Origin of the sequence: Fictibacillus enclensis, assembly GCF_030123385.1 — a bacterium.
In the GTDB taxonomy this organism is placed as follows: Bacteria; Bacillota; Bacilli; order Bacillales; family Fictibacillaceae; genus Fictibacillus_C; species Fictibacillus_C enclensis.
In genome coordinates this window covers 1376345-1434015 of record NZ_CP126109.1, presented here as the reverse complement: position 1 = coordinate 1434015, position 57671 = coordinate 1376345, and the positions used below count along the sequence as shown (strand labels likewise).

General features: G+C 44.1%; 61 protein-coding genes, 1 pseudogene and 1 riboswitch (2 of these 63 running past the window's edge). Of the genes and pseudogenes, 14 read left to right on the top strand and 48 right to left on the bottom strand.

Annotated elements, in window-relative coordinates; all coding sequences use genetic code 11:
- Positions 1-184: the 3' end of a Crp/Fnr family transcriptional regulator gene (locus QNH15_RS07680; RefSeq protein ID WP_283893811.1), read on the top strand. Its footprint begins 530 nt before the window's first position; 184 of the gene's 714 nt are visible here — the last part of the coding sequence; its start codon lies beyond the left edge, outside the window; its stop codon occupies positions 182-184.
- A gap of 57 nt (positions 185-241) precedes the next feature.
- Here the strand turns inward: QNH15_RS07680 and QNH15_RS07675 are convergent, their stop codons facing one another.
- The 18 genes from QNH15_RS07675 to QNH15_RS07590 form a co-directional block, all read right to left on the bottom strand.
- The gene (locus tag QNH15_RS07675; protein ID WP_283893809.1) at positions 242-1684 is read right to left on the bottom strand and encodes a DUF2357 domain-containing protein; all 1443 of its coding nucleotides are present in this window, start codon (positions 1682-1684) and stop codon (positions 242-244) included.
- Positions 1659-3920 (bottom strand): McrB family protein, encoded by a 2262-nt coding sequence (locus QNH15_RS07670; RefSeq protein ID WP_283893807.1) that lies wholly within the window; start codon positions 3918-3920, stop codon positions 1659-1661. The genes QNH15_RS07675 and QNH15_RS07670 overlap by 26 nt, the downstream gene beginning before the upstream one ends.
- Positions 3921-4173: 253 nt before the next feature.
- The gene (locus QNH15_RS07665) at positions 4174-5454 is read right to left on the bottom strand and encodes a YsnF/AvaK domain-containing protein (protein ID WP_283893806.1); all 1281 of its coding nucleotides are present in this window, start codon (positions 5452-5454) and stop codon (positions 4174-4176) included.
- Between the two features lie 144 nt (positions 5455-5598).
- Positions 5599-6135 (bottom strand): cob(I)yrinic acid a,c-diamide adenosyltransferase, encoded by a 537-nt coding sequence (gene cobO / locus QNH15_RS07660; RefSeq protein WP_283893805.1) that lies wholly within the window; start codon positions 6133-6135, stop codon positions 5599-5601.
- A 10-nt stretch (positions 6136-6145) separates the two neighbouring features.
- Positions 6146-6916, bottom strand: a complete 771-nt coding sequence (gene cobA / locus QNH15_RS07655; RefSeq protein ID WP_283893804.1) for a uroporphyrinogen-III C-methyltransferase — start codon at positions 6914-6916, stop codon at positions 6146-6148.
- Between the two features lie 15 nt (positions 6917-6931).
- Positions 6932-8437 carry a cobyric acid synthase gene (locus QNH15_RS07650; protein ID WP_283893802.1) on the bottom strand — a complete coding sequence of 502 codons (1506 nt, stop codon included), beginning with the start codon at positions 8435-8437 and terminating at the stop codon, positions 6932-6934.
- Positions 8430-9806, bottom strand: a complete 1377-nt coding sequence (locus tag QNH15_RS07645) for a cobyrinic acid a,c-diamide synthase CobB (protein WP_283893800.1) — start codon at positions 9804-9806, stop codon at positions 8430-8432. The genes QNH15_RS07650 and QNH15_RS07645 overlap by 8 nt, the downstream gene beginning before the upstream one ends.
- A 21-nt stretch (positions 9807-9827) precedes the next feature.
- Positions 9828-10955, bottom strand: a complete 1128-nt coding sequence (locus QNH15_RS07640; protein WP_283893798.1) for a cobalt-precorrin 5A hydrolase — start codon at positions 10953-10955, stop codon at positions 9828-9830.
- A complete protein-coding gene (gene cobM, locus QNH15_RS07635; RefSeq protein ID WP_283893796.1) occupies positions 10952-11725 on the bottom strand; it encodes a precorrin-4 C(11)-methyltransferase in 774 nt (257 codons plus the stop codon). Before cobM ends, QNH15_RS07640 begins: the two co-directional genes overlap by 4 nt.
- Positions 11725-12426, bottom strand: coding sequence for a precorrin-2 C(20)-methyltransferase (cobI, locus tag QNH15_RS07630; RefSeq protein ID WP_283893794.1), 702 nt, complete (start codon positions 12424-12426; stop codon positions 11725-11727). Before cobI ends, cobM begins: the two co-directional genes overlap by 1 nt.
- A 1-nt stretch (position 12427) precedes the next feature.
- Positions 12428-13630, bottom strand: coding sequence for a precorrin-6y C5,15-methyltransferase (decarboxylating) subunit CbiE (gene cbiE, locus QNH15_RS07625; protein ID WP_283893792.1), 1203 nt, complete (start codon positions 13628-13630; stop codon positions 12428-12430).
- Positions 13627-14730 (bottom strand): cobalt-precorrin-5B (C(1))-methyltransferase, encoded by a 1104-nt coding sequence (locus QNH15_RS07620; protein ID WP_283893790.1) that lies wholly within the window; start codon positions 14728-14730, stop codon positions 13627-13629. The genes cbiE and QNH15_RS07620 overlap by 4 nt, the downstream gene beginning before the upstream one ends.
- A gap of 3 nt (positions 14731-14733) precedes the next feature.
- On the bottom strand, positions 14734-15381 hold the full coding sequence (locus QNH15_RS07615) for a precorrin-8X methylmutase (protein WP_283895470.1): 648 nt from the start codon (positions 15379-15381) through the stop codon (positions 14734-14736).
- Positions 15382-15386: 5 nt separating this feature from the next.
- Complete coding sequence (gene cobK / locus QNH15_RS07610; RefSeq protein WP_283893788.1) at positions 15387-16163, bottom strand: precorrin-6A reductase; 777 nt, start codon at positions 16161-16163, stop codon at positions 15387-15389.
- Entirely contained in the window at positions 16160-17062 is a 903-nt protein-coding gene (locus QNH15_RS07605) for a sirohydrochlorin chelatase (protein WP_283893786.1), read from the bottom strand. Before QNH15_RS07605 ends, cobK begins: the two co-directional genes overlap by 4 nt.
- 11 nt (positions 17063-17073) lie before the next feature.
- The gene (gene cobJ / locus QNH15_RS07600; protein ID WP_283893785.1) at positions 17074-18681 is read right to left on the bottom strand and encodes a precorrin-3B C(17)-methyltransferase; all 1608 of its coding nucleotides are present in this window, start codon (positions 18679-18681) and stop codon (positions 17074-17076) included.
- A gap of 1 nt (position 18682) precedes the next feature.
- Positions 18683-19381, bottom strand: a complete 699-nt coding sequence (locus tag QNH15_RS07595; RefSeq protein WP_283893784.1) for a HoxN/HupN/NixA family nickel/cobalt transporter — start codon at positions 19379-19381, stop codon at positions 18683-18685.
- Complete coding sequence (locus QNH15_RS07590) at positions 19381-19770, bottom strand: (2Fe-2S) ferredoxin domain-containing protein (RefSeq protein WP_283893783.1); 390 nt, start codon at positions 19768-19770, stop codon at positions 19381-19383. The genes QNH15_RS07595 and QNH15_RS07590 overlap by 1 nt, the downstream gene beginning before the upstream one ends.
- Before the next feature lie 197 nt (positions 19771-19967).
- A riboswitch (cobalamin riboswitch) is annotated at positions 19968-20154 on the bottom strand.
- 210 nt (positions 20155-20364) lie between these two features.
- Here QNH15_RS07590 and QNH15_RS07585 point away from each other — a divergent pair.
- Together QNH15_RS07585 and map are read left to right on the top strand one after the other, a co-directional pair.
- A complete protein-coding gene (locus tag QNH15_RS07585) occupies positions 20365-20850 on the top strand; it encodes a hypothetical protein (RefSeq protein WP_283893781.1) in 486 nt (161 codons plus the stop codon).
- Between the two features lie 492 nt (positions 20851-21342).
- Positions 21343-22089 carry a type I methionyl aminopeptidase gene (gene map, locus QNH15_RS07580; RefSeq protein WP_283893779.1) on the top strand — a complete coding sequence of 249 codons (747 nt, stop codon included), beginning with the start codon at positions 21343-21345 and terminating at the stop codon, positions 22087-22089.
- 150 nt (positions 22090-22239) lie between these two features.
- On the opposite strand, the gene QNH15_RS07575 is transcribed toward map, so the two are convergent.
- Positions 22240-22515, bottom strand: a complete 276-nt coding sequence (locus QNH15_RS07575) for a DUF6584 family protein (RefSeq protein ID WP_283893778.1) — start codon at positions 22513-22515, stop codon at positions 22240-22242.
- A 246-nt stretch (positions 22516-22761) separates the two neighbouring features.
- Here QNH15_RS07575 and ppsA point away from each other — a divergent pair, with 246 nt between their 5' ends.
- Complete coding sequence (gene ppsA, locus QNH15_RS07570; protein ID WP_283893776.1) at positions 22762-25368, top strand: phosphoenolpyruvate synthase; 2607 nt, start codon at positions 22762-22764, stop codon at positions 25366-25368.
- Positions 25369-25444: 76 nt separating this feature from the next.
- Here ppsA and QNH15_RS07565 read toward each other — a convergent pair.
- A pseudogene (locus tag QNH15_RS07565) lies at positions 25445-26647 on the bottom strand (macrolide family glycosyltransferase).
- Positions 26648-26980: 333 nt separating this feature from the next.
- Between QNH15_RS07565 and QNH15_RS07560 the strand changes: the two are divergent.
- Positions 26981-27316 carry a YmaF family protein gene (locus tag QNH15_RS07560; RefSeq protein ID WP_283893774.1) on the top strand — a complete coding sequence of 112 codons (336 nt, stop codon included), beginning with the start codon at positions 26981-26983 and terminating at the stop codon, positions 27314-27316.
- A 157-nt stretch (positions 27317-27473) separates the two neighbouring features.
- A complete protein-coding gene (locus QNH15_RS07555; protein ID WP_283893772.1) occupies positions 27474-28412 on the top strand; it encodes an aldose 1-epimerase in 939 nt (312 codons plus the stop codon).
- A gap of 411 nt (positions 28413-28823) precedes the next feature.
- On the opposite strand, the gene QNH15_RS07550 is transcribed toward QNH15_RS07555, so the two are convergent.
- The 7 genes from QNH15_RS07550 to QNH15_RS07515 all read right to left on the bottom strand — a co-directional run bounded on the left by QNH15_RS07550 (position 28824) and on the right by QNH15_RS07515 (position 33189).
- Entirely contained in the window at positions 28824-29621 is a 798-nt protein-coding gene (locus QNH15_RS07550; protein ID WP_283893770.1) for a DUF817 domain-containing protein, read from the bottom strand.
- A 39-nt stretch (positions 29622-29660) separates the two neighbouring features.
- On the bottom strand, positions 29661-29882 hold the full coding sequence (locus QNH15_RS07545) for a helix-turn-helix domain-containing protein (RefSeq protein WP_283893768.1): 222 nt from the start codon (positions 29880-29882) through the stop codon (positions 29661-29663).
- Positions 29883-29892: 10 nt separating this feature from the next.
- Positions 29893-30375 carry a DUF2975 domain-containing protein gene (locus QNH15_RS07540; protein WP_283893766.1) on the bottom strand — a complete coding sequence of 161 codons (483 nt, stop codon included), beginning with the start codon at positions 30373-30375 and terminating at the stop codon, positions 29893-29895.
- A gap of 183 nt (positions 30376-30558) precedes the next feature.
- Entirely contained in the window at positions 30559-30930 is a 372-nt protein-coding gene (locus QNH15_RS07535) for an iron chaperone (protein WP_283893765.1), read from the bottom strand.
- A gap of 75 nt (positions 30931-31005) precedes the next feature.
- Entirely contained in the window at positions 31006-31341 is a 336-nt protein-coding gene (locus tag QNH15_RS07530; RefSeq protein ID WP_347343371.1) for a GNAT family N-acetyltransferase, read from the bottom strand.
- Positions 31342-31812: 471 nt separating this feature from the next.
- Positions 31813-32589: an AraC family transcriptional regulator gene (locus QNH15_RS07520; RefSeq protein WP_283893763.1), complete on the bottom strand. Its 777-nt coding sequence runs from the start codon at positions 32587-32589 to the stop codon at positions 31813-31815.
- Positions 32590-32613: 24 nt separating this feature from the next.
- Positions 32614-33189 (bottom strand): LysE family translocator, encoded by a 576-nt coding sequence (locus QNH15_RS07515; protein WP_283893761.1) that lies wholly within the window; start codon positions 33187-33189, stop codon positions 32614-32616.
- Between the two features lie 497 nt (positions 33190-33686).
- Between QNH15_RS07515 and QNH15_RS07510 the strand changes: the two genes are divergently transcribed.
- On the top strand, positions 33687-34199 hold the full coding sequence (locus QNH15_RS07510) for a GNAT family N-acetyltransferase (protein ID WP_283893759.1): 513 nt from the start codon (positions 33687-33689) through the stop codon (positions 34197-34199).
- 62 nt (positions 34200-34261) lie between these two features.
- On the opposite strand, the gene QNH15_RS07505 is transcribed toward QNH15_RS07510, so the two are convergent.
- From QNH15_RS07505 to QNH15_RS07480, 6 genes are all read right to left on the bottom strand, one after another.
- Positions 34262-35254 carry a DUF4003 family protein gene (locus tag QNH15_RS07505; protein WP_283893757.1) on the bottom strand — a complete coding sequence of 331 codons (993 nt, stop codon included), beginning with the start codon at positions 35252-35254 and terminating at the stop codon, positions 34262-34264.
- A 77-nt stretch (positions 35255-35331) separates the two neighbouring features.
- Positions 35332-36156, bottom strand: a complete 825-nt coding sequence (locus QNH15_RS07500; protein WP_283893755.1) for a pentapeptide repeat-containing protein — start codon at positions 36154-36156, stop codon at positions 35332-35334.
- Positions 36157-36315: 159 nt separating this feature from the next.
- On the bottom strand, positions 36316-36744 hold the full coding sequence (locus QNH15_RS07495) for a VOC family protein (RefSeq protein WP_061968090.1): 429 nt from the start codon (positions 36742-36744) through the stop codon (positions 36316-36318).
- 114 nt (positions 36745-36858) lie between these two features.
- Positions 36859-37023, bottom strand: coding sequence for a hypothetical protein (locus QNH15_RS07490; protein ID WP_283893752.1), 165 nt, complete (start codon positions 37021-37023; stop codon positions 36859-36861).
- A gap of 109 nt (positions 37024-37132) precedes the next feature.
- On the bottom strand, positions 37133-37363 hold the full coding sequence (locus QNH15_RS07485; protein ID WP_283893751.1) for a hypothetical protein: 231 nt from the start codon (positions 37361-37363) through the stop codon (positions 37133-37135).
- Between the two features lie 87 nt (positions 37364-37450).
- The gene (locus QNH15_RS07480; RefSeq protein ID WP_283893750.1) at positions 37451-38665 is read right to left on the bottom strand and encodes an MFS transporter; all 1215 of its coding nucleotides are present in this window, start codon (positions 38663-38665) and stop codon (positions 37451-37453) included.
- A 233-nt stretch (positions 38666-38898) separates the two neighbouring features.
- On the opposite strand from QNH15_RS07480, the gene QNH15_RS07475 reads away from it, so the two are divergent.
- Positions 38899-39495, top strand: coding sequence for a YczE/YyaS/YitT family protein (locus QNH15_RS07475; RefSeq protein ID WP_283893749.1), 597 nt, complete (start codon positions 38899-38901; stop codon positions 39493-39495).
- A 150-nt stretch (positions 39496-39645) separates the two neighbouring features.
- On the opposite strand, the gene QNH15_RS07470 is transcribed toward QNH15_RS07475, so the two are convergent.
- Positions 39646-40860, bottom strand: coding sequence for a dicarboxylate/amino acid:cation symporter (locus tag QNH15_RS07470; protein WP_283893748.1), 1215 nt, complete (start codon positions 40858-40860; stop codon positions 39646-39648).
- A gap of 65 nt (positions 40861-40925) precedes the next feature.
- Positions 40926-41189 (bottom strand): hypothetical protein, encoded by a 264-nt coding sequence (locus QNH15_RS07465; protein ID WP_283893747.1) that lies wholly within the window; start codon positions 41187-41189, stop codon positions 40926-40928.
- A gap of 128 nt (positions 41190-41317) precedes the next feature.
- On the opposite strand from QNH15_RS07465, the gene QNH15_RS07460 reads away from it, so the two are divergent.
- Both QNH15_RS07460 and QNH15_RS07455 read left to right on the top strand, forming a co-directional pair.
- Positions 41318-42607, top strand: coding sequence for a phytoene desaturase family protein (locus tag QNH15_RS07460; protein ID WP_283893746.1), 1290 nt, complete (start codon positions 41318-41320; stop codon positions 42605-42607).
- Positions 42608-42617: 10 nt separating this feature from the next.
- Complete coding sequence (locus tag QNH15_RS07455) at positions 42618-43484, top strand: RNA polymerase sigma-70 factor (RefSeq protein ID WP_283895467.1); 867 nt, start codon at positions 42618-42620, stop codon at positions 43482-43484.
- Between the two features lie 564 nt (positions 43485-44048).
- On the opposite strand, the gene QNH15_RS07450 is transcribed toward QNH15_RS07455, so the two are convergent.
- Entirely contained in the window at positions 44049-44384 is a 336-nt protein-coding gene (locus QNH15_RS07450; protein WP_283893744.1) for a 2Fe-2S iron-sulfur cluster-binding protein, read from the bottom strand.
- A 174-nt stretch (positions 44385-44558) separates the two neighbouring features.
- On the opposite strand from QNH15_RS07450, the gene nadX reads away from it, so the two are divergent.
- The gene (nadX, locus tag QNH15_RS07445; RefSeq protein ID WP_283893742.1) at positions 44559-45365 is read left to right on the top strand and encodes an aspartate dehydrogenase; all 807 of its coding nucleotides are present in this window, start codon (positions 44559-44561) and stop codon (positions 45363-45365) included.
- Between the two features lie 32 nt (positions 45366-45397).
- Here the strand turns inward: nadX and QNH15_RS07440 are convergent, their stop codons facing one another.
- The 9 genes from QNH15_RS07440 to QNH15_RS07400 all read right to left on the bottom strand — a co-directional run bounded on the left by QNH15_RS07440 (position 45398) and on the right by QNH15_RS07400 (position 52879).
- Positions 45398-46069: a GntR family transcriptional regulator gene (locus QNH15_RS07440; protein WP_283893740.1), complete on the bottom strand. Its 672-nt coding sequence runs from the start codon at positions 46067-46069 to the stop codon at positions 45398-45400.
- 78 nt (positions 46070-46147) lie between these two features.
- Positions 46148-46684, bottom strand: coding sequence for a chromate transporter (locus QNH15_RS07435; protein WP_283893738.1), 537 nt, complete (start codon positions 46682-46684; stop codon positions 46148-46150).
- Entirely contained in the window at positions 46681-47277 is a 597-nt protein-coding gene (locus tag QNH15_RS07430) for a chromate transporter (protein ID WP_283893736.1), read from the bottom strand. The genes QNH15_RS07435 and QNH15_RS07430 overlap by 4 nt, the downstream gene beginning before the upstream one ends.
- A 72-nt stretch (positions 47278-47349) precedes the next feature.
- Entirely contained in the window at positions 47350-47829 is a 480-nt protein-coding gene (locus QNH15_RS07425; protein ID WP_283893734.1) for a GlcG/HbpS family heme-binding protein, read from the bottom strand.
- Positions 47830-47849: 20 nt separating this feature from the next.
- A complete protein-coding gene (locus QNH15_RS07420; RefSeq protein WP_283893733.1) occupies positions 47850-49310 on the bottom strand; it encodes an aldehyde dehydrogenase family protein in 1461 nt (486 codons plus the stop codon).
- Positions 49311-49404: 94 nt separating this feature from the next.
- Positions 49405-50124 (bottom strand): iron-containing redox enzyme family protein, encoded by a 720-nt coding sequence (locus QNH15_RS07415; protein ID WP_283893732.1) that lies wholly within the window; start codon positions 50122-50124, stop codon positions 49405-49407.
- Between the two features lie 126 nt (positions 50125-50250).
- A complete protein-coding gene (locus tag QNH15_RS07410; protein WP_283893731.1) occupies positions 50251-51720 on the bottom strand; it encodes a hypothetical protein in 1470 nt (489 codons plus the stop codon).
- A 37-nt stretch (positions 51721-51757) separates the two neighbouring features.
- On the bottom strand, positions 51758-52519 hold the full coding sequence (locus QNH15_RS07405) for a creatininase family protein (protein WP_283893729.1): 762 nt from the start codon (positions 52517-52519) through the stop codon (positions 51758-51760).
- A 27-nt stretch (positions 52520-52546) separates the two neighbouring features.
- Entirely contained in the window at positions 52547-52879 is a 333-nt protein-coding gene (locus QNH15_RS07400) for a 2Fe-2S iron-sulfur cluster-binding protein (RefSeq protein WP_283893727.1), read from the bottom strand.
- Positions 52880-53119: 240 nt separating this feature from the next.
- On the opposite strand from QNH15_RS07400, the gene QNH15_RS07395 reads away from it, so the two are divergent.
- Positions 53120-53452 carry a hypothetical protein gene (locus QNH15_RS07395; protein ID WP_283893725.1) on the top strand — a complete coding sequence of 111 codons (333 nt, stop codon included), beginning with the start codon at positions 53120-53122 and terminating at the stop codon, positions 53450-53452.
- A 43-nt stretch (positions 53453-53495) separates the two neighbouring features.
- Here QNH15_RS07395 and QNH15_RS07390 read toward each other — a convergent pair whose 3' ends face one another.
- Entirely contained in the window at positions 53496-54872 is a 1377-nt protein-coding gene (locus QNH15_RS07390; protein WP_283893723.1) for a hypothetical protein, read from the bottom strand.
- Between the two features lie 179 nt (positions 54873-55051).
- Between QNH15_RS07390 and QNH15_RS07385 the strand changes: the two genes are divergently transcribed.
- Positions 55052-55795 carry an alpha/beta fold hydrolase gene (locus QNH15_RS07385; protein ID WP_283893722.1) on the top strand — a complete coding sequence of 248 codons (744 nt, stop codon included), beginning with the start codon at positions 55052-55054 and terminating at the stop codon, positions 55793-55795.
- Positions 55796-55809: 14 nt separating this feature from the next.
- Here the strand turns inward: QNH15_RS07385 and QNH15_RS07380 are convergent, their stop codons facing one another.
- Complete coding sequence (locus QNH15_RS07380) at positions 55810-56406, bottom strand: kinase (protein WP_283895465.1); 597 nt, start codon at positions 56404-56406, stop codon at positions 55810-55812.
- 151 nt (positions 56407-56557) lie between these two features.
- On the opposite strand from QNH15_RS07380, the gene QNH15_RS07375 reads away from it, so the two are divergent.
- Positions 56558-57079, top strand: coding sequence for a YfiT family bacillithiol transferase (locus QNH15_RS07375; RefSeq protein ID WP_283893721.1), 522 nt, complete (start codon positions 56558-56560; stop codon positions 57077-57079).
- Between the two features lie 3 nt (positions 57080-57082).
- On the opposite strand, the gene QNH15_RS07370 is transcribed toward QNH15_RS07375, so the two are convergent.
- Positions 57083-57671, bottom strand: partial view of an O-methyltransferase gene (locus QNH15_RS07370; protein ID WP_283893719.1) — the 3' portion only. The gene runs 74 nt beyond the window's last position; the window shows 589 of its 663 coding nt (coding positions 75-663); its start codon lies off the right edge, out of view; the stop codon is at positions 57083-57085.

Sequence of the window (57671 nt, the reverse complement as noted above, 5' to 3'; positions counted from 1 at the left end):
AAATACAGAGCTGGCTGAACTCGTCGGAACCTCAAGGGAAACGGTCAGCCGGATGGTCAGTGTGCTGAAAAAAGATAAAGTCCTCGACCAGGCAAAGGACGGCAGCATGATTATCAAGGACCTGGATTATTTGAAGGACATGTGCAATTGTGAGGACTGTCCAGTGCAGGTGTGCAGGATATAATTATATAGAAGAAAAGCGTATCGGTTGGATATCCGGTACGCTTTTTCCTCTTCCACTTTAATCAGTTCCTGGCGACATTTTTACTGCTCCCATTTTATAGCGGCTATGAAAACTATCTTTATAAAATCTCATTTCTTCTCCATTATCTTGAAACGGTGTTAAAATATAAACTTCATCGACAACTAAATCATCAGTATAAATATTTCTAATTCCATCTCTATATTTATGCATTTCACCAAGGGCCGTTCCAATGTTGCTAGGGATCCGATATTTCGGATCATAAATTTTCAACTTGCCTTTACTCTGAATGACGATATCAGGAATCATACGTTGTGTAAATGTATAAAACATAGCTTGTGAATGATGCGCTACTTGATTTCGATACTGAAATATTTTTTGATATGTGATTGTATCTCCCTCTACGAGATGAACTGTACTCTCTTTATTCTCCGCTAATGATAAAAAAATACCATCAGATGTAATTTTAAAAAGTTCTGAAGTACTTGCAAGTTTTCCATTTTTTCGAGCTCGTTGAATAATCTTCATATAACACCATATTTCATAAAGTCTATAGGTGTCCTTTAATGGAATGTCATAATCAAATCCAATAAAGTATTTTTGATGTTGGTACAACTTATCAAACCATTTTATCCAATTACGATAATCAGGATGTTTTCTTAACCTTTGAGTAACAGTAACTTGACCATTTAGTGGCTGAACATTTATTAAAAAGGAATGGTTCAACCAATAATTAACCTTATTTTGAAGTTGCTCCGCCTCTATTTTTATTCTTATATTTACGAACCTTTTATATTGGCTTAAAAGATATCTAAGTTCTAATAATTGTTTTTTTAGTAACTGATTCTCATAAATATCATTAGTTTCTTTACGTACTGAAGTAAATACTTGCCTTGGAATCTGTCCAGTTGTACCATAATTTTTCTCTAGCCACAAGGCTGTTGATATGCTAATCTGTTGTACTTTCTCGCGGTTCTTCATAAGATATTCTTGTTTTAGGACTGAAAAGGGATTATTACTTATTTTTTGAAACAAGAGAGATAGTTGATGGAAACTTCTTTTTATATATGACCACTGAGTCCACGATATATTAAGTTCCCTTCCCTTGGCATTAAAATTCTTTCCTAGCCCACTGTAGTCAAAACAAACAGCAGCTTCATTCAAAATTTCATTGAGCATTATTTCATATTGTTCATTAGTAACCTTTCTATCATCAGGATAAATATATGTTTTATGTTCTGTATCATTAATTATGAATACAGCTTCTCCCGATTGAAAAGGAGTAATAAGAGTTCCTTTGACTCCCGTTTCAGTTATAGTAAAAGGCAGTAGTGCTCCGTTGAATAAAATATTTGGCTGAAACTCGCCTTCGATCTTCCATCTATATGAAGTTGCTTCTTGAAAATACACATGATCAAAAGAAACCCATCCCTCATTGAATGTTTGTATAAAAAACTTAACGCCAGAACTGGGTTGATCCATAACGTTCCAGCTCCTTTTCCATTCTTTCAATGTGAGCAACTGACTCAGAATCTTCGTCAAAATATACGGAAAAATCATTTTTAAGGGTAAATAATAATTCCGTAATTCTTTCATCTCCCCTTAACTTAGGTAGCATCTTTTCACTTATTACTCTATCAAGCGCTACCATTGAATCCAAACTGTGTTCTTCATCTAACTCTTTATTCTTAATCAATTTTTGTATCATTTCGTTCATTGTTCGATAACCAAAATGAAGATCGTATAATTCTAATTTTTTATGAATATCGCTAAGAATATTAAATTCACTACTTATAAGTGCTTTAATTGACTGATCAAGGCTGGTCCAATAATTTTCAAAGTCTACATCTGAAAGAGTCATTACAAATGCTCGATCAATTACTTTATCTGATAAGGAATGTGTCGTTTCATCAACATTTATTGTTCCTAATACATAAACATTTGGCGGAATAGTAATTTTTTGAGGAACATCTGCAATATCTTCACGACTATGAAGTAATATTTCTTTTCTCGATTCAACAGCACTTAAGTAATCAGCTAAATAATATTCTACACGCGCTAAATTCATTTCATCTAAGACAATGAAATGAGGCTTATCCCTCTCTTTCTGTGCCGAAAACAAAACTTGTAAAAATTCTGTCATTACATACTTTTTCTCAAAAGAACTATAGTAACCAAATAGTGCGGTAGCATCCATCCAATCTGGACGTACTGGAATAATGGTTAAATAAGGATTTTCCGATTCATAATCAAGCCCAAAAACAGCGTTGGCATACAAACGACATAACTGTGTTTTTCCCGTTCCCGAAATTCCATTTAATATTACAAAATGTTTATCATCCAATGCTGTTAAATTAAGATGAAGATCACGGATAATATCTAATGAAAATGTAAACTGACTATCGACAATAATGTCATAAATTTCTCTAAAAGAGAAATTACTTACGAACTCTACTTCTTGAGGATCTCCATCTACGTCTTCCACAATTTCTACAATCTCCGAATCTGTAGTTGGTAACTCTAACTTCTCACTTGCATAAGCAAATAGTAAACCAGCAGTAACCAAATCCTTTTTAATAACGTTGACCTCTTTATCAAATGTCTTGGTCTCATTATTATATGTAGCTAGATAATAGGCATTATTATCTGTTTGTATTCCATGATTACTTAATAACTCCATTGCCTTTCTCATGACCTCATTATTATTAAGATTATGAGTTGCAAAGGTTTTTTTTATCCACCATTCAGATTCCTGGTTAAATAATAAATCTCTGAGATTAGAATAGATATGCCGGTGCCCTTCTAGGGTTACACACATAACTTGGTTTGGAGAGTGAGCTTGATCTATTTCAAAATATACAAAAAAACCTTTTGTAATCAATTGATCTCTATCATAAATGGAAAATGCCTGTCTTTGAGCTCTGGGTTTATACTTTTCAACCTCTCCATAAAATAGAGAAAATGTATTATTTAATAATTCAACAGTATCTTGCTTGGTAGTATCTTGGGCAAATAAACTTAATATATAGTCTGCTTCGTTTCCTAAACTTTTTTCATAAATAAGTTTTTCTTTGATAATTGTCGTATCCGCCCAAACATCTAGTATGTGTCCCTCCAAATCCTTCCTATTTATAATACCTGTAAGAGGTATTTCAGTGCCAAAATGATAGTATGGTCGTTTTCTTTGCTTATTAAATGTTAAGTAAACATTTTCAAATTTATTTAAACTAACCTTCTCTTTTTTAAACCATTCAGTTTGAAAATATATTAAAACTTTTTCTGGAAGTCGTTGTAAAGAGGGTATCATTTCCCCTGTTCTCATTAAATACCAGATTGGAAAATAATTCGAGTCTACAGAAATATAAATCTTATGATCCACGCCATTAAATTCAATTGTTAATAAGTTAACTTCTTGATCACCCACTTTTTCATTGAGTGCAATATAATATTTTTTACCAGTAATTGAATTTTTCTTTTGCTCCATATTATTAGGATTTCTAGCGTTGCTCATTGTGGTAGACAAGGTATCTGAGTAATCCCTGATAAATCGGTTTTCTGTTAAAAGATTATTTTCTTCGCAAAACCGCTCAAAAAATGGTTGAATTTCTGTTTTTATATTATCCAAAACTGAACGACATCTGTTTGGTGTGTCGTTAATATTAAAGATTTCTTGATAGTTTGACAGATTGAAAGAATTGATAAATGTACCATTTGCCATTTATTTCTCCCCTTTAACAGCAGTCTATTATCATTATATACTGCTTTATCAAATAATTATTATGATTGTTTATCAATCCCCTATTTTCTTTGTAATGACACATAGTTAATTCCTGTAAAAGAATAATTAACTATGTAATTAGAATTATAATACTTACATCTTGTTAGTTATAACACAAAGGCATATTATTGTAGAGCATAACAAAAAATACCCGGGATGAGGTTTTCATCCCGGGTATTTTCACTATTTATTCTTAAAACAACCCATCATCATCCGAATTACGCTTCGTGCGGCGAGTTCGTTCTCTAAGTTCATCATCAACATCGGTCAGGTCGTTATCACGGTTTTCACGAGAGTTGATATCTGAATCCGTACCCAATCGCGCATTGCGATCAGCTAAATCGGAATCTTCCCGGAGGCTGCGTTCGTTCTCAGGGAGTTCATCATCGGCAGCTAGTCCGCCTCCCTTGGTGACGTCATTTCTTGAGCCGAGCGCTCCGTCACGGTCAATGTCGGCTTTCTCACGGCGTGTTGTTTCATCAACATGCTGGTTCTCGGTTACTTTCTTTTTGCCGACTACAATTTCCTCTGAAACTACGGGCTTCTTGTTGACTTCAAGACGCTCTTCGGTCAATGGAACACGAATTTCTTCATTATCGCCAATTGGTCCTGCGTCTGCGCGGTCTGCTTCATTCACCGGACGGCGCTCCACGTACACTTCTTCATGTTCCACTGGTACGTCTACACTTTGATGTTCCTCAATGATATTTTTATTAACGTTTACTTCACCTGTGGTCTCACGCTGTTTATCAATTTCGAGCTGCTCTTCCCGCAGCTTCATCCTGCGTTCCTCGTCCACATCGTTTCTGTTTCCAAGTGTGTTATCGCGGTCCAAATCAAGATTTGTTCCGAGATTCGTATCGGCACGGTTTCCTCTCAGAAGCTCATCATCCCGGTTGCTGTCAAAGTCAGTGTTCACATTGTCACGGGAATCAATCGGCCGTTTGCGATCAACATCGAGATCGTTGCCATAGTCGTCACGTCCCAGGTCATTTGGCCTGTCAGTAAGATCATCTCTGAAGTCACCTGCTGTTGCGGTGGATGTTCCGTACCCGGTTGTGGTTCCTGTCGCTGCATTATTTAAAGGATCATCATTGTTCAGGTCATCGATGTCTCTGTCGCTATCTACGACCAACAGAATTTTTCCGGCTTCCACATCTGTTGCATAAGAGGATGCTGTAGTACTTGGAAGGCCGAGATCCTCCAGGCGTTCTCCGAGGTTGGTGTTGTCTCGTCTAGGTTCATCATCTGTAAATGCGTTTTTTATTTTATCAAAAAGTGTCTCTTCTTGTTTGTTCAGTTCTGCGAGATTGTCTACTTCTGCACCTGTTCTCATTTCAATGTTATCATGGCTGCGTTCATGGTTTGTTACGACAGAGATATCATCTGTGTCGTACCCTTTGTTTTGTAATTGCTGTACGGCTGTTACGACTGCTTCTTCAGAATCATACACTCCGATGACTTGTTTACTCATAGTAAATTCCTCCTCGTCAATGATATCTTTGCTCAGGGACTAAAATACCCCGATAAACGTTTTGTAAACAAAAATAGATAAAATTTTGAGGTTTATTTTTATGAACACAGTAAAAAAGCCACCTACGTCTGAGGCAGCTTTCCTTTAAAATTCAATCCCTTTGATCGCGCCGATTCCTTCATCATAGTAATGCTTGATTGGCGTCATTTCCGTGACCAGATCTGCAAGATTTGTGATCTCCTGCTTAGCGCTCCGGCCGGTGAGCACGACATGCATCCCGGATGGACGGTTCTTCAAAGCTGCTACAACTTCTGACAGCGGCAGCACATCGTCTACCGGAAATTTATCGATGGCCAGAGCATTGTTGATTTCATCTAAAATGACCATGTCATACTGCTCACAGGACATTTTTTCCCGAGCGAGCTGCCAGGCAGCTTTCAGCGCGGCGCGGTGTTCCTCCGGAGTTTTCGTCCAGGTGAACCCCACGCCCGTCTGGATCATTTCAATGCCGATCTTATCAAACATCAGCTTCTCGCCATAGGTTCGGGAGGGTGATTTAATGAACTGCAGCATGACCACCTTCTTTCCTCTTCCGGCGGCCCGGATGGCCAGTCCGAGAGCGGCGGTGGTTTTGCCTTTTCCGTCACCTGTGTACACGAGGGTCATCCCTTTTTGTGTCATCTTTCCCCTCCTAGTTCGTGAGTGCCGCTTCGATCCGGTCGAACCATCTGATCTTCTCGCGCATTCTCACGACTTCACCTACAATGACCATGGCCGGATGGGTGATGTTTTCTTTTTGGGCATTGTCCAGTATGGTTTCAAGGGTTCCGGTGACGGTCCGCTGGTTTTCGGTCGTTCCCCATTCGATCACCGCAGCTGGCGTATCCGAACGCTTTCCGTGTGCGATGAGCTCGGAACAGATATGCTTTAGGTTGCCGATTCCCATGTAAAAACAGATCGTGTCGCTTCCTTCGGCAAGTGCACGCCAGTTGATAAAGTCCTGTCCCTTCTCCTTGCGTCCATGTCCCGTAACGATCGTAAAGGAACCGGCATGGTCACGGTGAGTAACAGGGATACCTGCATAGGCAGGTGCCGCGATACCGGACGTGATGCCGGGTACGATTTCAAACGGGATCTCATGCTGCGCAAGGACTTCCGCTTCCTCCCCGCCACGGCCGAACACGAACGGATCGCCGCCTTTGAGCCGGGTGACGACTTTTCCTTCCAGCGCCTTTTCCACGAGCAAATCATGAATTTGTTCCTGGATCAGTTCATGTTTTCCGGGCAGCTTCCCGCAAAAGATCAGCTCGCAATCCTTTTTGCTGTATTCCAGCAGTTCCTTGTTGATCAGACGGTCATAGGCGATGACGTCTGCTTCCTTAATGCATTCCAGTCCACGCACCGTAATGAGCTTCGGATCCCCGGGTCCTGCTCCTACCAGATACACCTTTCCTCTCTCCATCTTCACTCCACCTCTCTAGACCGGCATGCGCCGCTCGCTATATCTCTCCATTTCTTTATATATCGCAGCCAGATCCACATGCTTGCGCACATGATCAGCCAGCGTATCAAAGCTTTTTTCTTTTAAGTCATTATACCTTATAATCTCCGTTTGTTCTTCCTGCTGTTTCACTTTTCTGATGGAATTCAATAAAACGCTCCTAAACTCGTCATTATGGAACAACCCATGAAAGTATGTACCGATGATGCGCTCGTCCTTGCTTTTGGCTCCATCCGGGAGTCCGCGTCCGGTTTGCATGAAAGGAATCCTTTTTGTGGAGGAAGAACGCCCCATATGGATTTCATAGCCTTTAATCTCAAATTCTCTTCCCATAAACGTGGCGGTTCCCTGTGAACGAACGGTTGTTTTTTCGATATCCATTACCGTTTCGATCGGAAGCAGTCCCAGGCCCTCTTCTGTTTCATGCGGTGTTTCCACTGCCTCCGGGTCACTGACCGAAACACCGAGCATCTGGTAGCCTCCGCAGATGCCTACGATCACGGCTTCACTTTTCTGGATTTTCTCAAACAGTCCGGTTGCTTTAAGAAAGAGAAGGTCTTCAATGGTGTTCTTACTGCCGGGAAGGATGATGAGATCCGGCTGTCCGAGCTGGCTCGCAGTGGTGACAAAGCGGACCGAGCAATCGTCTTCGGCAAAAAACGGATCGATGTCGGTGAAGTTCGAGATCATCGGGTACTGAATGACCGCGATATCCAGGCCCTTTGTTTCATCCCGTCGTGTGCTGTATCGCTGTAAGACGACCGAGTCTTCTGCTTCGATGTTCAAACCTGGCAGGTAGGGAATCACGCCAAGCACACGCTTTCCGCTGTATTCTTCAAACCAGTCCAGTCCTGATTTCAGCAGTGAGATATCACCACGGAACTTGTTGATGATGACCCCGATGATCCGCTCCCGGTCTTCCTCCTTCAATAGTTGAAGCGTTCCGACAAGGCTGGCGAACACACCGCCTTTTTCAATGTCACCCACAAGGATGACAGGTGCATCTGCCATCCGGGCCACAGACATGTTGACGATTTCCCGGTCATTCAGGTTCACCTCGGCAGGACTCCCCGCTCCTTCAATCACGATACATTCATACTGCTCATAGAGAGCTGCAAGCGAGCCCTTGATCAGTTCCTTTCCCATCTCGTAAAAAGACTTGCGGTAATCAAACGCGTTCATGTTCTGAAACGGTTTGCCATGGACGACGATCTGTGCGTCGTTTTCCCGGCTTGGCTTGATGAGGATGGGATTCATGTCTGTCGTCCCATCCACACCCGCCGCCTCCGCCTGAACACCCTGTGCCCGTCCAATTTCTTTGCCGTCAATGGTCACATACGAATTCAAGGCCATGTTTTGCGATTTAAACGGAGCGGTTCGATGGCCGTCCTGAGCGAAGATCCGGCAGAATGCGGTCGTGATCACGCTTTTTCCCGCATCTGAATGCGTCCCCTGGATCATGAGTGAAAGAGGCTTAGACATGCTGTTTGTTCTCCTGACATTGTTTGATCCAGTTTTCGGCCATAGCCGGGAATGATGCAAAATGGAAATGCGTATAGCCTGCGATGAGATTTCCTTTCATATAGCCCTCGTCTTTTGCCCCTCTCATACCTTTGGTCTCAAAGGCGTAAGGAATTTCTTCTTCTGCTTGAAAGGTGGAGTAATGAAACTCGTGGCCCTTGGCCGCTTCATTTTCTTTTAACAGATAGTTGCTTGGTTTACCTTTGATCTCCCGGTAGCCGAGCGCCACCCGCTTTGTATGCATGACCGCTCTACCAGGGATAATGCCTGCCATTTGATGTACTTCGCCTTCTGACGTTTCGAGCTCCTCGGTCAGGTACATGAACCCGCCGCACTCCGCGAGTGTCGGCACCCCGCGCTTGATGGCTTCTTGGACAGATGCTCGGACCGCTGTTTGTTCGGCGAGCTCCGGTGCGAACTCTTCAGGAAAACCTCCGCCCAAATAAAGACCCTGCGCATCCTGTGGCACGGTCTCTCCGTTTAATGGTGAGAAGAATTGAAGCTTTGCGCCGTATGCCTCCAGCAGATCCAGATTTTCCTGATAATAAAAGTTAAAGGCCGCGTCCTTCGCCACGGCGATCTTCACCGGTTCTGTTTCTCGCTTCTGAAAAAGAGAGTCCTTAGCTTCTAACTCAATCGGAGGCGCTTCCGCCACTTTCATGAGGTGATCAAGATCGATCGTTGCTTCAACGAGTTCCCCCAGCTTCTGAAAAAACGGATCCAGGTCGCCGCGCTCGATCGATGGAATCAATCCCAGATGGCGTTCGGGGATGTACAGCTCCTCGTTCCGTTCGAGATACCCGATGACCGGCACCTGGCATTCCTGTTCAATCGCCGTTTTCACCAGCTCAAAGTGGCCTTTCGAACCCACCTGGTTGGCGATAACTCCAACGATGTTCGGCCCCTCGGCCAGCATCTGAAAACCTTTGACAATCGCGGCGGCACTTCTCGCCATACTCGCACAGTTGACGACGAGCAGGACCGGACTCTCGGTGATCATCCCGATTTCAGCCGTACTTCCGCGGTTGGATTTTGGGTCCTTTCCATCATAAAAGCCCATAACCCCTTCGATGATGGAAATATCAGCGCCCCCGCTTCCCCTCTTGAACACTTCTTTTACGACGTTCTCTGACAGCATCCAGCTGTCAAGGTTCCGGGAGACCCGGCCGGTGACTGCCGTATGGTACGTCGGATCAATATAATCCGGCCCGCACTTGAAACCCTGTACTTCGTATCCACGCTGCTGCAGTGCACTCATCAGACCGATCGTGAGGGTCGTTTTTCCGACGCCGCTCCCGGTACCCGCAATTACAATTCTTCGTTCACTCATGTTCCTCATCTCCCGTTTCTTCTATTGGAAGGGAATGACCGCAACGGATAACGTCACGTTTCCGGATTTCTTTTTTACCAGTTCCAGTGTTCCTGCCCCGCTCGCCAGCCTTGCTGCTGGCTCGCTCACGCCATAAGCGCCTGTGTATTTGTAGACCGTATTTGAAGGTTCCTTAATCTCAACGGCATTCAGTTCCTCTGGACGATAGCAGGTAAAGTTCCAGTTATACTTCGATACCATCTCGAGCAATCCTTCTTCGTCTTTTTTCAGGTCGATGGTGGCGATTTCTTTCACGCTCTTGATGGAAAACCCAAGCTCGTCCAGTGTTTCCTGGATCACCTCCTGTATTTCCTGGGCGGAGGTGCCGCGGTTGCAGCCCATGCCAAGCACGATTACCTTCGGCCGGTAAAGCACCCCGTTATGTAAAATCTGTTCTTCCTGTGACTCCAGGTTCCGGTGGGTGATGACCAGTGCCGCATCATGGTCATGTTGCAATGCTTCTTCTATCGTAGAATAACACGAGAAATTTCCAGGCAGCGGGCGGTCATGCTCCCACCAGCCTCGTTCGCCTGATTCCTGGACGATGGCGACCCGCTCTTCGTTCACCACAGAAGCGGAGACCGGTGTCAGTTTTTCTGCTGAATCCCACTCCCAGCCGAAACGCTTGCCAAACAGATCCACCGGAATCGTCTTTTGCACATCAGAAGCAGTCGTGATTACCGGCTGGCCGCCAATCAGTGCGGCGACTTCCTTCGTCAGCTCGTTCGCCCCGCCCAGATGGCCGGAGAGTACAGATATCACATATTGCCCTTTATCATCAATCACTACGACACCAGGGTCGGTCTTTTTGTCCTTTAAAATCGGAGCGATCATGCGGACGACCGCACCCAACGAAATAATGAGGATGATGCCTTTGTAGTGTTTGAAAAGAGAAGGCAGGAGCAAACGCACACTGCCTTCAAACATCTGGATGTTCTTTTCTTCTTCATCGCCCTTTTCGAACTTTTTCATGTAGTACAAATCCGTGGCACCGAACTTCTTCTGAAGCTCTCTTGCCAGGGTCACGCCATGCTTGGTGATCGCGACGAGCGCATAATCATGAAACGTCTTAATCCGCGGCTCGACTTTTTCTTCGAGAAGATACGTCATGACGTCACCCCTTTCCGGAAGCCGTGAGTGAAGGTCTTGTCATAGAGCTTGGAACGGAAGTCTTTTTCGTGGATGTTCTCATCGAGTGCCCAGCCGGCAAGGATCATCACCTGCTTGCGCATGCCGTTGTTCTTCAGTTCCTCGTCCAGATGCGCGAGCGTTGTGCGGACGATCTTCTGGTCCGGCCATGTTGCTTTATAAACCGCAGCGACCGGCGTATCCTCACTCCATCCTGCTGCATAAAACTCATTGACGATTTTCTTCGTTAACGTGGCGCTCAAGAACAGAGCAACGGTGCAATGATGGCTCGCCAGGTCCTTCAGCTTTTCCTGCTCCGGCATTTTCGTGCGCCCTTCCGCCCTCGTTAAGATCACTGTCTGCGTCAAATCAGGCACCGTCAGCTCCGCTCCAACGGCCGCAGCCGATGCGAACACCGAACTGACGCCAGGAATGATCTCTACCTCAATGTTCTTTTCTTTTAGGAGCGTGATCTGCTCAAGGATCGCGCCATAAACGGCAGGGTCTCCGGTATGCACGCGCGCGACCTTTTTTCCTTTCTTTAAGAAAGAAGCCATGGCCTCTACCATCTCTTCCAGATGCATCCCGGCTGTCTTGATGATTTCTGCATGGTCACCTGCCCGCTCAATCAGTTCCTCGCTCACGAGTGAATCGGCGTACATGACCACATCCGCTTCCTGCATGGCCTTCAGCCCTTTGACTGTGATTAAATCCGGATCCCCGGGCCCCGCTCCAACAATAGTTACCTTCATTATTTTCTCACCACCATCAATGTTAAGTATTCAAGCTCCGCATGATCGAGCTCGTTGATATCCCAGATGATTTCTTCCTCTGACGTGACCTTCGTTACCACCTGTGCCTTATCCATCAAATCCAGTTCACGCAATATTTTCAGCATGAGCGGCATCACCTTGGCAACTTTGATGAAAAAGATGCAGTCGTTTTCCACGATTGCTTTTTTCATGGTTTCATAGTCGTCTCTCGCCGGAATAATCGCCACATGCTCGTCTCCCTCAGCAAGGGCAAGACCGAGAGCCGAGGCCGTGCCGTTGATCGAGGAAATGCCGGGAACCGTGCGGATCGCCACATCGGGGTGGCGTTCTTTCATCATGTTCATCATATGTATAAACGTACTGTACAGGAGAGGATCGCCTTCGGTCACAAAAGCTACGTCTTTTCCTTCGCTGAGCTTTTCATAGACCTGCTCCACGGTGCTGGACCATTCACGTTCAAGGATAACGGGATCCTTTGTCATCGGAAACACGAGGCCTAGCATCTCTTTTTCTTCCTGGTTCAAATACACATCCACAATGCGGTGGGCATAGCTCTTCGTGCCTTTTCTCTTTTTCGGATAGGCGATGACCGGGGATTCCTTCAGCTTGCGAAAGGCTTTGACGGTCAGCAGCTCCGGATCTCCCGGACCAACGCCAAGGCCGTATAATGTTCCAACCATATTACTCTTCCTTTCTTGTGGCAGTTATAATGTAAATCGGATTCAATGCATCGAATCTTGTTAAATTTAAAATGGGCTTGCTTCTGGACACCTGCGCAAGCGTAATGGAGGTTTCATAGTTTCGCTGTTTAAAGCCGTCAACCGCCTGGGCGAGATTCTCGATCGTCACCGCGTTCAGGACGATCCGGCCGTTGTCTTTCAGCCTGCTGCAGCACACATCGAGAATGCCGTTTATATCCCCCGCCGTTCCGCCGATAAAAACCGCGTCGGGATCAGGGAACTCCTCGAGCCTCTCAGGCGCCTTCCCCTGCACAACGGTCAGGTCGGCGCGAAACCTTTTCATATTTTCATAGCAGTTCACGAGATCATGTTCATTCTTCTCGATGCCGTAGACCGCTCCTTCACGGGCGATCTTTGCCGCTTCGATGGCGACTGATCCTGTACAGATACCAATGTCCCAGACGATGCTGTTTTCCTTAAGGGCCAGAGCACCAAGACTCAGCGTCCGGATTTCCTTTTTCGTGATAAGCCCTTTTTCCGGCTTCCGCTGGGAGAATTCACGATCTTCAATGCCAAAATGCCAGGACGGTCCTGGCTGTTCCTGTTTTAAAATGACAATATTCAGGTGGGAACCTTCCCAAGATGCCATTTCCTCGAGCGTCATCGATGTGCACCGTTCTTCTTCTCCGCCAAGATTTTCCGCCACAAACGCGATATATTCTCTCATTTCAAATTGAAGAAGGTACTTCGCAATCGCGGCCGGTGAGTTCTCCTGATCGGTAAGAAGCGCCACCTTTTTCCGTCCGTCGATTTTCTGTGCGAGCCCCTTCATGCTCCGGCCATGAACACTGATTACATGGGCATCCTGCCAGCTTTCGTTCATCCTGGAAAAGGCGAGCTGGACGGAACTGAGGTATGGATGAATCTCAACCTCCACCTGTTTGGAAAGATAGCTTCCGATCCCGTAAAAAAGCGGATCACCAGAAGCGAGCACCACCGTCTTTTTCTCTTCCTGCTTCAGCCGCTCGGCGAGGTCCTTCAATCCGCCTTTAATGACGAGCTTTTCTCCTTCATACTCCGGGAAAAAAGCAAGCTGTCGTTCTCCGCCAATGAGCAGCTCACTTTCCTGGATGATCTGCCTGCTGTTTGGCAGAAGGTCGCTGCTTCCTCCATCCCCAATGCCGATTACTTGAATACGTGTCATTCTGTTTCCGCCTTTCCTAAAAACTCTCCCTTTAACGTGTACAGGCTGGTGGCCACCGACAGACCGCCTTTCATCTCGTTCAGCGCATTCTCGCAGCAGCTCGCACACAGCTCATCGAAAAACGCGTTCACGCCGTTTGCCGCCATCAGTTCACCAACCTGGGAAGCGGTGTTCGCCTCTCTTGCCTGTTCCACCAGATCAGACGAAGCGCCAGCCCGCTCGGCCACCCCTGCCAAAAAGTTGAAGTCGATCGGCGCACTCTTGGAGTGAACCATCATGACGCCCTGTGCAACCTTTGAAAACTTACCCATCATGCCGACCATCGAGACGCGTTCCATTCCCTGCCGCTTGCACTCCTTGAGGGTGAAGCCGACAAAGTCTCCCATTTCGATGAACGCTTCTTCCGGTAATGCCGGGTATTCCTTAATCCCATACTTCTCGCTTCGTCCGCCTGTCGTAATGACGACATGCTTGCATCCGCTTGCCTTTGCGACTGAAATCGCCTGGACGATACTCGCTTTATAGGCGGCCGAGGAAAATGGAATCACTATGCCCCGTGTGCCGAGGATGGAAATGCCCCCGATGATGCCAAGCCGGCCGTTCAAGGTTTTCTTTGCGATTTCTTCCCCATCCGGCACGGAGATGACGATCTTGATGCCCTTCTTGATCCCGAAGGATTCCAACACCTCTTTCGCGGTTTCATGGATCATTTTTCGCGGCACCGGATTGATCGCCGCTTCACCTACAGCGACCGGAAGACCCTCCTTGGTCACCCGGCCGACGCCAATTCCGCCGTCGAGGATGATACCGGGTTCTTGTACCCACGAAACCTCTGATTTGATCAGTGCCTGGTGGGTTGCATCCGGATCATCACCGGCATCCTTGATCGTTCCGGTTTCCGCCGCTCCGTCTTTTAAAATGCAGCTGTCCATCTGAAAGGTGGCGAACTTTTTCGCCGGCAGGTAGATGGTCGCTTCGCTCTGCGGCTCGCCCGTAATGAGGGCCGTCAGTGCCGCCTTTGTGGCAGCCGTGGCACAGGCCCCAGTCGTGTAGCCCTGCCGGAGGTTTTTCTTTTCCTTTTCTGGTGTCTTGCTTTTCATGGTTTATACCTGTTCAGCAAGAAGAGAAATCGCGTTCAGCGCGGCCACCGTAACGGTACTTCCGCCTTTTCGGCCCACATTCGTAATATAAGGAATATCAAGCTTCGCCAATTCTTCCTTCGACTCTGCAGCCGAAACGAAACCAACCGGCAGACCGATCACCAAACCTGGCTTTGCCTCCCCTTCCTTCACGAGACGAATCAGTTCCAAAAGCGCGGTCGGTGCGTTACCGATGGCGAAAATGCCTCCGTCCGCTTCCTTGATCGCTTTGCGCATGGAGATGATCGCACGGGTCGTGTTCAGCCGCTTCGCCTCTTCCATTACATCCGGATCCGAAATGTACACCTTCACTTCTCCTCCGTACTTTTCGATGCGGCTCTTGCTCACGCCCACCTGAACCATCTGCACATCGGCCACGACTTTCTTGCCGCCTCTGATCGCCTGAATGCCTGCCTGTATAGCGTCCGGATGAAAGACCATGCTTTTTCCGAGCTCAAAATCAGCCGAGGCGTGAATAACCCGGCGGACGATCGGATATTGCTCCTCCGTATACGGATGCTCACCGATTTCCTCATCAATCATTTCAAAGCTTCTTCCTTCAATCTGCTGGGGCTGAACCGTGGTTGGTTTAAATTCCGTTCTAAAGTCCATCATGCTCATGTTAAAACTCCTTTCCATTCCCGGGAAATATGCTGCAAGATTTCTTCAAAATTTGCATACTGGTTTTCATAGGCGATTTTCGGCCGTTTGATCATGACCACCTGAATCCCCATCTCAAGAGCCGCTTCCACCTTCTCATCCACGGCTCCCTGTTTGCCGCTCTCTTTGGTAACCATCACATCCACCTCGAACTGCTGAAACAAAGCTTTGTTGAAGTCTTTCGTGAACGGCCCTTGAATGGCCACGATACTCTTTTGCGGAAAGCCAAGCTGCTCGCATTTTTCCATGTTGTCTTTTCTCGGCAGCATGCGTGCGATCAAGGTAACATCGGACTGGTTCAGCAGTTTTTCGGTAAAAATCTGCAATGTCTTGCTTCCGGTCGTCAGCATGATGACACCGCCAATCTGTCCCGCCTTTTCGGCCGCCTCTTCATACGTGTCTGCTGCAAGAAGATGCTCGTGCTCATATTCCTGCCGGTCCCGCTCATAGCGGAGGTACAGTACACCTTTTTCCTTTGCCCCCGCCATCGCGTTCTTGCTCGCTTCCTCAGCAAACGGATGGGACGCATCCACGACCATCGTAACGCCGTGCTGTTCGATAAAATTTTCGATTTCGTCCTGATTGAGCCGGCCGGTATGTACGTTCAATCCATTCTTTCTGAGCTCCAATGCGGCGTTTTCCGTGACCACTGTCGCAAGAAGCGGGTAGCCAGCTTCCTTTATGGTGAGTGCAAGCTCCCGTGCATCACTCGTTCCCGCAAGAAAAAGAATCATACCTTATGTTCCTCCGGCTCATGGGAATGATCATGATGATGGTGGTGATGATGCCCATGACTATGATCGTGATCGTGATGATGATGGTGGTCGATATGCTCCATGGCGTCGAGGCGGTACTGACACGTATCGCAGTTCATCTTCACTTCTCCCTGAAGTACTTCCTCCATCCGGTCGATCAGGATTTTCTGAAGATCCGGATGAAAACCAAAATACTGAGCCAGCTGAAATTCAAGGTCCGAGTACTGCTGTTTGAAATCGGCGACCATCTTCTCCAGCCGGTTGATCAGGATGCCAGTAAACAAAAAGTACGGAAGGATGATGACCTTTTTGGCGCCAAGCTTGATGCATCGCTCCACTCCTTCGGCAACGAGCGGATCGGTCACTCCCATAAAGGAAGGTTCAATGATCTTATAGTTCAGACGCTCCCACAGCAGTCTCGTAATCTTGTACAGATCACTGTTGGCGTCCGGATCACTGCCTCCGCGCCCGAGAAGAATGACCGCAGTATCCTCATCAGGAGAAGCTGGATTCTCGCCGATCTCCTGCAGACGATGAGTGAGAATATCGAGTGCCGCTTCATGGACACCGATCGGACGTCCATACGAAAAGTTGATATGCGGGTATGCTTCCTTCGCCTCATCGATCGCAGCTGGAATATGAATCTTGGAGTGACCTGCCGGAAGCAGCATGATCGGCACCACGGCTACCGAAGTGGCGCCTTTTTGAACACAACTCTCAATCCCCTCATGAATATCAGGACTTTCAAATTCCAGAAAACACGTTTCGACCAGCAGTCCGGAATCCACCTTTGTCCGTATTTCGTCGATAAAGGTGCGAACCTGCTCATTGCCTTCCGGATCCCGGCTGCCATGGCCTACCATTAAAATTGCCTTCATTGTTTTCCTCCTTAATCTCCGCATGGAGCCGGTTCGAGCTGAATGACCGGAGCCATGTCTTTATGTTTGAATCCGCCAACCTCTTGCACGCGTTTGAAGAACTTAAAGAACCGCTCATTTGGATGCCCTTTTTCCTCATATTCCTGGATGATACCCGTAACGATGCCCACCAGCTGATCCGGTTCGATCCCTTCCATGACTGGCTGGGCTGAATGCGCGGTCCGGCTGAGCGGCTTGCCACCGAGGAACAGATCGAATTTGCCTTTGCGGAACACGATACCGATATCCTCCTGAACACCTCCATAGCAAGCCATTCCGCAGCCATTGAATCCAAGCTTTAGTTCCTTTGGAAGCGCCCGTCCGCCAAGTTCTTCCTGCAGCTGTTCCACGTAAGGAATGGAATCGTACTTTTCTCCGTCACAAAAGTCACACGCCTTGATCTGAAGCACGTCTCCCGCCGGAAGCAGCAGGAAGCCTTCTGCTTTTAGCTTTTCAGTAACGAGGTCGGGCTCGTCCGTCGACAGCTGCACCTTGATCTGATGGTGCGGTGTGTATTCCATCTCTCCATGCTCGCCGACCACTTCGGCTAAAGTAAGGAGTTGTTTCGACGTAAACTTTTTATTTACCAGCCCGGGACTCACTCCAAATTCCAGAATGGATTCAACGCGGGATGGAATGATATCTTCTGCAGGCTCTTCCTCCTGCTTACCGGTCGCCAGAGCTAGCGCTTCATTCGCCAGCTGAAGAGCACTAGCTTGAGCTTCGACCTTTTCACTCACCGGCTCTTCGTCCGGCAGCGCCCATGGTTCATTTTCCTTGCGCAATCGTTCATGCGGGCGTAATCGCTGCTTTTCTGTATTCAGCGTGTATTTTCGCTGATAACCTCTTGGGGTAATGAGTTTGTTTTCGTCATACAAAAAGGTTTGTGAGTTTCCGACGATGACCGTCGTCAGCATGCCAATGTCATGGTCGAGCATATCTCTCAGGTTTGAGATCACCACGCTCTCCCGGTCACGGTACGCACTTTTTACGAGACCGACCGGAGTCTCCGGCGAACGGTGCTGCAGGAGAATTTTTTGAGCTTCAACAATCTGTCTTGTGCGCCTTCCGCTTTTCGGGTTATAAAAGGCGATGACGAAATCCGCTTGTGCCGCGGCTTCGATCCGTTTTTCGATCAGCTTCCATGGCGTAAGGTGGTCGCTCAGACTGATGGTACACGCATCATGCATGACCGGAGCGCCGAGCAAGGAGGCACAGGAATTGATCGCCGAGATCCCCGGAATCACTTCCACTTCCACCCCGGTGGCTTCCTTCCAGCCTTTTTCCACGAGCACCTCGTACACGAGGCCGCTCATCCCATAAACGCCGGCATCCCCGCTTGAGATGACCGCCACCTTTTGCCCATCTTCCGCCATTTTTACAGCGGCTTGAGCCCGGCTGACTTCCTCGGACATCCCGGTACTGATGATTTTCTGGCCGGTGATCAGGCCGCTGATGAGTTCCACATACGTTTTATAGCCGACAATACAGTCACTTTCCTGGATCGCCTGCTTTGCCCGTTCGGTAATGTGGTCATAGCTTCCAGGTCCGAATCCGATAATGAGCAGCTTTCCTTTCATGTCAAAAACCTCCTTTCAACAGTTCGGCCATCATATAGAGCCCGAGCCCTACGCTGTACACGCCGGTCACGGAACCGAGTACGATGTAAAATCCTTTCTTCATGCTCGCTTTCATAAAGCCCCAGGTGAACAAGAATGTTACACAGATGGTGGAAGCTAAAAGTCCGATTACGAACAGGACGAGCTGCATGGTGGCGCCTGTGACACTGCCAAGACCAGCCGCCTGGGTAACGGCTGCGATCTGGGTCGGGCTTTCCACACCGATTCCATGGATAACGCCGATGATAAAGGCGCTGATGATACCAAATTTCGTTAGATCTGAGGTTTCTTTTTTTGAACCGGTCAGTTTTTGTATGTATTCCATGACAATCATTAATCGGCTTTTGTACTCATAGTCTTTCTTCCGCTGAAAGATAGACAGGATGATAATCAAGCCCAGAATAATCAGCGTTACACTGACGGCGAGCTCCAGATAGCTCTGCGCACCTTCTGGCATTTTCGCCCCAACATAGATGGACAAAAGCCCGATCAAAAAGACGATCGCTCCATGGCCGAGGGCATACATAATCCCCAGCGTCAGCTGTCTTTTTCGTCTACGTTCGCTTCCCACCATATCCGCGATCGCAGCGACATGATCACCATCCAATCCGTGGCGCATGCCGATAAAAATCGCCAGCACCGCAAAGGTCATTAATTCCATTACTTCACGGCCTCCTTTTCCTTCACTTTCTCAACGCCGGTTGTCCAGCCGTTTTCTGCCTCCAGACAGAATCCTTCTTCACCGTATTCATAGATCACATGCTGTATCATCTTTTCACCTTTTCCCAAGTGATTAGTGACAAGTTTCCTTGCTGCCTCTTCATCCGGCACGCTGTACCATGTTCCTTCCGGATAGATGATCGCCACACAGGCGTCTTTGCACCGTCCGTTGCAGCGGGTCCGGGTCGTGTGCACCTGCTGGTCAAGCTCCTGCTTTTTAATTTCGTCGCGAATCGCCTGAGTCAATTCCTCTCCGCCTTTTCTCATACAGCTTGATCCGTTGCAGATGAGCACATGGCTCATTGTTCCGTTTAAGTTCCATGTCGTCATAACATCACTTCCTCTACTTTTTTCCACGCAAAAAAGGGCAGCCTCTCATGTCAGCCCCCTTTAAGAAATTCCGTTGATTAAACAACGTAAACGGAAGGTTGATTGACACGCGGCCACCCTGTAACTGCGAATGTAAACCATTTTACGAAATGGATTATATTGCAACATAGAAACGACGTCATCCTCCCTCCGAGAATTGTATGACTCATTTAAAAGCAGGTCTCCTGGCTCGCACATCACCTGAATCTGTCACCTTCCCAGCTCTTGGCCAGTGGCTATATCGACAGTCCATCAATGCTTACAGTAGCGGGGGCTGCACCGGATTTACACCGGTTTCCCTATTATCCCAAGGTTCACTTGAGCACTTTTAAATACCTATTCAGTTAAAAATCGTGTTGAACATAACCTACTATACTTTCAGAAAATGCACAATAGTCATTTTGTTGGAGATCCCTGCTTTTTTGTTTGAAATGTTACTTTTTTAGTTCCATCTGCCCCTGCCATCCCTGACAAAACTCCCATCTATCATTTGATTTCCAAGGATAATCTTGGTAGGCTTAAAGAAACAGACCGGGAAGGAGATGAAGAGCCATATTGAAAAAACTCACACTCTCCCTTGCAACAGGAACCCTGCTCATTTCTTGTTTCATCATGTTACTCTATCATACTGCGAACCACTCCATACATAAGCCTACACCGTATAAAGAACGCGTGTACTTTTCAGAACTGCTGTTAACCAAGCAAATTCAACATACATATAACAAAATCAGCTATCTTTCTTCGGCCCATCAAATCAAAAATATACCCGTTTTCAGGAGCGAATTCAACGACATCGATTTTAGAAGTTTACGTGTGCTTGCCTCTAACGTTCCCGATCCCAAAATCACCAAGGATATCTCCAACATCCAACAGCTGCAGCACCTTGTCAAAAATGATAACCAGCCGAGAGCCGTGGTTTATCTTTACCGGATTCTCAGTGACCTCGCCAACCAGTCATCACTTTACGGATTCAGCTATACATACGAAGGAAAAGAGACCTATAAGATCGATCAATTGCTGCAACGACATAGGGTAAATTAAAAGGACTGCTCAGGCGGTTCTTTTTTACACTCGCTCAGAAAAAATCAAAATTAAGGAGACGATTTCAATGAATTTAGGCACTCCATCAGCACGAGGGAATACAGCTAAAATCTATCTTTATAAAAACAAAATTGTAAAAGTGTGTTTAATGATGTCTTTTCAGACAGGGAGTCCTTTTATGAAGCCCATAAACAAAGATACGCATTATCCTTTGGGCTGAATGTTCCTGAATATTGATGTCACCAAAATAAAAGGAAATAATCCATCATAATGGAATATTGTAGTGGACGGACGCTGGGTGAAATCGTAAACGATTTGTGTAAAGGGATAGCGTCAGGAAATGCGGATTTACAATGCTAAGCACATTTTCAAGACGGATTCCCCACATTCGTGTGTAAGTATCCTTTTTAAGATCCAAAGGGACATAAGTTTCTTTTTCGAGTACACTGGAATTAAATAGTGGGTTATATTAAAAAATGGGAGGTTTGAAACTTGTCCATTGAATCAGAACACGATCTCATCGCTCTGCAGAGGATAGGCCGTATCGTTGCATTAGCCCGTGAAGAGATGCTTTCCTATGTCCGGGCGGGAGTCACAACGGCTGAGCTCGACTGTATCGGTAAAAGGGTGCTGGATGAGCATGGAGCCGTCTCCGCACCAAATATCACCTACGGTTTTCCGGGAACAACCTGTATCTCTGTGAATGAGGTGGCTGCGCATGGCATCCCAGGCCCTCGGGTTCTGAAGGAAGGGGACGTCGTTAATATTGATGTGTCGGCGGGGCTAGGAGGATATTATGCTGACACCGGGGCAACGATAGTGGTAGGAACCGGTTCACCACACAAGGAAAAACTGTGTCAGAGCTCGCTTCGGGCGTTGCATCAGGGACTTCATAAGGCTCGGGCGGGTACCAAGATCAGTGGAATCGGACGGGCGATTCACAATGAAGCCCGCAGGGACGGCTTCACCGTGATCCGCAATTTATCCGGGCATGGCATTGGCCGGGAACTGCATGAAATGCCGGACAGCATTCTGAATTACTATGATTCGCGAGACAGAAGGCTGCTCACGAACGGTTTAGTGGTCGCGGTAGAAACTTTTGTATCGGACGGAGCGGAATTTGTAGAAGAGAGCGCTGACGGTTGGGGGTTGCTGCTGCCGGACGATCATTATGCCGCACAGTTTGAGCACACGATAGTTATTACTAAAGATAAGCCGCTCATTTTAACAACGGTGTAATGGCATCTTGGATCTTAATCATTTGAAAAAACGGCTGCCTTCACTTCAATGGCAGTCGTTTTTTCATGCGCATTCGGATTATGTTTAACAGCGTCAGATGGTGGCCGTTAGCGGATTACCCTTTTCAGTTGGAACTTGTTACGGCCCCTGTTAGAAAATCCAGTCGAAAACAGTGTAAATCCCTATGATCACTAAAGAAATAATTAAAATGATAACTGTGATACAACCAATAGCAAATAACCTATCCTCCCATGTATTTTCAGGTACTAAATCTTCCTCTATTCTTTCTTTAACCTTTTTCTGTGTTGGAGAAATGAATTCATCTAGTTGAAGTTTTTTTAAGGTTTCTTTATCTCCTTTCAGCCCCATACAAAAAAATGCATCTAGCCCTTTTAAAAAAACTAAAGAACCTAATAAAAAGAGCATCTCTCCTCATCAAAGAAATGCTCCTACCCTTATTTTATTCCGTTTTATCAGTGCTTAGATAACCCAATGTCTGTTTGTATGTATGGCTAAATCTCTTCAAATCAACATTTGAATGTTATCTCCCATCTTTATCATACCATATAAAGGAAAATAATATAAGACTGTTAATCGTTTATTTTTTCTATAAAATAATCAGAGCAAGGGTCTAAGAAACCCTAAGAATCGTTAAGGTTAGGAGAGATGTGAATGAGTTCCTATGTGCTCAATTTTCGGGAAATCGAAAAAACCCAGCTTTTGCTCGTTGGAGGAAAAGGGTTAAATTTAGGGGAATTATCGAACATCCAAGAAATACAGGTACCAGAAGGATTTTGTGTGACCACAGAGGCCTTTCAAAAAGCTCTCGAACCAAACGAAGCGTTCCACACGCATTTGCAGCAACTCAAACTGCTTCAAATAAAAGACCGGGAAAAAATCAGTGAGCTCAGTCAAAAGATCCGGCAAATCATCGAGGACGTCAAATTTCCTTCTGAGGTGATAACATCTGTCCATCGCTATCTGTCCGAGTTTGGTGAAAATCACGCGTATGCTGTACGTTCCAGCGCGACAGCTGAGGATCTTCCGCACGCCTCGTTTGCCGGGCAGCATGACACCTATTTAAATATCATTGGCAGTGATGCGATTCTGACGCACATTCGTAAGTGCTGGTCCTCTCTGTATACGGACCGCGCCATTATCTACCGGATGCAAAACGGATTCGATCATAATCAGGTTTCTCTCTCTGTCATCGTGCAGCGAATGATTTTCCCGCAAGCTTCCGGCATTTTATTTACGGCCGATCCGGTAACATCCAATCGGAAGGTGCTTTCCATTGATGCCAGTTTTGGGTTAGGAGAAGCACTGGTTTCCGGCTTAGTATCTGCGGATAACTACAAGGTAAAAGAAGATAAGATCACGGATAAAATGATCGCAGCCAAGAAACTGGCCATCTATGCATTAGAAGAAGGCGGGACCGTTACACAACAAATAGATCCTCAGCATCAAACCCTTCAAACCCTTACAGATCAACAAATTTTACAACTCGCACACATTGGCAGACAAATAGAAGCTTATTTTTCATACCCGCAAGATATCGAATGGTGCCTGGCTGATGATACATTTTACATCGTACAAACCCGTTCCATTACGACGCTATACCCCATCCCAGAAGAGGATGATGATGAAAATCGCGTCTATATATCGGTCGGCCATCAGCAGATGATGACCGATGCCATCAAGCCATTGGGATTATCGTTTTTCCTGTTAGTCACTCCTGCCCCGATGCGTAAAGCTGGCGGAAGGTTATTTGTTGATGTTACCCAACGTCTGGCTTCACCTGGCAGTCAAAAAGGGTTCTTACAGGCCATGGGGCAGCACGATCCGTTGTTAAAAGATGCGCTGATGAACATCATCGAGCGAGAACATTTTATAAAATCGGTACCAGATGACGAAAAAGCACAAGGTCAAAAGAAACCTGGTCAACCTGCGGCTGTTCCAGCACCAAACGAAAACGATCCGACCGTTGTTACGGAGTTGATCAAGAAAAGCCAAGCATCGATCGAAGAGTTAAAACACAACATCCAGGCCAAATCCGGAACAGATTTAATTGATTTTATTCTGGAAGATATTCAGGAATTAAAGAGAATCTTATTTGATCCACATAGTTCAGCTGTATTTATGGCAGCTTTCGATGCTTCAGATTGGCTCAATAAGCACATGGAACAGTGGCTGGGTGAAAAAAACGCAGCAGACACACTTTCTCAATCTGTGCAACACAATGTCACTTCTGAAATGGGTCTGGCTTTATTGGATGTCGCCGATGTCATTCGGTCCTATCCAGAGGTCATTGAGTTCTTACAGCATGTAAAAGATGAGGCTTTCTTGGATGAACTGGTTCATGTTGAAGGAGGACAACAAACTCGGGATGCCATCCATGATTTTCTCAGCAAGTATGGTATGAGATGCGCCGGTGAAATCGATATTACACGAGACCGATGGAGCGAAAAACCTACCGCACTTCTCCCCTTACTTCTCAGTAATATCAAAAACTTTGAGCCAAATGAGAGCCGCCGGAGATTTGAGCAAGGACGGCAGGAAGCCTTGAAAAAAGAACAAGAGTTAGTAGAACGATTGATGCAACTGCCAGACGGTAAACAAAAGGCCGAAGAGACCAAACGAAAAATCAGGATACTCAGGAATTTCATTGGTTATCGTGAATATCCGAAATACGGCATGGTCAACCGCTACTTTATTTATAAACTGGCGTTGCTGGAACAAGCGGATCAACTCGTACAAAACAATGTCATTCATGAAAAAGAAGATATCTACTATCTCACCTTCGAAGAACTTCGCGAAGTGGTGCGCACAAACCAATTGGATGACCAGACGATCACCAATCGGAAAGAAGAGTATCAAGTATTTGAGAAACTGACTCCCCCGCGTGTGATCACGTCTGATGGTGAAATCCCTGCAGGACAATACAAACGAGAAAATCTACCGGCCGATGCCATTGTCGGTCTGCCTGTTTCTACCGGAGTAATCGAGGGACGGGCCCGTGTGATCGTCAACATGGAAGATGCTGATCTGGAAGAAGGAGATATCTTAGTCACCTCCTTTACTGATCCCAGCTGGACTCCATTGTTTGTTTCGATAAAAGGCTTAGTCACAGAAGTCGGCGGACTGATGACCCATGGAGCCGTAATTGCCCGTGAGTATGGGTTACCCGCAGTGGTTGGGGTGGAAAATGCTACTAAGTTGATTAAGGATGGACAACGCATTCGGGTGAATGGAACGGAAGGTTATATCGAGATATTGTAATGGTGTAAAAATAGCGGCTGACCCAATCGCTCACGTACTGAGTTTTTTGGTGTCAGCCTTTTTTGTGGTTGAAAAGTTATATCCCATTTTCAATCTTAAATTTGAAAATCTCATCCACTGCTTGCAGATAGCCTCCCGCCTTTTTAAAAGATTCGCTGGTCTTCTCAACCTGTAGTCGGAAAGAGGGCTCGTTCAGTATAGCATCTGCGGCTTCATGAAGTTGAGCCGCTGTTAAGTGTTCCATTTGCAGTTTCTTTCCAGCTCCCATATTGACCACTTGTTAAGCAACCATCGGCTGATCTGCGCTCTGCGGAATGACAAGTAAAGGCACTCCGTTGTAAAGGCCTTCGTTGGCACTGTTCATTCCTCCGTGGGTGATGAATAAATCAGCTTCTTTCAGCACCTGCGTCTGTGGAACGTAATTTTCGACGATGAAGTTTTTCGGAATCTTCCCTAGAGCTGCCTTTTGCGTTCTATGCCCAATGGACATGATCACGGTATGTTCACTGTCTCCAAACGCCTCAAAACAAAGTTTATAGAATTCTGTGGCTTGGTTAAAGACCGTACCCAGAGATATGTAAATGAGATCCTTCCCCTTGATCTCAGCGAAGTCGACGTTTTCTTTCGATAGCCGTAGAGAAATAGATGGACCCACAAATTTATAAGAGGGATCAAATGTGTCCCCGGAAGGTTGAAACTCCCTCGTGGTATAAATGATAGTCAATGGTGCAGGATTACAAAAAACTTCATACCGCGAGCCAATTTCAACATCATAGTTTTCCTTCAATTTTGTTTTCAGGTTTTGATAATCCTCTTTAATTGTTGCAAGCGTTTTTGGCGTGATATCCTGCGAAAGGTGTTCGAGCATGCTCTCGAAGGAGTCTTTCGTATGTGCGAAAGAGGTACACGAACTAATGGCGGGAAGTTTGAGAATTTGTGCGAGAAACCGTCCACAGCCAAACATGGAATCATGGATCATGTAATCAAAATGCTCCCCTTCAATTTGCTTCAATACGCTTGGAATCACAACATCAGCCGTATGCAAAAGGCCATTGATTCTTTCAAGCAAATACGTTCGTCCACCTGATAGAAAGGCTTTAATAAACGCTTCTCCGTCAAATGTCCGGACAGTCGCTCCGGTCATCTCCACTCGTTCCCGAAAAGCTTCTACAGTAAAATAAACGACCTCTTCCCCGCGCGAAATCAGCTCTTGCACCACTCCGATCGTTGGATTGATATGTCCTTCAGACCCAGTATTAATAAACAAAACTCGTGCCATAGATTGATTCACTCCCTATAAATTGATGACGTGATTTGCAAAAATAATATTACATCAATGGTGTCATGCCCTTTGTTAAAAAACAATCTATCATTTTGCCTAAGAATCATCACCATAATACCTTAATTAAGCAAAAAAACTGCTTCCTTTCTCAACGAAAAAGCCGCCTTCTTCGGCAGCTTTTTCGAATTCTCTCGACTCTACTATCATACACAATTTACGGCAAAATACCGTTCATGCCACATCATATTTTTCATCTGTTCAAAATATACTTGGCATATAGCCACAACAGGGCCTATCGACAGGAAAAAGAACATAGGAAGGTGTGAAAGCATGGCCAAAATAGGTAAAGATGATTTTGTTAATGGCTTCGTTCCTCATCATAATCATGGTTCAGTGGATTACACCGCAATAGCTGACGGACATGTCCATCAATGTCTGGATGTGACTTCCCCTCCCATCCAGCACGAACAAGGCCACATCCATTATACAGAAGGCTATGTGGTGTTTGAGGACGGGCACAACCACCACTACAAGGCGTATTCCGGCCCCGCCATCCCCGTAGGAAACGGCATGCATGTACACTATTATGATTTTTACACAACGGAAAATGATGGTCATCGCCACCATGTGCGGGGCGTAGACCAGCCAGCGCCAGGCAATCGCTAACTACATCATTAAAATAGGAGGAGGCTGTCTTGTGCAGCTTCCTCTTTTTGTGTAATAGTTATTAAGTTACTTAAACCTTTCAAATAAAAGGCTTGCATTGTAATCTATAGGGGAATACTTAAAACCGATGCTGTAATGAAAAATGGAGGTACTCAAAATGAGTGTGAAAAAAATTCAATTCCTGAATGAAGCTGCCTACTCACTAGAAAATGAAGAAGTTGAAGTGATTGTCCTTCCCTCTCAAGGAAGTAACCTAATTTCCATCCGTGATAAAAAGACCGATACCGAGATCCTCAGAACACCGAAAACGAAAGAGGAATATGAAACACGGAAAATGGTATTCGGAACACCGGTGCTCTTTCCTCCCAACCGCATTGAAGATGCCACATTTGAATACAATGGCCGGGTCTACGAACTGGAGATGAACAGAGCCAAAGAGGATGTTCATATTCATGGCTTTGTGCATGACAAGGAATGGACAGTCCTTGAGACAGATGACACCATTCCGCGAATCAAAACAGAGATTCGTTCGTCAGAGCACCCAGGTATTCTCAGCCAGTTTCCGCATGACTTTACCATCACGATGACGATTGAGATCCAGGGAACAGAAGTCATTCAAACGATAGAGATCACAAACAACGGGGACAGCCTCATGCCATGCGGGATCGGCTACCATACCACCTTCCAATTTCCTGATTCAGCGGAATTACGCATTGACGTCCAGGAACGATGGCGTTTAAATGAACGTCACCTGCCAACAGGCGAATTGGAAAACGTCCAAAACAAGGATGAGTTCTCACAAGGAACCCCGCTATCTGGAGTTGCACTGGATGATGTGTTCGTCATGACCGAGAACAAGACCGCAGCGATTGATTTACCTGGTCTTGATGTCTCCTATTCTGTTTCCGGCCGGTTCACTCAATGGGTGTTATTCACAGCGAGCGGCAATGAAAATTTGCTGGCCATCGAGCCTTATTCCTGGGTGACCAATGCACCAAATTTAAAGCAGCTGCCCAAGCGGCTGACCGGCTTGGATGATATACAGCCGAAAGAGAAAAAAGATTATGTGTCCCGGTTTAAAATCAAGCGTAAATAAAGCAAAAAAGGAGCTACTCTCTGAAGGATGGCTCCTTTTTTACTCAATTACTTCTTCAGCTAAAACGATAAATTGACCCTCTTTTTATCGCTGATTGAATGCGGTCTTTTTTGAAACAACATTGCTTCGTCATAATGATCTTCACAATAGTAACCAATTAACTGTTCTTTTGTATAAACAGGGGATAAACACTTCACTTCAAACTTACTTCTTGAACAAGACATGCAGAATGAACTCTTACCACATTTACTCATTACATCGCCTCAATTTATTACCGAGATTTCCATAACCCTATTTAAATGGTACTATATTCCTCTCCGACACGGTATTGATAAAATGAGCCCCAGGTCCCATGACTAAAGTGAAAAAATTACGGCGATTTTATCAACTCTTTACCGTTCGCATTTAAGTTTAAAGTGTTGTCTTAACAGATTGACCAGTACCCACCGGCGTTTTTTCCTTAATCTGCTTTAACGTTGCTACGATAAGAAAGCTAACGATCACGAGTAAGAGCCACGAGCTCACCTTTCCCAGATGAACGAGACTCCATGCTTCGATTTGGTTTGGGTATTGCCAGGCTCCAAAGAACGTTGCGATATTTTCAGCGATCCAGATAAAAAATCCGATGAGTACAAAGGATAATGCGAGAGGCATACGGTACCGGGTTCCATTCACATCATAAGTTACCCGTGTCTGCCAAAAGACGATAATCACAAGTCCAGATAACCACCAGCGAACGTCCATCCAATAATGGTGGGTGAAAAAATTTAAATAAATCATGGATGCAAGAGATACAACCACCGAAAACGACGGCCACTTTACCAGTTCAACCTTAAGCCTTCTCCACGCCTGGCAAAGATAACTCGCTACACTTGCGTACATGAATCCGCTATACAAAGGCACTCCAAAAATTTTGAAAAACCCTTCCTCGGGATATGACCAGGAACCCATGTGTACCTTGAAAAGTTCAAGAGTAAGCCCAATCAAGTGGAACAAAGTGATCACCTTCAGTTCATCCCGTGTTTCAAGCCCGGAGCGTACCATACCCCATTGCATTAGGAGGCAGATGATCAACATCCAGTCGTACCTAGCCAGTAAGGGAAGTGGAACGATTTTTGTAAAAGCCAAAGAGGCAAAAATAACGACTGGAAACAAACATGACAGGGCTTGCTCCCAGCCAAAACGAAAGAGTTGTTTTAGTGCTCCCACAATTTGGCCTCCATTTTTGAAGAGTTCATTTCTACGTAATCAATCCTGAGTATCTTCATCATTTCTGTACTCCAAAATATCTCCGGGTTGACACTCCAACGCTTTACAAATCGCCTCCAAAGTGGTTAATCGAATCGCTTTTGCCTTTCCATTTTTCAAAATAGAAAGGTTCGCCATTGTGATTCCCACTTTCTCCGAAAGTTCGGTTACACTCATTTTCCGTTTTGCGAGCATCACATCAATATGGATAATAATTGCCATGTTAGTCACCTCAGACTACTAAGTCATTTTCTGATTTTATATCAATGGCATCTTTTAAAAGCATTTGAAGAACAGCAGCAAAGACTGCAATTACGATTGAAGCAAAAATAATCACCAGTCCGATTACGATGATACCTGGGGCGTCATCCATCTGCGCTATGAGATAAAAGATCGGCATCCCCAATCCGATCAAGATACTGATTGTAATTGCACAATATTTTATATTCTTTAAAGCTCTTACCGATCGTTCAGAGAAAGCTATATTCTTATCGATGTAACTTAAAAGCCTGAATGCTTGATATAGAGCAAAGTAAAAGGGTATAGCCGATGCATATAAGTCGATAAAAACGAGATATTTCAAATAAGCATGATCTGGATTTAATTCTGCGATATATTTCGCAATCTCAGGCACCAAAAAGATGCACATAGCAAGAACTGGAAGTCCAATAAGAAAAACAGCTATTTTTAAAAAGAGTGTTGATACCCGTTTCATAAAAAGACACCTCACTTTTTTATTGTCAAATTGAATTTAACACACTATTTATCGTTTTACAATAAATCGTTATTGTTTTTTATTATATTGTTATTGTTAAATAAATATCCCTGGCATGTAATAAAATAAAAAAAGACGCCTATCTTCATAAAGATAGGCGCCCAATAGTTGAAATTGAGTATATTATTTCCGCCAAAAGGTTGTATGTTCTGCTTTATCCTGAATATTAAATTCGATCATTTTTTTCAGCAATTCGTAATTAACCGGCTCTTTCCAAGGAATTCGGAACAAGCCTTTTGTAAAGCTGTAGCCGGCTTGCGCAATATCATCGGCAAAGTGAGTAATGCCTGCCTCTTCAGGTGACACACTCAAATGATGCTTTGCTGTAGAAAAGCCGATGATAAAGGTGCCATGATCAGTAAACATGGGTGTATTCCACTTAATCTGCGGTTCCAAATGGGGGAATTGATTCGCGATCCACGTCAATATTTCCTCCGTTCGGCTGCGATGGTCCGGGTGATTAATGCCATCTAAATATTTTACGAAAACGTCCATCCTCATCCTCCTCTACTGGTATGCTAATGTCTCCTATTGATTCTTCCAGTTTAATTTTTATCTTTGATGTGTTTCTTACTTCGAAAGTTTCTTTTCAAGAATGATTTTCGGTTCTCCTTCGTCATCCGTGTATGTGCCAATAATATCAAAGCCGGCTTTAATATTTAAAATCAGCATGCTTCTCCACTTATTTTTGGTTTTTGTTTGTACGGCTTTGTACCCACTTTCTTTAGCATGAAGATGCTGCTGTTCCATTAATTTTGAGGCAATCCCCTGGTTCCTGTAGTTAGCATCCACCCCTCCCAACCAGCTATAAAACTGTTCCCGATTTAGCGCGTATCCTATCTTATAGCCGACCATCTTTTCTCCATCCACTGCCACATCAATTTGCAAGTCAGGTTTTTCCTTCATTCGGCCTGCCAGGTCATCCTACCCGCCAAAGATTTCATTATGTAACTGGATGATGTCCTCTACTGTCTTGCAATCGGGATATGTATCAAAATGAGTATACTTAATCGCCATGTGAATTCTTCTCCTATTCTAGCAATATTTACATATCTCTTCTTCATCACGCTCGGACAATCCTTGTTAAAGCATTTAATCCATCAAAAAAGCGCATATCTTGTAATGGATAGGCGCCCAATCGATGGTTAAGTTAAAAATTTTATAGGATTACTCCTGAAAAAATACCTTTTAGTACTTCTTTTCCGTTCTGATTTTCACATAAAAAGGATGCAGCAATAGATGTTCTATTATTTTCTTTTAGCTTGTATTCTTCAATCTTAACTTCACAATTGATGGTGTCTCCTGTGAACAATTCAACATCCCTTACTGTAAATGTCCGCTCAAACCTAATGTTAAAGACATAAATCTCCTCCTTTCTCAATTTAAATATGACATGTATTCAAACGCTGTTATTCCGTACACTCTCTTAAAATGTTTATTTAAATGAGTTAAATCAACAAAGTCACATTCGGCTACTGCTGCATAAATATCTCGACTATTATCGATTAAGTGCTTCGCACGTTCAATTTTGCAGTTAAGATGATATTGGTATGGTGTAATTCCAGTATGAGTTTTGAAAAATCTGATAAACTGAAATTTAGATAAACCAAGCTCCATACTAATCTCCTCGAGTTTAAGCACATGGTTTAAGTTTGCATGCAGTATATCCTTTGCTTTTCTGATAAGGGCATTATCCTTTTTACCGTCTAAAGATAAATCCGTTTGAATCAGTCCATCAGAAAGCGCCAAGAGTTGTTCGCTGCAGAAAGCCTCATCTTTTTCACCTAAGATTGCATTAGCTAGATTTAATACTCTTTTTTCAAGTTCAAAATCGTATACGATTGGGGTTGAAAAGCATACAATATCCTTTTTCTGGGCGACCTCTAAAAGCAATTCTGGATCAATATATACCATCACATACTCAAGACCAGTCCTATTATGCGCCATTCCATCATGTGCTTGTTCAGGATTAAAAAGCATAACACCATGTGGATACGACAGCTGTAAACTCCCATCCAAGGTATAATGTTGAACACCACGTAATGTCACACCAATTGCATATTCCTTATGATAGTGCTTTTTATACTTAAAATCAGTCATACTCGCTGACAATGCCGTAATACCTGCTGCCTTTTTATATATAAATTTATCCATTTATTTCACCTCTTTAAGCACTGCCTATTTCCAAATCATCAGTGTAGCATAAACCAAAGAAAGAGCCATTACTACATTGACAACCCTATCATGCTTTTGTAGAAACTCCTTGAAGATTGTACCGAAAAGAATCCACGCAAGAAATGCTAAGAATCCAATGACCGTTATAACAAAAACACTTATTGTCACAGCTGGCATGTCGGTATAGTAGGGTAAAATAAAGCTAGGAATGACGGTCATTGTAAATAGTACCACTTTTGGATTTAAAAACTGCATAAGGAAGCCCGAAATAAAAGTACCAGCATGGTTGTCGGCCGGCTTTGATGTATCCATCGTGTATATTTGATAAGCGAGATATAACATATAAATGGTTCCGATAATCTGCATCCCTAGTAAAATTTTTGGCAGGACCGCGATTAGCATCGTATTCAACATAGCAGATAAACCAAGTAATAAACCAAAAGCAATTGTTGCTCCATATGTATATTCGATTGCTTTTTTTGATCCATAATTATGCACTGTCGATAAGATCACAATATTTGTTGGCCCAGGAGTGAAAGTGACAATAAAACAGTAAATGATAAAAGATGCAATATCCATGATGAAAACTCCCCTTTCAATGTTTTCATCTAAATATACATCTGGAAATTTCATGACATGTAGTACATTATTGCACTATGATACGCACACATTCTGATCTGATGATTGGGTTATTTGAGGAGGGCTTCTGTATTAGCGCATTCCAAAGCAGGATGTTTCCTGCTTTGGAATGCGCTGATTCTCATCGGTGTTTTATTCGTTATCATAGAGAAAGAATAGTATTGATAAACCCCATCAACTTTATTGAAGGGGTTTGCTTTTTGTAGCAGGAGTTACATTTAAAGAAGTAATCAGTAAAGCTTTCCTTTTGTCAAAATAACTGCTTTCCCGCCCACCATAACCTTTGGATTGTTTTCATTCATTAATTTAGTAATAATACGTGAAGGTCGATCCATGCTTTAGTCTATGGCAGGCGGTAAAAAAGTTTGATTTTACGATCTTTATGAAGAGTTTTAAAATAAGGGAGAAACCATCTTTAGCAGGAAAGGAAGAAAAGAATGATCAGGGAAGCGACTTCGAACGATTTAAAGGATATTCTAGCTATCTATAATGATGCCATTCTCAATACTACTGCTGTATACGCCTATCAACCTCAAACACTCGAAAACAGGCAAATTTGGTATCAACAAAAGAGAGATGAGAATTACCCAATACTTGTCTACGAACAAGATAACAAAGTGGTCGGATTTGCCACATTCGGTCCTTTCAGAGCCTGGCCCGCCTACAAATATTCAATTGAGCATTCTGTGTATGTGGATAAGGAATACCGAAAAAAAGGAATTGGGACTTCCTTACTGAAAGAATTAATCGCTATTGCCAATCAAAGAGAGTATATTACCTTAATTGCCGGAATTGATGCAGCAAATGAAAAAAGCATCGCCATACATAAAAACTTCGGCTTTGTTCATGCTGGTACAATAAAAAAGGCAGGATTTAAATTCAATAGATGGCTGGATTTAGCATTTTATCAACTGGAACTTAGCGGTCCTGAAAACCCTACAGAAGAATAATGTCAATCAAAGATTAGAAAAAAGGAACCTGAATTGAATTCGGGTTCCTTTCTCCTTAAAATTTAGCTTCCACCATCACCAGAGGAACTCACCACCGTTGCAGCTGAAACAGCCGCAATCATGGCCGCTTGCTGCGCCTGGATGATGGCATCCACGGCAGCATAGATACCCGTTCCTAGTAATGCAGGGTTATCCAGCTTTTCACTCATGGTTAAGTTGGCCGCCATGATCAGGTTCATATCTTTATGCCACCTGAACGGTTTTTCGCTGCCTAAACGGTCGGAGGCCTCTAATACGGTCAGCACTTCATTTTCCCCGTCTTTTAGCAGAGCGAGAAGACCGACCAGCGGGTAATGCATTCCCTTTGGCCTCTTCCATGACGTTTTAAAGGTGTCGTATATCTTTATGGATTGCCGGACCAATTCGTCTGGTTTTGTTTCACTATCAATAGATAAAATATGGCTTAAGAACTGCAGGTCATTTCCTTTTGAAAAGCCGTTCTTGCTGAGCTCCTTATAAAAATGCTCTACATGATCCATTATTTTATCCACGGTTCCATCTCTTCCGGCCAACAGGACCGCAAGCGGGTAATCGGTACTTGAGGTCAGGAAGAAATGATGGGACGACATCCCTTTGTACACCTTCATCACACGATCAATGGGAATGGAATTGCCTTCTTCCTTCTGACCAAGTAACACCTGTGCTGCCAGGTAGGTGGAAGTTCCGCGGCTAAATCGTTCATCGACCATTTGCTCATAAATCTCGATCAGCTCATGGAACTTTTTTTCCGGCTCGTCAAAATACACATCCAACATCGCTCCAATGGTAAACCGGGGTGATGATTTCAATGTATTAAAAGCACCGACGTTATCCTTGATATAGTCACTTACCTTTAAAAATTGCTGTAAATGAAAAGGCTTGTTGTTAACGACGTACATGGAGGCGACCATCATCAGCGTTCGCTGGTCACTGACCTTCCATCTAAGCGCTCCTTTTAACTGTTCATATGTATCATGGTAAGCTTGAAGTTTTTGTTCCAGAAATGGGGTGACCATCTGTCATCTCCTCTCTTTATACCTTCTAATCCTATAACGATCGGACAGATCCATAAGTTCCAATTTTCGGACTAAAACTACATCCAATGCTCCGGATGCTTTAAGTGAGGAGGAAGCTTTGTTTTACGGTTTCCTTTTGCTGCGTTTACCTGGATTTGCGTAAGAAAAATACTTCCTCTTACATCCGCCCCACTTAAGTTTGTATCCCTGAGGTCTGCACCAATCCAGTCACATCTTCGTAAATCCGCTTCCCGCAGATCAGCGGCTATGAGCAGCGTACCTCTAAATTCACTTCCTTTAAGATCCGCTTTTCGCAGCTTTGCACCCAAATAGCTGATGCTTTTCTTTTTTGATGCATTTTTCCCCTTCCTTACCAGTTTACTGGTACAAAGCAAAAGATCATTCACTTGGGATCGATGAGCCTGTACATCCAGGAGCAACAAAGCCTCAGGCTTCATATTTGTAAGACTTTCGATCGTTTCATAGCGGTCTTGTAAATCCGTTTTTATGGATTGGGTTTCTTCCCTGTTCAGTGCTTCCTTTAAATAATAGAGCATTTCTTGAAGCTGCTGCATGACTGGGAAAACGTTGAACATCTCCTGCGCACGTTCCTTGTCCTTATGCCAATCCAGTCCTTTATACGTCAATTGGGAGACTTTTTGTCCTGCACCAAAACAGTGAAAGACAGTGCAGCCTTTAAAGCTTTTTTCTCTTAAATTTTGATGAATGCCGCATTTATTATCGTGCTGAAGGTTGGGGCATGGCGTTCCACTGTCTTTGTTTAGGGCAAAATCAGCAGACTTGGCAAAGGGCAAGGCCACACAGCAGAGCCCAAAGCACTGATCACAATCAGCCCTTAACACTTCAAGTCCTTCTGCACTTTCCTTTACATGATGAATCATATCAGGCACTCCTTTGTTACTTGGTTCTTTCTCCAGCTTACCAAATTTTTGAAAAGTAGCGAAAGTAGTTGATTCCAAGAGACATTCTTCAGCTTAAGCCCCGTTTCCTCTTCTCAAATAAAAAAAGCCGCCGAAGCAGCTTTTTTTATTCATAATCATTTATTGATTTGAGCCCATGGCTGAAATTTGCCAAGTGACGCCATATTTATCCGTGATCTGGCCGTATGAAGGACTCCAGAAGGTTTCCTGCATTTCCATGATGACGTTTCCGCCTTCACGAAGGTTCTCAAAAATTTCTTTCGATGATGGGATGTCGTCGGTGATCAAGGCAATCGTTACCTGGTCTCCTGTTTGATAAGGCATTCCAGGGAATGTATCGGATAGCATTAAGTCTGTATCGCCTACCTTAAGATGGGCGTTCATTACGCGATTTTTCGCTTCTTCCGGTGTTGGGTGTTCCGGGTTATCCGGCATATCACCAAACGTTTGGACTCCAAGCACCTTTGCGTTTAACGCTTTTTCATAAAACTTTACTGCTTCCTGACCGTTTCCATTGGTCACCAAATAAGGATAAATACCTTTAATCATCACGACACCTCATTTTAAGTTTTTATACGAACGTGTGTTCTTTACTAGTTTACTACACACTTACTATGTAAGCAACCACTTTTTTGATTTTTTCCCTTAAAAAGAGAACCGATCTTACATCGGTCCTCCGCTCAGCGTGCTGCTGCTTTCTATTTTTTCAGTTTCAAGCAATGGAGTGGATGGAGTTTCATGTTCCGAGTCTTGGTGGCTTTTGCTTATACGCACCAAAATTCCGACCATAACCGCAGCGGCAACCAACAATAGCAATAACCAAAGCATAAGAATACCCCCTCATTAATAATGTTCCTACTAAACATGCATATGAGTTCCCGGGCAACGATATAACGCTTGGTTTCTCTTAGCTGATGCAACGTTGCTCCTTTAAAAACTACTGGTTCAACTTCCTCTCCACTTTCACTCGTCGTTTGTTGGCAACTTCCAGCATACTGTTTTGTCTGCCTATCTCCCTTTTAATATCCGACAGCATGATCATGATGCGAAGGAGCAAGGCTGAAAAGAACGCAAAACAAAGAACGATTCCCAACTCAGAGTGGGTGGTAAGAAACATTAAAAAATAACCTAAAAAAGTCATTCCAAGAAATAACCCCAAAAATTTCATGCTGCCCCAACTTCCTGTTACCTTATTGCTTTTTATTGCATTATTAATCTTCTCTCTTTTTGTTCATCTTCCTTCTTGAAAACAAATTTATTTTGCAGCCGCAACCGGTTTTCTGCTGTTCTGCTTTTCACTGATTCGGTATTGCAAAAAGATAAGTGAAGCAATGATAAACGAACAAACGCCAAACGTGATGACCATCTTTTCAAATCCAATCGTATCAAGGAACAGACCGGTTAATAGCATTAAAATCTGGAAAATAATGTTGTCGGTCATGCCTTTAATTGAGAAGAAACGGCCGTGGTATTCTGCCGGAATATCGGTCTGAAAAATAGTGGTTGTGACCGGAAACAGCAGCCCCATTGCCAAGCCAAAGAAACCGAATGAAATGACCGACATAACCAGATGGCTGGCCATAAACAAAGAAATATGGGCCAGAGCGCTTATAAAAACAATGCCAAATAAATAGGGCAGTTTTGCTTCTTTTAAAAACCGCTTGGCGAGATACGTCCCCAGAAATACGCACAATCCCTCGGTGGTGTAAAGAATCCCTTTGATCCCCGGATAGTGCTGGATTTGGCTGATCTCGATCACCATAAGATTGAATCCAGAAAGAAACAGATAGGGAGGAATCAATAAAAGGATGCTATACACCACTTTGTGCTGGTCCCTCACGATCGGATACAGATCCTTTAATGTGCCGAAGAAACTTTCCTTTTTGCCGCCTTCCGTTTTCTCTCTCGGTGTTACGTCCACTTTCATATAGAACGTGGCAATCAGCAAGATAACATAGGAAATCAGTGTCACGGTGTATAGAGCAGATAGTGACATGCCAACCAGCATGACTCCTCCCAGTGCCGTCCCTGCAATCCTTGCCCCTGTAAACAGGTTCATATATACTCCGTTCGCCTGCAGCAGCTCTTCTTTTTTCACAATCAACGGGATGAGGGTCTGCATCGCCGGATTGGAAAAAGTTCCTGAGATACCGATCACGAACGTGTAGATCAGCATCCACCATACATTGTTGTAAGCGATTGCCAAATACATGAAACCAATGGCCAGACACCTGGCAAAACCTGAATAGATCAGGATTTTCTTTTTGTCTCCCCGGTCAATGATCCTTCCTGCCATCGGCGCCAGGAACACCCCGACAAGAAACCCTGATAATAGGATCAGTGCCTGTAAAAAGGAGGATTCTACGTTCTTTTGCAAAAATTCCAGGTTTCCAATGATGCCCACCCATAACCCGGTGCTTGAAACCGCTACCCCAAACATCAATAATAAAAAGTTTTTGTTGCCCCACATCTTGCTTCCCCTCTTCCCCATACCCTCAATTTAAACAACAACCATATTTTAGCATGAGACACTGTGATTCAGGATAGTCTTTTGAACCATAATCATCGGATTTCATAAAGTACGAAAATTGGGTGATAAATCCGCGTCTGATGGAGTGAGGCAAGCAGGTTAGTTGCATAAATTGAGATAAAGGACCTTGGACATTTGTTTTCAGGGTCTTTCTTCATTAAAGGAGCGGACAAATGACCTGCAAAGGCTTCGTTTTTTATTTCATCGGAATTTTAATTTTAACGCTTGGGATTGCCTTATCCATTATTTCGAATCTCGGTACTTCCCCTTATGATGCCTTCCTGGTTGGTCTATTCAGAACTATTGGTCTCACTGTTGGTTCCTGGGAGATTATTATCGCTTTGGTGATGATGGGCATGAACGGCGTTCTTTTGCGAAAACGACCGGAATTCCTCGCGCTTGGAACTGCGATTGTGACTGGTGCCGGAATCGATGCCTGGTACTTCTCTCTAAGGGGATGGATGTTGGCAGACACTGTTCTTTTCAAGCTTCTTTTGCTCGTATTGGGCATGCTTTTGATCGGCATAGGCACGGCCCTTTATTTACAGGGAAATATTGCTCCCATCCCTTTGGACCGGCTCATGCTGATTCTTCAGGAAAAACTCGGCCTCACCCTTAGCACCTCCCGCCTCCTGATCAGCATGATTGTGCTTTCCTTCGCTTATTTCCTCCATGGGCCGATTGGAGTCGGCACCCTATTGACCGCTCTATTCAACGGCTGGATTCTTTCTTTTTTTATGCCGCGTGCTCAAAGACTGTATCGGGGGTAAAGGTCGAGATTCTGACTTGCCCGGAAAAGTGGCAAAGCCGCCCGGATATTCGACAAACTTGCCCGGAAACTTGAAAAAGTTGCCCGCAAGCCCTAAAACCAAAGCTGCAGCACACAAAAAAAGGCCCGAAAAGGCCTTTTTTTAATGACTTCATTTATTCCAGCGGTCAATGACTGCGGCATTGGCCACATTTCCGATCACATTTAACGCGGTTCTGAACCCGTCGGTTAACCGGTCAACACCGGCTACGATCGCAATGCCTTCGAGCGGGAGTCCGGCTGCGGTTAACACGGTTGTCATCATGATAATCCCTGCTCCCGGTACACCTGCTGTGCTAAAGGAAACCAAAAGTGCACTGACAAATACAGCAATAATAAGTGAAGCAGTGATGTGCACATCAAAAAATTGAGCAACAAACAAGGCATTGAAGCCCTGCAAGATGGCTGCTCCATCCCGTTTTAAGGCGGTTCCAAACGGCAGAGCAAAGCTGGCAATCTCCCGTTTCATCCCGTAACGGTTACCCGCATTATCCATCGCTACAGGAAGAGCGGCATTCGAGCTCGCTGTTCCAAACGCCAAGGAAAACGACGGAAAGAAGCTTTTAAAGAAGTTGTTTGGCCGAGCTCCAACCATGAGAAGGATTAGATAATAGACCACTCCCATGATGGCTAAAGCAAGAATAAGCCCCAGAATATACATTATAAGCTTATTTACTACTCCAAAGCCCTGAGTAGCGATCACTGAAGCCATGAGCGCAAACACACCGAGTGGTGCTACCTTTAGAATGATTTGCAGGATTTTCTCGACAATCGAATAAACACTTTCAACGAGCGCCAAAAAGGGCTTGGCTTTCTCTTTTACAAGATTCATGGCCACCCCGATGAGTATCGCTGAAATGATCACCTGCAGCAGGTTCGCCGTGCTCAATGCTTCAAATGGATTGGTCGGTACAATGCTGACGAGCCAATCCACTAATGACTGGCTTTTTTGTGCTTTGCCAGGTCCCTGACCAACATCGGTGATGGAAACCCCAGTACCAGGTTTTAACAGATACGCAGTAACCATGCCGATCGCCAAGGCAACAGCACTTGTAATGATATATAAGGGCAGCAGCTTAAGAGTATATGAGCCGATTTTTCCTGTGCCCTGCAGACTTGTTAATCCGATGATCAAGGATGTAAAAACGACGGGCACAACAATAAATTGAATGATACGAATGAATGCTTGTCCTACCGGTGACAGGAAATAATGATCGATTGCTTTCACTTGTCCAGGTAAAAAGCCGTTTAGCAGAGCACCTGCAATAATACCCAGCACAAGCCCCGCTAGGATCTTTGTTGATAATTTCAGTTTTTCCCCCTCCAATATTCATAGTTAAATCATAGGATTACTATACAATAAATGAAGGATTCCTCCAACAGAAGTGCTTATCAATGATAATGCGACTGAATGTTCTCCAAATCCTTCAACAGCATACTGATTTCCTGCTGGCTTAGTCTCACCAGCATAGAATCATACAGCGAGATCACCTGGCCCCCTGCATCATTCTGGTGTTTTTGCAAATAATTGTAAAGTCTCTCGAGCTGAGAAGATGATAGTGTCGATTGCGTCATAAAGTGTTTTACCTGCTGCAGTGAAAACTCGTTTGTCCCCTGATCCAGATCTCCCAAAAGAATGTTTCCGTGTATCTCCATGATCCACACTCCGTTCAATTTGATTGATGGGTATAGTTTACCCGTTCCTCGAAAAAAGTTTCCTTCTTATGTCACAACGATCCCTTCTTTCTCGTCTTATTGATAAAACAGAAAGAAGGTATTTTATATTGAAAAAATATGAAGCAGCCATCATTGGCGGAGGGCTTTCCGGACTGACGGCAGCCGTTTACTTGGCAAAAGCCGGTATTCAAACTGTTATTATTGAAAAAGGAAAAGACGTGGGAGGCCGGGCACAAACCGTGAAGAAAAAAGGGGCTTATCTAAATCTCGGGGCACATGCTCTTTATAAAGGAGGCGAAGCGGAAGCGATATTGCATGAACTTAGAATTGAACCTTCTGGAGGAATGCCAGGAACGAAGGGAAGCGCCATTTGGAATCAGTCCATCCTTCCACTGCCCCATCACCTTTCTTCCCTTTTTTTCACAAAGCTCTTTTCCTGGAGCGGCAAAATGGAATTTGGCAAAGTGATGATGAAACTTACCAAATTAATACCGGAAGCGGTCGGCACAATAAGCCTGCGTGAATGGGCAGAGACTGAAATAACCGATCCCATGGTCAGACATACATTTTACGCTTTATGCAGAACATCCACCTATTGCATTGAACCGGAAAGACTGAGAGCCCAAAATGTGCTTGCCCAGGTGCAAAAAGGATTAAAAGGAGTGCTGTACATTGATGGCGGATGGCAAACCATGGCTGATGCGTTAAAAACATTGGCCATCGACGCTGGTGTAATTGTTATGAATCATCAATCCGTAGATTCTGTAAAAAAAGAAAACCAGTTTATCCTTTCCCTAAATAACGGGGAGAAACTTGAAGCTTCCTACGTGATTTCAACCGTTGGTCCTGAACAAACGTACACCTTAGTGGAAGGAGCGGAAGAAACATCCTTAGATGCATGGAAGAAACGCGTCAAACCCGTTTATGCCGCCTGTCTTGATGTCTCTTTACGTCATCTTCCACATCCTAATGAACAATTCGCCATTGGCATCGATCAGCATATTCTCTTTACCAATCAATCCCGGGCGGCATCCGTAAGCGAAGATGGCTCTTCTGTTATCAGTGTTCTTAAATATTTGGGGACAGAGACAACTGCCGACCCTGAGGCGGATAAACTGGAGCTGGAGAAAATCATGGACTTAATGCAGCCCGGCTGGAGAACAGAATTGAAAGCTTATCAATTCTTACCCCACATCGCTGTCGTACAGGGTTCCTGTGCCATGATGGATTATATTCCGTATGGTCCCTCAGTGCCGGAGCTGCCTGGTTTTTATGTAGCAGGAGACGGGACAGGTCACACCGAAATGCTTGTAGATGCGGCATTCGCCAGTGCAAAAAGAGCCGCTTCAGCCATTATTCACAAGTATGGCAATCTCGGAATTCGGAAGGAGGCCTAACGTGGAACCACTGCAATCAGAACAACTTTTTACCGACCACAGGCCGCTGCTTTTTTCGCTGGCCTACCGTATGCTTGGCAGTGTACAGGATGCTGAGGATATCATTCAGGATGTGTTCATTGCTCTGAATGACAAAGAGATCGAGCACATTCAAAATCAGAAAGCCTATCTATGTAAAATGGTGACCAACCGGTGCATTGATGAGTTAAAATCGGCCCGTAACCAACGTGAGCACTATGTAGGAACATGGTTGCCTGAGCCTTTGCTTACGGATGATACTCACAACCAAAATCCCTCCGAATATGTATCGATGAGGGAATCTGTATCCATGGCGTACCTGTTGCTGCTTCAGCAATTGTCAGAGACCGAGCGTGCCGTTTTTCTTTTGAAGGAAGTCCTTGATTACAGTTACAAGGACATTTCTGATATTGTTGGTAAAAGCAGCACCAATTGCCGGCAAATCTTTCATCGGGCGAAAAAAAGCATAGGCCCTCCACCTCCGGAACACAAAATCACTCAAAAAGGAAAGCTGCTCACAGAGCAATTCTTTGAAGCGCTTATGAAAGGCGATACAGGTAAACTCCTTAACCTGCTGACAGCCGATGCGAGTCTTCTGACAGATGGCGGCGGCAAAGTAAAAGCGGCTATCTTCCCGATTTTAGGTGCGGATCGAATCGTCCGTTTTTATCTTGGAATTCGTTCAAAGCTGCCGGCAAATCTTACGTTTTCTTTCACCTCCGTCAATGGAATGCCGGGAGTGGTACTCTCCTCGGGAGAATATGTTTATTCCGTTCTCTCCTTTGATGTCAGAGATAATAAAATACAAAACATCTACTCTGTTTTAAATCCGGAGAAACTGACTCATATGGGTATATGAACAAAAGCCTGCTTCTTTGAAAGCAGGCTTTATAATTTGCAATTGAGAAAGCAAACTATAATTGACACTAACTCGCGGTTTAAAAGTTAATTTGGTATACAATACATCTATATTATCGCTTTATTTATTAATAATTCCTGAAAATCATTATTTTTGGTATACCATTTTATTAAATGATATTGATAATCAATTATAAACAGCGTATACTGTAAGTAATCTATTGGTGGGAGGAATTTATATGTTTCGTTATTTATTTTACTCAAAGAAAGTCCAACAACTTGCGGATAGAAAGTTTCAGAATTTATATAGACTCATTAAATAAAAAAATCCGCCCCTTAGAGAGCGGGCATAAATGCTGCCCGCTTCCTATATGGCGGATTTTTCTTTGTTTCTATAAGTAAACGAGTGAGAATAAAAAAGTTTGTATTGTGCTTGTTTCCCGCAAAAAAAGCATGGTTGCAATGGTAATATCTTTTTGACATGCGGAGCATCCAATTTACCCACACCATCAACTATATGTTTTTTACAAACTAGCACCTCTTTTTCATCCCTTTCACACATTGATTATTTGGCTGCAGTCATTTTGACTATTTTTCTTTTTTGCACCATTTTTGTAACCTCTGGATCCCACGAAAGAGATACATCTCCATTCACAAACGTCTGGCAGCCCAATCGGTAGCCTTGTTCCAAAAGCTCCTCACCTAGTTTTTTTTTCTCAGCAGGCTTCACTTTATCTACATTTTCCAGACCTTTTTCAATTTTACATACACAGGTTCCGCATGTTCCCCCGCCACAACGGTTGGGAAGGTCCCCATCATAACGCAGGGACATTCTAAGTACACTTGAATGATCAGGAACTTCAAACTCTTTATTACTCGTAATAAAATTGAGTTTTGGCATGTCTTTATTACCTCCTCATTCTCTTATGGTATACAATATACCATTAAACCTGTTAGTAAACAATAAATTTTTATAATATTTTTACTATTTTAACGATTTGTATTGACCCTTCACTTTCGTTGGTTATACTTTTAGTATACCAAATACCATTTTACAAAAAGGACGGTGTTGTTTGTGTTGAATGTGGGTCTCATTGGATATGGAGCAATCGGGCAGGATATCGCTTCCTATTTTCAGGATTATTTAAAAGAGTTTTCAAGATTAAAAGGAATTCTGGTTCGCTCTCCGGATAAGTTACGGAATTTCCCGCAAGAGGAATGTATAATTACCAACCAAACTGATGAATTCTTTAGCAACAAATATGATGTCATTATTGAAGCAGCCGGCCATCAAGCCTTAGAGACCTATGGAGTCCAGGCCCTTTCAACTGGAGCTCATCTGATTATCGTTTCTGTGGGAGCTTTACGTGATGAACACCTTCTTCAATCACTAAAGGAAACGGCCAACGCTAACCAATCAAAGCTGATTATTCCTTCTGCAGCTATTGGCGGTCTTGACCGGATCACCGCTGCATCAGTCGGACGATTGGACAGTGTGACACTCACTACGAGAAAACCGCCTCAAGCTTGGAGGGGAACCTTTGTTGAAGATAAAATTGATCTTGCAGCACTTGTGGAACCTGTCTGTGTGTTTGAAGGAAATGCCAATGAGTCAGCCCGGCTTTTTCCTGAAAGTGTAAACGTTTCAGCTGCCCTTAGTTTGGCTGGCCATGGGTTCAACGAAACAAAAGTTAAAGTTTATGCAGACCCAACGATAGAGAAAAACAAGCATGAGGTTAGAGCCGTAGGTGATTTCGGCAGCATAACGCTGGAAGTTCAGAATACGCCGTTTCCTGAAAACCCCAAATCAAGCTATATCGTTTCGATGAGTGTCATCAAAGCATTGAACAATTTGTTTTCCCCCATTGTAATTGGAATATAAAAAAGGGCAGGAAACGAAATCACCTTCGTTTTCTACCCTTTTTTATTTTGCTCCACATAATTAATGTAAGCTCTCTTTGAGTTTTCGATATGGATTTTGGTTAGATACTCGCCCATTTCAACATCCTTGTTCCGTACGGCTTTCATAATTTCCAGATGCTCTTTCATGGATTCTTCTTTTCTTCCGGGAGTCTCATAACTCGTGTTTGAAAAAATTCGGATGTAGTCCGTTAATCCCGTGAGCATCTCGTACAGTTTTGGACTTTTTGCAGCTTTATGCAAAATCTGATTCGTATCCAGGTGAAGGTTGGACACTTCTTCTTCAGACAATCCTTCCAAATTCTGAAGTTTTTCGATGACCTGGTCGAATTCCAGCTGTGTTTTTTCATCCATTTTTTGAGCTGCCAGTTTTGAAGCGAGCACCTCCAAAGAGGATAAAATCGTAAAAACTTCCACAACTTCGCCCTCACTGATTCGTTCAACAACGACTCCTTTACGCGGAACCGTTTTCACAAACCCTTGTGACTCGAGCCGGAAGAGCGCCTCACGTATGGGGGTTCTGCTAATGTGGAGCTTATCAGCCAGCTCCCGTTCAACCAGCCGGTCGCCTGCCTGATACTCCCCATTAAGGATCATATCTTTTAAATAGCGGTATGCACGTTCACGAATCGAGAGTAAGTCTTCTTCAGCCCACCTGCTTTGCATATATTACCCACCTACTGTCTGAAAATTGTATACCAATTATATCTTGTTTTCTGTTCAGAAACAATGTTTCCACTGTTTTCATATATGGGAGAGAAAGAAACCTCCATAAAATAGGGAGGCGACAATGACGATTGCCGGGTGAATTTTCATTCTCTCCATGGCAAAATAGCTGCCTGCACCAAGTAGAATCAAGTGAATCCAACCCATTTCCTCAAATGCAGATAATAAAAATTGGTATGCCAAAACAGCAAGAAGCACCGCAATGACAGGTTGAACTGACCTTGTCATCCATTTGATCTGCAAGGCATCCTTAAAACGGTTGGCAAACGTAAACAACAAAATGACAGCAATAGCTGAAGGTCCTATGGTCGCAAGAAGGGCTAGCACAGCACCCAGCACACCGCCAACCTCATAGCCGACATAGCCGCCCATTTTTGTTGCAATCGGTCCGGGCAGCACATTAGCCATGGCCAACAGATCTCCAAATTCCTTATTCGTCATCCATCCATAATGTTGTACCACCTCATTTTGAATCAAAGGAATCGTTGAAGGTCCTCCACCATAACCAAGCAAGTTAGCGACAAAAAATGCCCAAAAAATATGTAAATAGATCATAGCTGCCGTTCCCTTTTCTGCATGACCGGACGTTTCCATCCTACTGCTTTTTTGATTTTATAAGTTGATAGAATAAATGCACCTGACATAAATAATCCAATGACAATACCAGGATGCAAGGAAATGACTTGAAGAAGAAGGAAAGCCAGAACAGCAAAGACTCCCATCCACTTGTTCCCCATCGTTTTTCTGCTTTTCGCCAAAAATTGAAAGGCTAAAACAGCAAGCATCACAGCAATAACAGGGCTCACCCCCGCTACCATCCCTTTAACAACCGGGGAATGCCTGAACGAATACAGGAAGCCCAGTAGAACCATCATGGCGATGCTTGACGGAAGGATATGGGCTACAATTGCCACAACCGCTCCCATGGAACCTTTCACTTTGTATCCGATATAAGCAGCCATTTTCGTCGCGATTGGTCCTGGCAGGGTATTGGCCAATGCCAGTGTGTCCCCGAATTCATCTGCGTTCATCCACTTATACTTTTTGACGGCTTCATATTCAATAAGTGGAATGATGGATGGACCGCCGCCGTACCCTGTTACACCTGTCCTCGCGAAACCAACACATAGATCTAAATATGCCCACATACCCAATCCCCCTTTTGAGATAGCAATTAATTGCCGAAGGGCCGCCGTCATATTGGTGGCAGCCCTTATTTGTTATCGTTTTATATCAGCACTTTCTACTACTTCATGTCCCTCTTTGGATAGATGCTCCTGCAATGCCTGCAGCGCGGCAACTCCAACCGCTGTATCTTGTTCGCCGTTGCCTCCGCTGATACCAATGCCCCCAATGACCTCTCCATCAACAACGATTGGAAATCCGCCAACAAATATAGCAAACTTTCCATCCAGCATGTGCTGAATCCCAAACGCCTCATTTCCAGGCAAAGCTGGCCCATTCGGTTCTTTGTTAAATAGATGCGTAGAACGTTTGTGGCCTGCAGCGGTGAAACCTTTTGCTATGGCAATTTCCGGGCCTGTAATTCTTGCACCATCCATCCTCTCAAGAAGCATCGGGTACCCACCATCATCGACTACAACGATGGTTTCCAGCACGTTGATTTCCTCCGCTTTTTTCACAGCCGCTTCCATCAAGATTCTAGCTTCTTTCATTTCCAGTTTGAGTACCGTTTTCACGATGCTGCCTCCTTCCCCTTTTAATGTCCGTAATAAACGGTTTTTGTTTGTGTGAAAAATTCAAGGCCTACTCTTCCCGATTCTCGGAAAGTGGATGTGCTGGATTTTTTGATACCGCCAAAGGGGGCATTCATAAGATTTCCCGTTGTCGTACGGTTGGATTTAACGGTTCCGGCTTCCGCTTCTCTTAGAAACCGCTCGATATAATGGACCTGGTTGGTGACAATAGCAGCAGAAAGACCGTATTCCACGTTATTTGCAATCGAAACCGCTTCTTCGTAATTTTCTGCTTCAATCAGGCAGATCACAGGGCCGAAAATCTCTTCCTGCTCAATCCTCATTCCAGGCTTCACATTGGTAAAAACGGCTGGGTTTACAAAGTACCCGTCATCATAACCTGTACCTGTCAGATGCTCTCCCCCACATAATAATTCGGCGCCTTCACTCTTGCCGATTTTTATATATTCAAGAACATTCTTTAGCTGTCTTTCATTGGCCAACGGCCCCATGAAGACCCCCTTGGTAAACCCATCTGCAATTGTAAGCTCTTTGGTCCTCTGTACAAGGCGATTTGTAAACTGTTCCTTGACGCTTTTTATGACAATCACCCGGCTGGTCCCTGTACAAGCCTGTCCGCTTAAACCAAAACCACCATTGATCGTCAGATTGACCGCTTCATCTAAATCGGCATCCTCCATAACTATGAGAGGATTCTTGCCTCCGAGCTCCATTTGGGTCCTTGTTGTCAGGGAAACAGATCTGTGAATTTGTTCACCTGCCCCTGTTGATCCCGTAAATGTGACTCCTCTTACCGCTGGATGTGTCACAAGAATATCCCCGATTGCTTTTGATGAACCTGTAACAAAATTGAGCACTCCTTTAGGAAGGCCAGCTTCATGCAAAGCTTCTGCCATCCTGAAACCGACGAGCGGAGAATCAGAGGATGGCTTGAAAACAACTGTGTTTCCCGTTATCAAAGCGGGGGCGATTTTACGCGCGGGAATGGATAGCGGAAAGTTCCATGGTGTAATAACAGAAATGACACCCAAAGGCTCCTTTACAGTATAGACTCGTAAGTTCGGATCATCGTTAGGAAAGGTTTCTCCTGTGTAGCTTACACCCTCTATCGCATAGTAACGCAGCGTTTCGGCGGAACGCTTTACTTCATTTAAACTTGCGCCGATCGGTTTCCCTACTTCACGGGTTAATTCTTCCGCAATTTGCTTGGATCGACTGTCGAGAAGATCTGCTGCTTTTGTTAATATGGCAGCGCGCTTGGAAGGCGATGTATTGGACCAGGAACGAAATGCATCCCTTGCTGCATCAAGTGCCTTTTTTGCGGTTTCCTCACTGGATGACTGAAATTGACCGACAATATCGCTGCGATCTGCCGGATTTATACTGGAAAACACCTTTTCTTCTTCTACCCATTCGCCATTGATATAGTTTCCAAAGGACTTTACTGCTGTAGTTGCTGGCATGACGTACCCTCCCTGCTTCATTTAATGAAAAATGAGGGCAGTTCCTCTCAATGAGAAACTGCCTGATATTTGCTTGTTCGTTTTAAAAAATAGATTAGGATTGTACGGTTTCAAGATCCTTGGCTACATAAGTGTTATACAGCCCGTCCATATACATCCTGCGCATCTTGGCTCCGGTTCTAACCACTTCCAGGCATTTCTGCTGCAGTTCTACCGTGTCTGCACATTCAAGAACAATTTTGTACCCGCGCTCTCCATGAATTTCATCCGACACGATATGTAGATCAAAAAACTCGATCTGCTCATCGTCAAATCCATACTTTTCTCTAAGAATAGGAGTCTGCTTTCGGTAAATGTCCGGGACCTGGGATTCCAAACCAACAACCAGAGCTGCCGTCGCAACAACAAAATTCTCTCTCATCGCAATAGAATAACACCAGCTTTGCAATCCTAAGGTAGTAGGCGCCATATTGTTCGGATCTTCTACCCGTTCACGGGTTGTTCCGCATGTTTCTGCAAACCGTATGAGAAGATCCGTATGTCGGTCTGCAGCAATTTCTTCTTCGTACATATTTTGAAGGGTGAAGTCTTTTGCTTCTGTATATTTCTCAGGAGTATGAGCGTAAATATAAGCTAGATAATCAGCAAATGGTCCTACGTAGTGATAATGGTTTTCTGCCCATCTGGCAAAATGCTCACGAGCTAGCTTTCCAGTTGCCCATGCTTCAGTAAAAGCTGCTTTCTGACTATGATTTCCTTTAATCGCCTCTTCCAACTGCTTGCGAAACTCGTCCTTCGATAATAATTCAGCCATAATGAATTCCTCCTTTAAATTGTATAGCACTACTTGGCATTTTGTATTTGGTATACCAACTGTCTTTATACTACCCCTGTTTTAGAATAGGTGTCAACCCGTTTATTGAATTTTCTTACTACTTTTTCACCAAATGAGCAAAGCTGTTAGCGTAGCTACACATAACCCGATGATCACCGGAAAAAAGTTCTTTCTTGCCAGTTCGATCACAGACACACCACAAAAACCGGCCACCGCCACAAGGGACGACCATGCAATAAGCGTTCCTCCTCCAGTCCAGACCGCTCCCATCTGGCCAATTGCAGCCAGTGTTGATGGATCCACACCTGTCCCATGATGAAGCGCACCAGATAATGCTCCGGTTAAAGGCAAACCGGCAAAACCCGCTCCATCCAGTCCGGTAATGATACCCACGATTAAAATACCAAATCCTGTTATGAGCCCATTTTGCGGAATGTAGTTTTGTGCAGATTGAACGATATCAAACAAAAATGCAGGCTTTGCCCCGTCGGTCGGCAAAGAAAGGATACTAGCAGCAAAATCACCGCTTCCTAAAAAGAAGAACCCTGCTATCGGAATAACTGGTCCCATCGCCCGAAACGCAAAGACAAAACCATCTGTAATATGATCACTGATTTTATCAAAGGCATGTATCCTGCCAAAGGCTATACTTGCAAGAACAAGGAGGATAATAGCAACACCGCCAATAAAAGCAGCACCATCTCCACCTTCAAGGCCAGTCATCTTGCTTCCTGAAAATTTCATAGAAAACATATAGATCATTACAGCTAGCATGGATAGTGGAACAACCACAGCAAAAATGCTGCCCCAGCGGTTCCTTTCTTTTTCAGATACATAGGAGTCTGCAGCAGCTGAAACCTCAGAAGCTACTTCTGCCTCCATATTCATCTGGTATTCTGACACGCTGTCCAGCAATGATAAATTTGTTGTTTGGTCAGGCTGCTGAATGGTTTTCCTTTCCCTGACATATGTGATTACCAATGCAGTGACACCTGTCATAAAAGAAAGGAACAGTGCTTTTGGCGCCACAGAAGCTGTGCTGATTCCGGCTGCTTTTGCACTCAGCATCGGAGCTACCTGCATAATGTAATCTGATGAAAGTGCCATCCCTTGCCCAGCCATTGCAATGGCCATAGCCGCTGCCATCGGTGGCAGGCCAGCCCTTACTGCAGCAGGAACGAGCAAAGCACAAATTAATGGAACAGCCGGTGTAGGCCAAAAGAATAAAGAGACAACATACGTAATCACTGCAAGGCACAGGAATGCTACGTGGCCATTCACCATAACTTTCTGTACCGGTGCGATCATTTTTTGATCTGCTCCAAGATCTTTCAGCGATTTAAGAAGCGCAACCATAAACGTAATGATTAAAAAGATACTGAATAACTCTTTTGCAGCAACAAGATTGGCATTAAAGACCGCTTTGAGCCCGCCGACAAAGGACCCGGTAAAGGTACCGGCAACAAGCAACGTGCCCAGCAACGTGGGTAAAACAATGCCCTTTCTGAAAAGCATAATAACAATAACGGACACCGTGACCAGGGCATACATTCCATGCGCAAGTGTCAATGTCATACCTAGCACCCCTTTTGGTTATAAGTAGGTATTTCTATTAAGCTTTTACTGCCATGCTGATCAGTTCTTTTAGCGTTTGTTCCAAATTGTCCAGTGCTTCTTCAACAATCTCTTTGCCGATTGCTTCGTTCGCTTTCGTTGCGTCCCCAATACATCCATTGACGGTCATTTCATCATACGTATAAAACCCTTGTACCGGGCTGGTTGGCCGAAGGTTTCTCCATCCTCCTTCTTGAATCGTTCCCTTTTCAAGCTTGCCGGTTCGGACAATAGTTGGTGCCAAATAGAGGGCTTCTGATACTTCACGTTCACAGCTGTGTCCAAAGAGTGGAGAGTGTATATTTCTTTTGATAGCTTTTTTTGCAGAAGCGGTCGTTTTAGCATAATAAAGGTTAACTCCGAGTTTTTGGGACAGTTCTGTGCTGGCTACACTGAGAGTGGACTGATTGCCGCCATGGCCATTTAACAGTAAGAAATGGTTGATGCCATGCTGTTTTAGAGAAAAAACCATGTCATGGATAATGGAAATTAAGGTGGAAGGCTGGAGTGCTATTGTTCCTGCAAAATTCATGTGGTGCGAAGACACACCCATTGAAATGGTTGGTGCGACCAAGGCCTGCGGATAAAGCCTTTCAGCCAGGCGTATTGCCATTCTTTCCGCCAGCATGCCATCACAGTTTTCTGTTAAATGCGGACCGTGCTGCTCGTGTGCACCCACAGGGATGATCGCCAGGTCGGTCGTTGTTAATGCTTCCTCTACTTCCGGATACGTCATTTCTGCTAATACATAAGCATTCAAGACAGCTTCCTCCCGTCTGAAGAACAATTATCGATTGGCCATTTTGGAATATTGTATACCTTTTACCTTAAAATTTTTTTCCTGAATGAGTTCCAGATCCTCTGTTACTGTCACCTGGCATGCCAGCCGATATCCTTCTTCCAGGTAATGGCCCAGAATTTTTTCTTCTTTCCAATTGGGCGGATTCAATGCTTCTCCACCTTTTACGATTTTGGATACACATTTGGTGCACTTACCAATCCCACAGCCATAACGAAGTTTCGGAAACTGGTTCGTACCCGCCAAAACGACTAGATTACTATTCTCCTTTACCTCTTGCTCGATCACCTGGCCATCCTGAAACAATCGTACGAATGGCATACACTTCACCTCTCTTAGGAAATTTAAAATATTATAATTTTCTGAAACTTATTTTTGATTATAGCGAACGAATTTTTAAATGTAAATGCCAAATCAAAGCAATAAAAGACAAAAACCTTAAAATTCTAACTATATTACTAAATATTTTTTATTTTCTAAAAACATTTGATTTCTGCGTTCTTCGTGAGTTATGATGTGATTATGGTATACAAAATACAATTTATTGGTTGAGGTGATGTTGTGGAGAAGTATATCGTTCTTACAAACAAAGAAACCTATCAGACTACCGTCAAAGGCGATGGCCTTGAACCTGTAGAAACCTATGATTTTTACTTTTTTGACAAGGTGAAAGCCTCGTACACCATTGCTAAAGTCACGAATGATCAACTAAAGATTGAACTGTATGAGAACTACGAGGGCAAGGAATATGTTAACCAAATCCGGGTAAAATTCTTTGAAACCTTCGATACAGTGGAAGCAGCGAGAGAGGAACTGAATGAACTGGTAGCAGCGTCCGGTTCAGGACCTGACTCCAAGTATTCGAAACTGGTACTGGCGGAACCCATTTCATAATCCCCGTAAAAAAGGACTTCCCAATTGGAAGTCCTTTTTTACGTTACACCCACTGCAGCACCAACAAAAAACTCATTAAAAGCAGTAAATAGCTAACGGTAAACCCTGCGTTCCAATTGGATATCCGGTAAGGGCTTTCGTTTGTAATGGAGGCCATCATCCCAATGGTAGCATTAAAAGGCCCCATCAAGAAGGCACTTACTGCACCGCCCAGCATCGCCAATGTCAGGAGCGGTGTTGCGATTTGAAGAGACGATGGGTCGAGTGCTTCAGTCATAAGCGCAAGTCCAACTGCCGGATGCAAACCAGTAAATGCCAAAGCTAGCGGTACGAGAGGAATTAAAAGCAAAAAGATATGACTCCCTACCCCTTCTTTTAAAACAAGTAGTCCCTCGTTAAGTACATGATCCACATTTGAAAACTTCATGGCAGAAATAAAGAATCCGGCACATAAAAAAATGATAAATTGTCCACTTAATTTTACAATACTGGAGGAAAAATGATGTTTCACTTCTTGCATAAACCCTTTTTGTTTATGAAGAATAAAGCTCCATAAAAAAGCAAAGGGAACCACATAAAGGGTTACAATAAACAAAAAATCAAAATGAAGCTTTTTCTCTGTAAACATGACCAGGCTGTTAAACACAAGAATCGCCAGCAGGATTTGCAGCAACTTTCCACTGCTGCCCTTGCTCTCACCTCTCACCACTCCTGCTGCAATTTCATCGGCACTCAAATCTGTTGTCCGCCGTCTATTTTTAAAAATTATAGCAGCCAGCAACCAATCGATAAGAAGGCCTGCGAAACTTAATGGAATCAGGTATTTAAGCATTTCTCCCCATGATACACCTGTCATATTGATAACGATCCCAACAATCGGAGTGACAGGCGTCCATAATAACGGCATGGCAAATCCATGCGTGATTGCTCTGCTCATAAACCGTTCCTCATGATGAATGTGATATGTTGAGGCAGATGGACGAACAGAATAATAGGTCATCGGGAGGCTGGCCAAATTCATAAAACAGCTGAAGAAATACGAAACGCCTGACGTTAAAAAATAAAGCTGTTTGGAATTATGAATTTTTCTCAGAATAATGCTCTGGATGGAGTGTGCATAATTGCCAAGCTGGATCGGAATTGCAAGGATAGGCACCAGTGCAAAAAGAGCAAGCAAGTTTATCATGGGACCTACCGATTGAATATAATCTAATCCGTCTGCCCCGCTTCTCGCCAGCATGACAATACCACTAAGTATAAAAATACTGCTAATGACTTGAACCGTTCTGCTGACCTTGGTGAACGTTACTCCGACAATCAGGATACAAACCACGGATAAAGCAACCTTTATAGCGGTAGTCGGATAGAATACCGACAACAAATAAAGAAGAATAGCTGCTAAAAATAGATATTTTCTCATTTTATCACCAAGTTGTCTTATTTTTCTGAAATTATAGTACAAAGTGAGAACAATGAAAAGGAAAAAAGTTTTGTAAAATCCAAGACGATACCTCTTTTGTTGTCAGAAGGTTAAAGCTTGTCCATACTAGAAAGGAGTAATAAAACTTTCCTAAGTGGAAGAACATCTGGAGGATTCACTTGAATAAGAAGCTAAAATTTGCGTTAATCATTGTGTTGGTTGTGCTTATTGTTTATGCTGGCGGCTTTTTAATTTGGTCACAACAGACCTTTAAACCGACTTCACAGCTAAACCATCTGGTCAACCTAAAGCAGGAAGTACATCATAAAGACGATCTATATATTTACAAGCCGAAATCCAAAGACATAAAAGACGGCTTTATCTTTTATCCCGGAGCTAAGGTAGAACCTGAAGCTTATTCCTATTGGGCGAAAAAACTCTCAGACGAAGGCTATCTCGTGATCATCCCTGAAATGCCGCTGAATCTGGCGCTATTGGGGAAAAATAAAGCAGAAGAGGCGATGAAATTGTACCCTTCCATCCAAAAGTGGTATATTGGCGGTCACTCTCTCGGTGGTCCTGCATCTGCCTCCTACAGCCTAAAACATCAGGAGAAGATCAAGGGCTTGATTTTCTTAGGTTCATACACGACCGAAAGCTCGGATTTATCAAAAGCTAAATTCCCTCTCCTCTCGATTACGGGAGAACGGGATGGCCTCAGTACACCGGCCAAAATTAAGGGAAGCAAAAAATTCAATCCCACCGATACCACCTATCATGAAATAAAAGGCGGAAACCATGCCCAGTTCGGAATGTACGGTACACAAGCAGGTGACAAAAAAGCCAAGATTTCAAATAAAAAACAGCAGGAGGAAATTTTTAAAACCATTCTCTCCTGGCTGAATAAAGAGAACCAGCGTTGATGAACGCTGGTTCTTTAACCTATTTTGAAAATCAAATCAGCTTTGCGTAAAGGCTGCTCTTCAGCCAAATAATGATCTTCAGCCGGCCAATAACGGTTTGAAAATTTATCAATGTTTATTTTTGTTTCTTCCGCTTCCCTCGATAGCCTTAATTCTCTGTCACATTCAAGATACACAACGAAATCAAAAAACGACCGCCAATCTTTTCTTTGCAAAAACACACCTTCTATAACAATTACACATTTGTCAGGTATCCTTACCTCACGCATAATCTGCAAATCGAGTTTTTCATGGTAAAAAGGAAGAGTTAATTGAGTTTCAGTTTTAACCAAATGGAACAAGTTTTCAGCGAGCCCAACTATATCCCATTGTAAAAAGTAGTATTCTCTCCATTCCTGTTGCCCCGTGTTGTAGCGATGTTTCCTCTCAACAATATGATCATCTATATGTATGGTAAAGCACGGAATATTTTTTTTGTGCATTTGTTCTTCCAACGCCCTGGTTAGTGTGCTTTTACCTGAACGGCTTAATCCATCAATTCCAAGAATAAACCGCTGGCCTTTATCTAATGGTGGTATATGAGCTATAAGCCCCTGTAAATAAGCGTTCATTCTATGGTGTTCTGCCCCCTGCTCTGTATCAGCTTTTAATGATAAACTAATGATATTCGAATTGAACCGCAAGTAAACATCAAAAACCCAGCCGGTCACAACGGCTGGCCCTTGGAATATGTATATTTGATCAGAGAAGGGAGACGTTCAAATGATGGATTTGCGCTATCCGATTGGATTGTTTAATATGAACCAGGAAATCACGTCAAAAGAGATCAACCAGTGGACCTCAGACATTGAATCCGCTCCACAAGAATTGAAAAAAGCGGTTAAAAACCTGAACGACCTTCAATTGGATACCCCGTACCGTCCCGGCGGCTGGACAGTAAGGCAAGTTGTTCACCATCTGGCAGACAGCCACCTGAACAGCTATATCCGTTTCAAGCTTGCACTTACAGAAGAGAATCCTGTAATTAAACCCTACGAAGAGGCTTTATGGGCGGAACTTCCTGACTCCAGGCTTCCCATAGAAATCTCGCTTCCTTTACTTGAAAACCTGCATGCCCGGTGGGCTGTGCTTATCAAATCACTATCACCACATGATCTGACCAAAACATTTACTCATCCGGATTCGGGTGTGGTAACACTCGCCCAAAATATTGGTCTCTATTCCTGGCACGGCAGGCATCATATTTCCCATATTACTTCTCTTTGTACACGTGAAGGATGGTAACCTTTATTTCACAATCCCCATCACAAAACCGTCATAGCCCTTGCTTCCAACCGTCTGCAGGGCTGTGGCTTCAATCCGGCTCTCTTTGGCTAATAGGTCAATGAGGGCGCGAGATCCTTTTACACCAGGGTCCTCATTGTTCTGATCTGCCACTCTTCCGTTTCGAACAACATTATCTCCAATAATAACGGTACCTGGCTGCGAATAAGCAAGAGCCCACTTTAGGTAGTGCGGATTGTTTGGTTTATCGGCATCAATAAAAATGAAATCAAAAGAGGGATATCCTTTATCTTTTAACGTGGGTAGCGATTCAAGAGCTGGTCCCACCATGATTTCAATTTTGGGTTCCAACCCCGCTTTTTTGATGTTTTCCCTCGCAACCTCTGCGTGTTTCTGGCTGTATTCCAGCGTAACCAGCTTCCCATCCTCAGGAAGTGCCCTGCCCATCCAGATACTGCTGTAACCACCAAGGGTACCAATTTCAAGGATACGTTTTGCTCCTTTTAATTTTGCCAGCAAATAGAGGAACTTTCCCTGGGTGGGTGTAACATCGATCGATGGCAGACCGGCTTCATGATTGGCTTGCAGGACA

What these genes read in the sequence shown, in the direction of transcription:
- QNH15_RS07540 (WP_283893766.1), bottom strand. Translation starts at nt 30,375, where the DNA reads ATGAAACGGGTATCAACACTCTTTTTAAAAATAGCTGTTTTTCTTATT.
- QNH15_RS07465 (WP_283893747.1), bottom strand. Translation starts at nt 41,189, where the DNA reads ATGGAGATACACGGAAACATTCTTTTGGGAGATCTGGATCAGGGGACA.
- QNH15_RS07440 (WP_283893740.1), bottom strand. Translation starts at nt 46,069, where the DNA reads ATGCAAAGCAGGTGGGCTGAAGAAGACTTACTCTCGATTCGTGAACGT.
- QNH15_RS07515 (WP_283893761.1), bottom strand. Translation starts at nt 33,189, where the DNA reads ATGGATATTGCATCTTTTATCATTTACTGTTTTATTGTCACTTTCACT.
- QNH15_RS07575 (WP_283893778.1), bottom strand. Translation starts at nt 22,515, where the DNA reads ATGCTCTTTTTATTAGGTTCTTTAGTTTTTTTAAAAGGGCTAGATGCA.
- QNH15_RS07500 (WP_283893755.1), bottom strand. Translation starts at nt 36,156, where the DNA reads ATGATTCATCATGTAAAGGAAAGTGCAGAAGGACTTGAAGTGTTAAGG.
- ppsA (WP_283893776.1), top strand. Translation starts at nt 22,762, where the DNA reads ATGAGTTCCTATGTGCTCAATTTTCGGGAAATCGAAAAAACCCAGCTT.
- QNH15_RS07380 (WP_283895465.1), bottom strand. Translation starts at nt 56,406, where the DNA reads ATGAACGCTTATTTACAGGGGCTTATAGCTCATATACCACCATTAGAT.
- cobM (WP_283893796.1), bottom strand. Translation starts at nt 11,725, where the DNA reads ATGAAGGTAACTATTGTTGGAGCGGGGCCCGGGGATCCGGATTTAATC.
- QNH15_RS07490 (WP_283893752.1), bottom strand. Translation starts at nt 37,023, where the DNA reads ATGCTTTGGTTATTGCTATTGTTGGTTGCCGCTGCGGTTATGGTCGGA.
- QNH15_RS07485 (WP_283893751.1), bottom strand. Translation starts at nt 37,363, where the DNA reads ATGAAATTTTTGGGGTTATTTCTTGGAATGACTTTTTTAGGTTATTTT.
- cobO (WP_283893805.1), bottom strand. Translation starts at nt 6,135, where the DNA reads ATGACACAAAAAGGGATGACCCTCGTGTACACAGGTGACGGAAAAGGC.
- QNH15_RS07475 (WP_283893749.1), top strand. Translation starts at nt 38,899, where the DNA reads ATGACCTGCAAAGGCTTCGTTTTTTATTTCATCGGAATTTTAATTTTA.
- QNH15_RS07560 (WP_283893774.1), top strand. Translation starts at nt 26,981, where the DNA reads ATGGCCAAAATAGGTAAAGATGATTTTGTTAATGGCTTCGTTCCTCAT.
- QNH15_RS07645 (WP_283893800.1), bottom strand. Translation starts at nt 9,806, where the DNA reads ATGAGTGAACGAAGAATTGTAATTGCGGGTACCGGGAGCGGCGTCGGA.
- QNH15_RS07450 (WP_283893744.1), bottom strand. Translation starts at nt 44,384, where the DNA reads ATGCCAAAACTCAATTTTATTACGAGTAATAAAGAGTTTGAAGTTCCT.
- QNH15_RS07670 (WP_283893807.1), bottom strand. Translation starts at nt 3,920, where the DNA reads ATGGCAAATGGTACATTTATCAATTCTTTCAATCTGTCAAACTATCAA.
- QNH15_RS07435 (WP_283893738.1), bottom strand. Translation starts at nt 46,684, where the DNA reads ATGATCTATTTACATATTTTTTGGGCATTTTTTGTCGCTAACTTGCTT.
- QNH15_RS07495 (WP_061968090.1), bottom strand. Translation starts at nt 36,744, where the DNA reads ATGATTAAAGGTATTTATCCTTATTTGGTGACCAATGGAAACGGTCAG.
- QNH15_RS07535 (WP_283893765.1), bottom strand. Translation starts at nt 30,930, where the DNA reads ATGGACGTTTTCGTAAAATATTTAGATGGCATTAATCACCCGGACCAT.
- QNH15_RS07595 (WP_283893784.1), bottom strand. Translation starts at nt 19,381, where the DNA reads ATGGAATTAATGACCTTTGCGGTGCTGGCGATTTTTATCGGCATGCGC.
- QNH15_RS07590 (WP_283893783.1), bottom strand. Translation starts at nt 19,770, where the DNA reads ATGACGACATGGAACTTAAACGGAACAATGAGCCATGTGCTCATCTGC.
- QNH15_RS07410 (WP_283893731.1), bottom strand. Translation starts at nt 51,720, where the DNA reads ATGACATTGACACTTGCGCATGGAATGTATGCCCTGGTCACGGTGTCC.
- cbiE (WP_283893792.1), bottom strand. Translation starts at nt 13,630, where the DNA reads ATGACACGTATTCAAGTAATCGGCATTGGGGATGGAGGAAGCAGCGAC.
- QNH15_RS07545 (WP_283893768.1), bottom strand. Translation starts at nt 29,882, where the DNA reads ATGGCAATTATTATCCATATTGATGTGATGCTCGCAAAACGGAAAATG.
- QNH15_RS07650 (WP_283893802.1), bottom strand. Translation starts at nt 8,437, where the DNA reads ATGTCTAAGCCTCTTTCACTCATGATCCAGGGGACGCATTCAGATGCG.
- cobJ (WP_283893785.1), bottom strand. Translation starts at nt 18,681, where the DNA reads ATGAAAGGAAAGCTGCTCATTATCGGATTCGGACCTGGAAGCTATGAC.
- QNH15_RS07675 (WP_283893809.1), bottom strand. Translation starts at nt 1,684, where the DNA reads ATGGATCAACCCAGTTCTGGCGTTAAGTTTTTTATACAAACATTCAAT.
- QNH15_RS07505 (WP_283893757.1), bottom strand. Translation starts at nt 35,254, where the DNA reads ATGGTCACCCCATTTCTGGAACAAAAACTTCAAGCTTACCATGATACA.
- QNH15_RS07605 (WP_283893786.1), bottom strand. Translation starts at nt 17,062, where the DNA reads ATGAAGGCAATTTTAATGGTAGGCCATGGCAGCCGGGATCCGGAAGGC.
- QNH15_RS07415 (WP_283893732.1), bottom strand. Translation starts at nt 50,124, where the DNA reads ATGGCTGAATTATTATCGAAGGACGAGTTTCGCAAGCAGTTGGAAGAG.
- cobK (WP_283893788.1), bottom strand. Translation starts at nt 16,163, where the DNA reads ATGATTCTTTTTCTTGCGGGAACGAGTGATGCACGGGAGCTTGCACTC.
- QNH15_RS07375 (WP_283893721.1), top strand. Translation starts at nt 56,558, where the DNA reads ATGATGGATTTGCGCTATCCGATTGGATTGTTTAATATGAACCAGGAA.
- QNH15_RS07665 (WP_283893806.1), bottom strand. Translation starts at nt 5,454, where the DNA reads ATGAGTAAACAAGTCATCGGAGTGTATGATTCTGAAGAAGCAGTCGTA.
- QNH15_RS07520 (WP_283893763.1), bottom strand. Translation starts at nt 32,589, where the DNA reads ATGGATAAATTTATATATAAAAAGGCAGCAGGTATTACGGCATTGTCA.
- QNH15_RS07615 (WP_283895470.1), bottom strand. Translation starts at nt 15,381, where the DNA reads ATGGACTTTAGAACGGAATTTAAACCAACCACGGTTCAGCCCCAGCAG.
- QNH15_RS07555 (WP_283893772.1), top strand. Translation starts at nt 27,474, where the DNA reads ATGAGTGTGAAAAAAATTCAATTCCTGAATGAAGCTGCCTACTCACTA.
- QNH15_RS07620 (WP_283893790.1), bottom strand. Translation starts at nt 14,730, where the DNA reads ATGAAAAGCAAGACACCAGAAAAGGAAAAGAAAAACCTCCGGCAGGGC.
- QNH15_RS07400 (WP_283893727.1), bottom strand. Translation starts at nt 52,879, where the DNA reads ATGCCATTCGTACGATTGTTTCAGGATGGCCAGGTGATCGAGCAAGAG.
- cobI (WP_283893794.1), bottom strand. Translation starts at nt 12,426, where the DNA reads ATGGTTGGAACATTATACGGCCTTGGCGTTGGTCCGGGAGATCCGGAG.
- cobA (WP_283893804.1), bottom strand. Translation starts at nt 6,916, where the DNA reads ATGGAGAGAGGAAAGGTGTATCTGGTAGGAGCAGGACCCGGGGATCCG.
- QNH15_RS07430 (WP_283893736.1), bottom strand. Translation starts at nt 47,277, where the DNA reads ATGTGGGCATATTTAGATCTATGTGTTGGTTTCGCGAGGACAGGTGTA.
- QNH15_RS07530 (WP_347343371.1), bottom strand. Translation starts at nt 31,341, where the DNA reads ATGAAGGAAAAACCTGACTTGCAAATTGATGTGGCAGTGGATGGAGAA.
- QNH15_RS07420 (WP_283893733.1), bottom strand. Translation starts at nt 49,310, where the DNA reads ATGCCAGCAACTACAGCAGTAAAGTCCTTTGGAAACTATATCAATGGC.
- QNH15_RS07640 (WP_283893798.1), bottom strand. Translation starts at nt 10,955, where the DNA reads ATGACGTATCTTCTCGAAGAAAAAGTCGAGCCGCGGATTAAGACGTTT.
- QNH15_RS07480 (WP_283893750.1), bottom strand. Translation starts at nt 38,665, where the DNA reads ATGTGGGGCAACAAAAACTTTTTATTATTGATGTTTGGGGTAGCGGTT.
- QNH15_RS07390 (WP_283893723.1), bottom strand. Translation starts at nt 54,872, where the DNA reads ATGAGAAAATATCTATTTTTAGCAGCTATTCTTCTTTATTTGTTGTCG.
- QNH15_RS07510 (WP_283893759.1), top strand. Translation starts at nt 33,687, where the DNA reads ATGATCAGGGAAGCGACTTCGAACGATTTAAAGGATATTCTAGCTATC.